Origin of the sequence: Hydrogenophaga intermedia (genome assembly GCF_023715105.1) — a bacterium.
In the GTDB taxonomy this organism is placed as follows: domain Bacteria; phylum Pseudomonadota; class Gammaproteobacteria; order Burkholderiales; family Burkholderiaceae_C; genus Hydrogenophaga; species Hydrogenophaga intermedia_A.
Genome location: NZ_JAMBNO010000003.1, coordinates 114156 through 170213, shown reverse-complemented (window position 1 = coordinate 170213; position 56058 = coordinate 114156). Strand labels below are relative to the sequence as shown.

Here is a 56058-nt window from a genome sequence, read left to right as displayed (position 1 = left end):
AGGCCGGACGAGCTGCTGCGGCACCTGGGCGAAAACCTGGCCCGCGAGATGGACCTGGGCGCGGAGGCGCGCAGCAGCGAGTCGATCGGCGCCTTCCTGGCGACGATCGGGGTCCGCACGGCGGGATTCGAATGGGAGCTGACCGGCCGGCGCGTGAACATCCAGCAGCGGCTGCGTGGCGTGCCGGCGAGCGACCTCGAAGCCGCGCGCAGGGCGGACGTGCCGCTGCCGGCGATGGCGCACAGCTATGCGCAGGCGGTCCTTCGCATGATCGTCATCAACGGCGAGTTCCATGCGGATCCGCACCCAGGCAATGTGTACTTCCTCGAAGAAGGCAGCCTGGCGTTCATCGATTTCGGATCCGTTGGCACCTTGCGGCCCCAGCGCCGGGAGGAACTGGTGCGCCTCGGACTCGCCGTCGCGATCAATGACACGGCCTCGGTGGTCGACGTCCTGATGGCCTGGGCGGGGGATCCCGCAGTCGATCGCCGCGGGCTGGAACATGACATCGTCGAGATCATCGGCCCGCTTCGCGACGTACCCCTCGGGCAAATCGACCTGGTGGAAGTATTCCGGCGCGTGTTCACCCTTTTGCGCCATCATCACCTTGCGCTCCCGCCGGATCTTGCCCTCGTGCTTCGAACCCTCCTGACGGCCGAAAGCTTCGTGCGCCGCATGGACCCGGCGTTCCATATCGCGTCCGAGCTTGGGCCTCTGGCGGCCGAGCTCATGCGCGAGCGCGCGAGCCCGCAGAGGCTGAAAGCAGAGGGCGTCAGGCTGCTCGGCGCGCTCGGACGCGCTGCGCTTTCGACGCCAGGCCTGGTGGGGCAGCTGGAAAGATTCGCGCGGACAGGCACCGTGCCCGTCAGCCTCCCCTCCAATGATCTCGAGCGGCTTCGGTCGGGGCGGCATGGGCGACGCGACGCCGATCCCAACGTGCTGCCAGCGGCCTTGGCCGTCAGTGCCGCCATCCTGTATTCGTCGGAGCCACGCCTTGCCGCTGTCGCGGCTGCTGCGGGCTTCGTGCTCGTGGTGGTGAACTGGCTGCGCCGCCGCTAGGCTGCGCGCCCTCACCCCAGCGCGGCGCCGCTTCGCAGCATCGCGGCCACTTCCTCTCGGCCAAAGCCGCACTCCTGCAGCACGGATACGGTGTGCTCGCCCAAGCGCGGCGCCGGCGCAATGGGACCGGGGCGGTGATCGGCCCAGTCCACGGGAACCCGGGGCAGCTGCAGGGCCCCTTCGGTCGGGTGCTCGACATGCGCCAGCAGCCCGACCGCCCTGATGTGGGGATCGTCAAGCAGCGAATCCACGCTGTTCAGCGGCATGGCGGGCACGTCGATGCGCTCGAACAACGCCAGCCACTCGGCGGTTCCGCGCTGGGACAGGATTTCAGCAAGGCAGCCGTAAACGTGGTCGATGTGACGGGTTCGGCTCGCCAGGCTGGCAAAGCGTTCGTCCGCCAGCAGATCTTCGCGTTCGACGGCCTGGAGAAAGCGGCGCCACTGGCCGTCGTTGTACACCAAGGCGCAGATGTGGCCGTCACGGGTGGCATACGGACGCCGCCCTGGCGACAGCAGGCGCACGTAGCCGCTGGCGCCTTCTGCGGGCTCGAACGTGCGGGCATACAGATGGTCCCCCAGCACCACGCTTGCGAGGGTTTCGAACATCGGCACATCGATGCGGCAGCCGCGCCCGGTCTTCTCCCGCGCGTACAAGGCCATCGAGATGCTGTGCACGGCATGGAGTCCCGCCATGCGGTCAGCGATGACCAGGGGCACGTAGCGCGGAGGCCCTTGCGCGGCTTGCGCCTGCAGCTCGGCGATGCCCACCGCACCCTGGATCAGATCGTCGTACGCAGGCCGGCCGGCGTACGGGCCACTCTCGCCGTAGCCGTACATCCCGCACCAGACGATGCCTGGCCGGATCGCCCTGACCTGTTCGTAGCCCAGGCCGAGCCCATCGATCGATGCCGGCCGCAGGTTGTGCATGAACACGTCCGCCCCGACCAGCAGCCGGTGCATCGCTGCCAGTCCGGCGGGTTGCTTGAGGTCCAGCACGATGCTGCGCTTGCCCCGATTGAGGTTCAGGAACAGCGGCCCCATTCCCGGGTGGTGCGAGGGGCCGATCTGGCGCGTCGAGTCCCCGCCGCCCGGCGACTCGACCTTGATCACGTCGGCCCCGTGGTCCGCCAGAATCTGCGTCGCGTACGGGCCCATCAGCACGGCCGAGAGGTCGATCACACGCACGCCACTCAGCGGCCCGGATCTCGGCTCCCCGGCGTCGGACGGTTGCCGGGTTGCATCGGTCTTGTGCTCGCTCAGGGCAGGCTCCTCACTCGCGCGGCGCCATGCGGCTACAGCTCCGTGCGGCCGGCCAGCAACTGACGGGCGATGGTACGGCGCTGGATCTCGGCTGTCCCGTCCGGGATGCGCATGACACGGGCAAAGCGGTAGCCCTCTTCGATGCGCAGCTCGTTGGTCAGCCCCATAGCGCCGTGCACCTGGATGCTGCGATCCATCACCCGGCCCAGCATCTCGGTGGAGAAGGCCTTGACCATGCTCACCTGTGCCGTCGCCGCCTGACCCTGGTCGACGCGCCAGGCGCAGTTCTGGATCATCGACTTGGCCGCGTAGATGTCCATGGCGGAATCGGCCAGCATGAACTGAACCGCCTGGTGCTCGGCGATCGGCACGCCCGAGGTCTTGCGCACCTTCGCATATTCGACCGCTTGGTCCAGCGCCCACCGCGCAAGGCCCAGGCAGGTGGCGGCCATGCCCATGCGGCCTGCGTTGACGCCGTCCATGGCCACATTCAGGCCGCGGCCCACCGCGCCAAGCCGGTGGTCGTCAGGCACACGCACGCCGTCCAGCACAACCACGCCGGTGTCGCCCCCGAGGTGCCCGACGGTGTTGATCAGGCGCGGCACGCTGAATCCAGCCGAGCGCGTGTCCACGAAGAAGCCCGTCACCCCGCCCTTGTGCTGCGCCGCCGCTTCGGGGTCGGTCAGCGCGAAAACCATGGCGTGGTCCGCATAAGGCGAATTGGTGATCCACTGCTTGGTTCCGCTGAGCACCCAGTGGTCGCCGTCGCGCACCGCACGGGTCTTCATGGCGAACACGTCCGAGCCGGCGTCCGGCTCGCTCAACGCGAAACACAGCGTGCTGGCGCCGCTGGCAATCCCGCCGCGGTAACGCTCGAACACCTCGGGGTCAAGGTGCCGCAGCACCGGCGACAAACCGTTGGTGAAGGGCGAGGGCAGCACCACCGTCTGGATCAGCGGCCGGCCCGGTCCGAAGCGATGGTTGATGGCTTCCTGCACATGGACCATGACCTGAGCACCCTGCCCGCCGCCCCCGAGCTTCTCGTCGCCGAACAGGTTGTAGTAGCCCAGTTCGGCCGAGCGCATGCGCACCTGCTGGCGCAGTGCCAGCGCCTCCGGCACGTAGCGGCCGTCGGCCTGGTACAAGGTGCGTTCGCTGCCCAGCACTGCGCGATGCCTGGCCTCCAGGGGAACCACTTCGCGCTCGATGAAGCGCAGCACCGCCTCGGCGATCGCCGTGGTGTCAGGGTCGATGTCGAAGTTCATGACGGCGTCGCGTCAGGCGGGCCGGAACTTCGGCAGTGTGATCTCGCCCGTGACCGCTTCGAAGTGCACGGCCACCCGCTGGCCGATGCGCACCGACTCGACGTCGTCGGTGACGATGTTGGTCATCATCCGGGCGCCCTCGTCCAGGTCGACCACGGCCACGACGTAGGGCGCGTCCGCCTTGAAGGCCGGACCGGCCGGGCGACGGGCGATCGTGAAGCTGTAGATGCTGCCGGTTCCGCGGGCGTCGCGCCACTCCAGCGCGTCGGAATGGCAATGCGGGCAAAGCGCGCGCGGGTAGAAGTGATGCCGTCCGCAGTCACGGCAGTGCTTCAGGATGAGGCGGTTTTCCTTCAGCGCCATCCAGTAGGGTGCGCTTTCCGGGTCGACGATGGGCAGGGGCTTTTCGTACATGGTGGATGTCGCTGCTCAGCGGGTGGAAAGAATGCAGGTGGCGCCACTCGACAGCGTGCCGCCGGTGCCATGGACGAGGGCAGTGACGGCGTCCTTGACCTGGCGCTCGCCGCATTCACCGCGCAGCTGGCGCACGGCTTCGATCAGCAGGAAGATCCCGTACATGCCGGGATGGGCGTACGACAGCCCGCCGCCGTTGGTGTTGAGCGGGAAAGCGCCGCCCGGCGCAGTTCGCTGGCCGGCGACGAAGGCGCCGCCCTCGCCGCGCCCGCAGAACCCCAGCGCCTCCAGCGTCATCAGCACGGTGATCGTGAAGGAGTCGTACAGTTCGACGACATCGATCGCATCAGGGCCGATGCCCGCCATCGCGAAAGCCTCGCGCCCGGCCACTTCGGCGGCCGTCAGCCGGGCGAGGTCGGGCATCGCTGCAATCGTCCAGTGGGTGTGCGCCTCGCCGAACCCGCGTACGTGCACGGCCTTGCGTCCCAGCGCCTTCGCGTGCGCCGCCGTCGTCATGACGACGGCGCCGCCGCCGTCCGTGACCAGGCATGCGTCGAGCAGGTGCAGTGGATCGGAGATCAGCGGGCTGCCCAGGACGTCCTCGATCGACAGCGGCGCACGCATCGTCGCACCAGGATTCAGCGCCGCCCATTTGCGCGTGGCCACCGCGATCTCGGCCAGGTGTTCGGAAGTAGTGCCGAATTCGTGCATATGGCGCATCGCCGCCATCGCGTAGCCGCCCACCGGCGTGGGCATGCCCCAGGGGGTTTCGTACTGCATCGTCAGCACCGAAGGGCGGCCGGCCAGGTTGCGGCTGGCTTCGCTGCGCTGCAGGCTGCCATAGGTGATGAGCGCCACCTCGCAGCGGCCGGCCTCGATCGCCGTGGCGGCGTGCGCCACGTGCGCCTCGAAGGCCGAGCCGCCGATATTGGTGCCATCCACGAACCGGGGAGTGATGCCGAGGTACTCGGACAGCGTGACCGTGGGGAGCTGCCCAGGGCCGGGCACGCCCCACATGCCGGCCGTCAGGAGGCCGTCGACCGCGCCCATCGGGATACCCGCGTCCGCCAGCGCGTCGCGCGCCGCCAGGGCCTGCATCTGCAGCACCGACATCGGTGTCAGCACCTTGCCATCCTTCAAGGGCACGTCGGCGACCCCGACGATGACCGCTTCGCGCTTGCTCATGGATCGGATCTCCGTGACAATGCCACGAGTCTAACAAGTGTTAGGTTGAAAGGATAGGCCCCGGCCGTGAAAACCCTTCAGGACCAGATCGCGCTCGTCACCGGCGCCACGGCGTACATCGGGCGCGCCGCGGCGAACGAACTGGCCCGCCGCGGAGCCACCGTTGTTGTCAACGGCCGCAGCACCGACAGCGGCGCCGCAGTCGTCGAGGAGATCCAGGCGGCGGGCGGGCGGGCGGAGTTCGAGTGCGCCGACCTGACCGACCGCGCTGCGGTGCAGGCCATGGTTGACCGCATCGTGCAACGCCACGGCCGGCTCGACGTGCTGGTGGCCAGCGGCGCCGGCGCCAGCAGCGACTCGCTCGCGTTCAAGCTGTTCCTGGAGATGGAGGGACCGGACTTCGAGACCTATATCCGCTCTCACTGGCTCACGCGCGCGTACGCGATCCAGGCGGCGGCCCGCGCCATGCGCAGCCGGGGTCGCGGCAAGATCGTGGCCATCGGCACCGACGCCGGCAGGGTGGCCACCGTGGGCGAGTCGTTCATCGGGGGCGCCACGGGGGGCATGATGCAGATGTGCCGCGTCCTGGCGCGCGAACTCGGGCGCGACGGCATCCGCATCAACGCTGTGGCGATGAGCTACATCTGGGACGCCGAGCCGCGTTGGGGTGGCGGATCGGCTGCGCTCGCCGGCGCGCACGGCCAGGGCATGCTCGACAACCTCCGAAAGCGAATGCTCTTTCCGGTGCATTGCGCCGACATCGCGCAGGCTGCGGCGTTCTTCGCGGGCCCGGAGTCGGATGCCATCACCGGCCAGACCCTGAGCGTCAATGGCGGGCTCAGCACACCCGGTTGACAGCGCGAGCGTCAGGCCAGCGCGTGCTGGGCCTTCGCTGCGGCCCGGTCGATGCCGCCGGAAGCGGTTCTTGGCAGTTCGGCGGTGAACACCACGTGCTTTGGCTTCTTGTAGCGCGCGATGCGCCCGCCGACGAAGTCAATCAGTTCCTCGGCAGCCAGCGTTTGGCCGGGCTTGAGCACGCACACTGCCTGCACGGCCTCGCCCCACTGCGCATCGGGCACGCCGAACACCACGGCCTGGTCCACCGCCGGATGCTCGAGCAGCGCCCGCTCGACTTCGGCTGGGTAGACATTCTCGCCGCCGGGTTTGATCAATTCCTTGGCCGGCGAACGGCCCATGTACCAGAGGTAGCCCTCCGCGTCGAAACGCCCCAGGTCTCCGGTGTGATGCCAGCCGCCGCGGAACGTCAAGGCGTTGTCGGCCTCGCAATTCCAGTAGCCTTTGAAGACCATCGGCCCCCGCACCACGATCTCCCCCGTGGTGTCATGCGGAACGGGGCAGTCTTCATCGTCGACAATGGCCACGGTGTGCTGCTCCACCGGCAGGCCTGCACTGCCGGGCCGGTCGGCGTAGCGCGAAGTGGAGACCGAGCCCGAGGTCTCGGTCTGCCCGTAGCCCACCCAGAACTCGGCGTGCGGGCAGGCGACGGCGAAGCGCGCCAGCGTGTCGGGCGCCTCGATGCCAAACACGATGCGCAGCGCTCCGAGGCTGGAACCCGCCCCGGCAGCGGCATCGAGCACCGCGCCCAGCATGGGTGGAAACGAGCCCATCACGGTGCCACCGAGTTCGTCGACCAGTTGCACCACGGTCTTCGGGTCGAAGCGCGGCACCGTGATCGTGCTCCCCCCCGCGGCCATCAGCGTCAGCGTCAACCCGATGCCGGCCACGTGGAACAGCGGCAGCACGCCCACTTGCGCGTCGAGCGGGCTGAGCTTCCAGGCGTGGGCGGACTGGGCTGCGGCCGTCAGCAGGCCGCGGTGCGACAGCAGCGCGCCGCGCGGCCGCCCGCCCACGGCAGCAGTGTGCACGATGAACAAGGCCGCATCGTCCTCGATCTGCGCCGGCACGGGGGCGACGGTGTCCAGATACAGGCTTCCCAGCGGCATCCAGCCCGTCCCGGCGTCGAAGTCGCCCGCCATCACGTACCTCCGCATGCCTTCGAGATCCGCCTGCCCCAGCAGCGGCAGCAGGTCCGGCGCGGCCACCAGCGCCCGGGGGCGGGTATCCGCCAGCACGTAGGCCACCTCTTCGGCCGACAGGCGCCAGTTGATCGGCACGACGATGGCGCCGAGGCGTGCCGCCGCTCCGACCAGGTCGACATAGGCTTGGCAGTTGTGCGCCAGCACGGCAACACGCTCACCCGCCACCAGGCCTGCACCGGCCAGGCCGGCGGCCAGGCGCGCCGTCCGCTGAGCGTACTGCGCGTGCGTGACCGCTTGCCCCTCGCCGGTGAAGGCCATGCGGCGGCCGTGCAGCCAGGCATTGCGTTCGATCAGGTCATGCAGGGTAAAGGATCTGAGGCTCACGTAGACGTTCTCCTTGGTCTGGGGAGGAGCCGGCTCGATGCATGCGCCGGAATGGCCTTCAGTCCGCGCGCCGTGGCCTGACTTCGCCCTCGAAGTCGGCTGTGCCGGTGTTCTGCATCCAGTCCCGGTAGTTGGGGTACAGGTGCTCGAAGGCCTGCAGCATCTCCTCGCGCGGCACGTCGGCATAGGTGCCGCGGTCCCGGATGTACTCCATGTGGCGCCGGCCCTGCCGGTCGAACTCATGGAAAATGGAATCGGAGCTGCCGTCAAATTCCAGCGGCTTCACGCCAGCCTTCTCGCACAGGCTCAGGTTGAACGCGGGCGTCGCCTTGACCCACCGGCCGTCAATCATCAGTTCGGCATAGCCATGAAAGGCGAACACGTCGGTGTTCATCATCTCGCGCAGCCGCGGGCTTGTGAGATGGTTGCGGACGTCGGCAAAGCCCAGGCGTGCGGGCACGCCGAACACGCGTGCCGCAGCGGCCAGTAAAGTCGCCTTGGGCACGCAGAAGCCGCGCCCTTGCTCCACCACCTGGCTCGCCTTGAGCCCCGCCTGGGACATGTCGAAGTGATAGGGGTCGTAGCGGAAGCCATCGCGCACCGCGTAGTACAACTTCACGGCGATGTCGCGCGGCTTCATCGAGGCGTCAGCATGGGCGCGGGCGAAGGCCTGCACCGCCGGATGGTTGCTGTCGACGAAGCGGCCGGGTTGAAGATAGAGCTCGGCCGGGTGGCCATTTGGCGGTACGACTTGGGGCATGGGCGATTTTGCGATTCGGAGGGGCGGAATCGCGCGAGAGGGGAAACCCTCGCGCAGAGAAATTTCACAAAAGCCGGGATCGACTATATCATCGAACATACGTTAGTTAGACTTGACCTCCATGAATGCGCCCCCTGCTTTCCCCACCTTGCTGTCGCCGATCGCGCTCGGTGCTCACACCCTGCGCAACCGCACGCTGATGGGATCAATGCACACGGGGCTGGACAACCTCGACCGCGGTGTCGAACGGCTGGCCGCGTTCTACGCCGAACGCGCGCGCGGCGGCGCGGGACTGATCGTCACCGGCGGGTTCGCGATGAACCTTGAAGCCCTGCTGGACGACCATGGGCCGCAGCTCATCACGCCCGAACAAGCCGACGCGCTGCGTCCGATACCGCAGGCGGTGCATGCCGAAGGGGGCAAGATCCTGCTGCAGGTGCTGCACACCGGACGCTATGGCAAGACCGCGCAACTCGTGGGCGCCTCCAGCATTCCGTCGCCGATCAACCGTCGCGTGCCGCGCACCCTCGGGACCGCGGAAGTCTGGCGGACCATCGAGGACTTCGTGAATTGCGCCGAGCTGGCAATGCGCGCCGGCTTCGACGGCGTGGAGGTGATGGGCTCGGAAGGGTATTTCATCAACCAGTTCACGACCACCCGCTGCAACGACCGCACCGACGAGTTCGGCGGCAGCATGGCCAACCGGCACCGCCTGCCGGTGGAGATCGTGCGCCGCACGCGGGAACGCCTGGGTGCCCGCGCCCTGATCATGTACCGGCTGTCGGCACTGGACCTGGTCGAAGGCGGTGCCCCGGCCCATGAGGTCATCGCACTGGCGCAGGCCATCGAGGCTGCGGGAGCCGACGTCATCAACACGGGCTTCGGCTGGCACGAGGCGAAGGTTCCCACCATCGCCTATCTGGTACCGCGCGCGGCCTTCCGCTTTGCCGCAGCGCGCATCAAACGCGCCATCGGCATTCCCCTGGTCATCTCCAACCGCATCAACGTGCCCGAGGTGGCCGAAGACATCCTGGCTGCGGGAGACGCCGACATGGTGTCCATGGCCCGGCCTTTCCTTGCCGACCCCGATTTCGTGCGCAAGGCCGCAGCAGGCCGCCCCGACACCATCAACACCTGCATCGCCTGCAACCAGGCCTGCCTGGACTTCATCTTCACCAACCGCCCGGCCTCCTGCCTCGTCAACCCGCGTGCCGGGCGGGAACTGGAGTTCATGCAGATGCCGGCCCCGACGGCGCGACGCCGCATCGCCGTGGTTGGCGGCGGCGCCGCCGGGCTGGCATGCGCGGTGACAGCCGCCGAGCGGGGCCACCAGGTCACTCTGTACGAAGCCGCGCCCCACATCGGCGGCCAGTTGAACCTCGCGCGGGCCGTGCCGGGCAAGGAAGAATTCCACGAGCTGGTGCGCTACTTCGGCACCCGCCTCGATCAGGAAGGCGTGCAAGTGCGCCTGGGGCAGCGGCCGGCTGCAGGCGAGCTGGCCGCGGCGGAGTTCGACCGCATCGTGGTCGCCACCGGGGTGCGGGCGCGCAGGCCCGGGATCCAGGGGCTGGACCACCCGAAGGTGGTCGGCTACGCGGAGCTGCTCTCGGGGCGCAGGCAGGCAGGCCGCCGCGTTGCCGTCATCGGTGCCGGCGGCATCGGCTTCGACGTGGCCGAATACCTGCTGCACGAGGTCGCGGACGGGGGCTCGCCCCCTGCCGCAGAAGATGAAGTCAGCGCCTTCCTGACCGAGTGGGGCGTCACGACGGCGCCCGAGGTGCCCGGCGCCCTGCAGCCGCCGCAGCCGCCAAGGTCCCTGCGCAGCGTTACCCTGCTGCAGCGCCGGCCGGAGAAGCCCGGGCGCACGCTGGGCCTGTCCACCGGCTGGGCCTTGCGGGCCCGGCTCGAGCAGCGGGGACTGCAGACGCTGTCGGGCTGCAGCTACGAGCGAATCGACGATGCCGGGCTGCACCTGCGCGTGAACGGCGAGGCCCGGCTGCTCGAGGTCGACACGGTGGTGATCTGCGCCGGGCAGGAGTCCGAGAACGCACTGGCCGTGGAGCTGCGCGGCGTCGGCATCCAACCCGACGTGATTGGCGGGGCGGAACTGGCGAGTGAGCTGGACGCACTGCGGGCGATCGACCAGGGCACACGCCTGGCCATGGCTCTCTGAGGGACCCGGCCATGGACTTCAGCGAAAACCGCGAACACGAAACCATCCGCGAGGCCATCGGCCGCATCTGCGCGGAGTTCGGTGACGATTACTGGCTGCAGCGAGACCGGGAGGGCGGCTTCCCGCACGAGCTGTACAACGCCCTCGCGGCCGGCGGCTGGCTGGGCATCTGCATGCCGCAGGAATACGGCGGCAGCGGCATGGGCATTACCGAGGCGACGGTGATGATGACGGCGATCGCGCGCTCCGGCGCCGGGCTGTCCGGGGCCTCTTCGGTGCACATGAACATCTTCGGGCTGCAGCCCGTGGTGGTGTTCGGCAGCGACGCGCAGAAGCGCCGCATGCTGCCACCGCTGATCGCCGGCAAGGACAAGGCTTGCTTCGCCGTCACGGAACCCAACACCGGCCTGAACACGACCAGGCTCAAGACGCGCGCCGAGCGCCGGGGCGACCACTACATCCTGACGGGGCAGAAGGTCTGGATCTCGACCGCGCAGGTGGCCACGAAGATGCTGATCCTGGCGCGCACCACGCCGCCCGAGGATTGTCCCAAGCCCACACTGGGCCTGAGCCTGTTCTACACCGACCTGGACCGGCGGTGCGTCGAGGTGCGCGAGATCGAGAAGATGGGGCGCAAGGCGGTCGATTCCAACCAGCTCTTCATCGACGGGCTCCGGGTACCGGTGGAGGACCGCATCGGCGAGGAAGGACGTGGCTTCGAGTACATCCTGCACGGCATGAACCCCGAGCGCATTCTGATTGCCGGGGAGGCGGTGGGTCTCGGGCAGGCAGCGCTGGAGCGGGCCGTGAAGTATGCGAACGAGCGCATCGTCTTCGACCGCCCCATCGGCCAGAACCAGGCCATCCAGCACCCCCTGGCGCAGTCGTGGATGGAGCTCGAGGCGGCCTGGCTGATGGCCATGCGCGGTGCCTGGAAGTACGACCGGAACCTGAACTGCGGCCCCGATGCCAATGCGGCCAAGTACATGGCGGCCGAGGCTGGCTTCAATGCCTGCCAGCGGGCCATGGCCACCCTGGGCGGCTTCGGCTACGCGAAGGAATACCAGGTGGAGCGTTACCTGCGCGAAATGCTGATCCCCCGCGTGGCGCCGATCAGCCCGCAGCTGATCCTGTGCTTCATCGCCGAGAAGGTGCTGGGCCTGCCCAAGTCCTATTGATCCCTTCATCCCGACACTGATTTCCCAACCCATGTCCGCCGCCCTCGCCGATCCAGACCGACTGCAGCAATTGCAGATGCTGCGCTCCAGCGCCCTTGCCTTCAGCGCCAAGGAGTCGCCCCCGGCACGCGCGCGTGCGCTGCGCGCCGAAGCACCGGGTTTCGACATGCAGTTCTGGAACTCGCTGGCGGCGCAGGGCTGGACCGGGCTGCTGGTGCCCGAGTCCGCCGGCGGTTACGCACAAGGCTTCGCCGAGATGGCCGAAGTGGCCGCCGCGCTGGCCGCGCAGGTCGCACCCGAGCCGCTCGTCCCGGTGCTGGTGTTCGCGGGGAGGCTCCTGCAGGGCTGCGGCGGCCATCCGACCGCACGGGCGCTGCTCGCCGACGTCGCCGCCGGCCGTGCGCTGCCCGCTGTCGCCTGGCAGGAGGATGCCACCGGAGCCGTCAGCTTCGACCACCGGGGCTGCCTCGCCGAGCCGGCCGCGATCTGCGCCCGGGAGAGCGACCATCTGGTCCTGCGCGGCGGCAAGCGCCACGTCCGTCCCGGCGCGGCCGCCACCGGCTACATCGTCAGCGCGTCGTCTTCGGAAGGCACGGCGCTGGTGTGGCTGCCTGCAGGGTCCGAGGGCCTCGTGACGAGTGTCCAGCGGCTGGCCGACGGCACGTTCGCGACGCGCCTGCAGTTCCACGAAATCGCCGTCCCCACGGACCACTTGCTGGCCATCGGTCCAGCCGCCGGCGCCGCACTGGCCGCAGCGTACGACGAGGCGCTGGTGCTGGCCGGCGTCGAACTGGCGACCATATGCAGACAGATGGTCGCCACCACGCTGGACTACCTGCGCACGCGCAAGCAGTTCGGCAAGCCGATAGGCAGCTTCCAGGCCCTCCAGCATCGCGCCGTCGACATGCTGATCCAGCAGGAGCTGAGCGGCGCGCTCGTCGGCCACGCCATCGCCGAACTCGACCGCGGGTGCACGGGCATGGAACGCGCCCTGCTGGGCGCACGGGTGAAGGCACGCTGCTCGGAAGCCGCGCTTGTGATCGCACGTGAGTCAGTGCAGATGCACGGTGCCATCGGCTTCACCGACGAGTGCAACCTCGGGCTTTATGTCCAGCGCGCGCTGGTGCTCTCCGCGTGGCTCGGCAACGCAGCGATCCAGCGCAGGCGCTTCGCCCAATTGAGCCGCAACACTGCAGGGCATCGGGAGTCTGCCGCATGAACACCACGGACTGGAACGCGCTCAGTACGGACGATTTTCGCGCCCTGGTGCGCGCCTTCTTCGAGCAGCATTACCCCGAGTCATTGCGCTACCCCAAGCGTCGCCTGCGCTGGGCCGAGATTCGCGACTGGACCCTCCAGCTCTCAGCCAGGGGGTGGCTGGCACCGAGCTGGCCGGTGCGCTACGGCGGCATGGGACTCGCGCCCGAGAAGCTGATCGCCTTCATCGAGGAACAGGAACGGCATGGCGTTGCGAGGGCACCGGACATGGGCGTGACCATGGTCGGTCCGTTGCTCATCCAGCACGGCACGGAAGCGCAGCGTGCCCACTACCTGCCGCGCATCCTCTCGTGCGATGACATCTGGTGCCAGGGCTATTCGGAGCCGGACTCCGGGTCGGACCTGGCCAGCCTGCGAACCGAAGCGGTGGAAGACGGGGACGACTTCATTGTCAACGGGCAGAAAACCTGGACCACGCTGGCGCAGGATGCCACACACATCTTCCTGCTGGTGCGCACCGACAAGGCCGCCAAGAAGCAGGAGGGCATCAGCTTCCTGCTGGCCGACATGCGTACGCCGGGCATCACCGTCCGGCCGATCCGCAACATCGCCGGCAACGAGGACTTCTGTGAAGTCTTCTTCGACAATGTCCGCGTCCCGCGCAACCAGCGCGTGGGCGAGCTGAACAAGGGCTGGACGATCGCCAAGGCGCTGCTCAGCTTCGAGCGCATCTTCCTGGGCAGCCCCAAGCAGAGCCAGTACGCCCTGGCGCGGGTGCGCGAGGCTGCGGATCTGCTGGGCCTCGCCGAGGACCCCGTGTTCACGGACCGCTACACGCAGCTCGCGCTGGACGTGGCGGACCTGGGCACGCTCTACGCGCGATTCGTGGAGCAGGTCAAGCGGGGCGAGACGCTGGGTCCTGACGTATCGATGCTCAAGCTGTTCGCCACCGAAACGTATTCACGCCTGGCCAACCTGCTGGTGGAGATCGCCGGCGCGAGCGGCGGCATGCCGGGCGATATCGACGTGGACGGCAGCTCCATCGACGTGCTGACCACGTTCTACAACGCACGACCGGCCACCATCTACGGCGGCAGCAACGAGATCCAGCGCAACATCCTCGCCGGCGCCGTGCTGCAGCTGCCGTCCTGACGCCGCCATCGCCACATCCACATTTCTTCAAATCGAGGAGTTTCACACCATGCACAAGGGCACGATGCTGGAAGGCAAAGTCGCTGTGATCACGGGTTCGGGCCGCGGCATCGGGCGCGACATCGCACTGCAGATGTCTGCACAGGGCGCCCGGATCGTCGTCAACGACATCGGCGCGTCGGTCAGCGGCGAAGGCAACGACGCGAGCCCTGGTCAGGAGGTGGTGGAAGAGATCAGGACCCGCGGCGGCGAAGCGGTGCTCAGCACCGACAGCGTGTCCGACTGGAAGGCCGCGAACCGGATCATCCAGTGTGCCGCAGACAACTTCGGCCGCATCGACATCGTCGTCAACAACGCCGGCATCCTGCGCGACCGCCTGTTCTTCAACATGTCGGTGGAGGAGTGGCATGCTGTGATCGACGTGCACCTGCACGGCACCTTCTATGTGTCGCGGGCCGCAGCGCCGCATTTCAAGACGCAGCAGTCGGGCGCCTACGTGCACATGACGTCGACTTCGGGCCTGATCGGCAACCTCGGGCAGGCCAACTATGGCGCCGCCAAGCTCGGCATCGTGGCCCTTTCGCGCTCGATCGCCGGCGACATGAAGCGCTACAACGTGCGTTCCAACTGCATCTCGCCCTTCGCCTGGAGCCGCATGATCGGCTCGATCCCCACCGAAACCCCCGAGCAGCAGGCGCGGGTCGCCAAGCTGCAGAAGTTGGATACGGCGCAGATCGCACCCGTGGCCGCGTTCCTGGCGAGCGACGCGGCGGCCGACGTGACCGCGCAGATCTTCGCCGTCCGGGGCAACGAGATCTTCCTGATGAGCCAGCCGCGGCCGGTGCGCGGCATGCACACCGCGGAGGGCTGGACGCCCGAGACGATCGCGGAGCGCGTGCTGCCGGCCATGAAGCCAAGCTTCTTCCCGCTGGAGACCTCGAACATCGTCTTCTCCTGGGACCCGGTCTGAGGGCACACGGTGGCGATCAACTACGACAAGCTGATGGCATGGCCCTTCGAGGACGTGCGCCATCGCTACACCCGGCGCGACACCATGCTCTACGCTCTCGGGCTCGGCCTCGGCGCCGACCCGACCGACGAGGGCGAGCTGCGGCACGTCTACGAGAAGGACCTCGTGGCCCTTGCGACCCTGCCGGTCGTTCTCGGCTACCCGGGCATGTGGCTCAAGGACCCCGCAACAGGCGTCGACGCCGTGCGCCTGGTCCACGGCGAACAGAGCCTGATCATCCACCGGCACCCTGCTCCCGAAGGTGAGGTCGTCGGCCGCACGAGGGTCACCGGCATCGTCGACAAGGGCCGGGGCAAGGGTGCGCTGCTCTACACCGAGCGCACGGTCACCGACGCCGCCAGCGGCGAGTTGCTGGCCACCCTGGGGTCGACCACCTTCTGCCGCGCCGACGGCGGCTTCGGCGGGCCGTCTGGACCGGTCAAACCGGTGCACGAACTGCCCACCCGCACGCCGGATCGCAGTGTCGAACGCAGGACTGCCGCCGGACTGGCGCTGATCTACCGCCTCTCGGGCGATTACAACCCGCTGCATGCCGAACCCGCGATCGCCCGCGCCGCCGGGTTCGAGCGACCCATCCTGCACGGCCTGGCCACCTATGGCATTGCCGGCTGGGCGCTGACGCAGGCGCTGTGCGACGGCGATCCGTCCCGCCTCGCCTCGATCGAAACGCGCTTCTCGTCGCCGGTCTACCCCGGCGAGACGATCCGTACCGAAATCTGGAACGACTGCAGCGCCGCGTTCTTCCGCGCACGCGTCGTCGAACGCGACGTCGTCGTGCTCAACAACGGCCGCGCCACGCTGCGCTGAGCCGCCTCAGTCTTCTCCACTCCATGAAGGACCCGACCATGAACTACACCGACTTCCAGTTCCTCCAGTTCGAGCACAAGCCCAACGGCGTGCTGCTGATCACCATCAACCGCCCGGAGGTGATGAACGCCACCAACGCCCGGCTGCACTGGGAGCTGACCAAGATCTGGGGCGTGGTCAATGACGACCCCAAGACCAAGGTGGCCGTCATCACCGGCGCCGGCGACAAGGCCTTTTCGGCCGGGGGCGACCTGAACTGGATCACCGGCATGGTCGGAAACGCCAAGACCATCAATAACGTGATGACCGAGGCATCGGACATCGTCTACAACGTGATGGCCTGTGAAAAACCGGTGATCTCCGCGATCAACGGCGTGGCCGTCGGCGCCGGCCTGGCCGTGGCCATGATGGCCGACATCAGCATCATGGCCGAAGAAGCCAAGATCACCGACGGCCACGTCAAGCTCGGTGTTGCCGCCGGCGACCACGCAGCAATCCTCTGGCCCTTGCTGTGCGGCATGGCCAAGGCGAAGTACTACCTGATGACGGCCGACTTCGTCTCGGGCAAGGAAGCCGAGCGCATCGGGCTGGTGAGCCTGTGCGTGCCGCGCGCACAGCTGATGGACAAGGCCATGGAGGTGGCGGACAAGCTGGCCGCGGGCAGCCAGCAGGCGATTCGCTTCACCAAGCGTTCGCTCAACGGCTGGATGCACATGGCGCGCCCGACCTTCGAGAGCTCGCTGGCGATGGAGATGCTTTGCTTCCTCGGCGAAGACGCGGCCGAAGGCGTCGCCGCCGTGCGCGAGAAGCGCGCGCCTGTCTTCCCCTCGGCAAAAGTCTGACACCCAGACGCTATCGTCCCGCTTCCGGAGAACAGCATGGATTTCGCGCTCACGCAGGAACAACGGATGGTCTACGAGTACGGCGACCGCGTGTCACAGCGGTTCGACCATAAATACTGGAAGACGTATGCCGACAAGAGCGAGCCGCCGGCGGAGCTGTACCAGCAGATCACCGACGACGGCTTCCTGGGCATCATGGTGCCTGAAGCGTACGGCGGCGCCGGACAGGGCATGACGGAGATGCTGCTGTTCATGGAAGGGCTGGCGAACAACGGCATCCCCCTGCTGAACCTCGTCGTGGGCCCGACCATGACGATGGGGCTGCTGGCCAAGCACGCCAGTGAAGACATGAAGCGCCGGCTGCTGCCTGGCGGCTGCTCGGGCGACATCAAGTTCTGCTTCGCCATCACCGAGCCGAACGCGGGTTCCAATTCGATGGAGATCACCACCCTGGCCAAGCCGGACGGCAAAGGCAGCTTCCGTCTGAGCGGACAGAAGGTGTTCATCACGGATGCCAACCGGGCCGACTACGCCATGGTGGTCACCCGCACCACGCCGCGGGCCGACGTGAAGAAGAAGACCGACGGCTTCACCATCTTCATGGTCGACATGAAGAAGAAGGGCATCAGCATGACGTTGATCCCCGTCGCGTTCCCCGTGCCCGAGACGCAGTGGCAGGTGTTCTTCGACGACGTGGCGCTGACCGAGGACGACGTGCTGGGTGAAGTGGACAAGGGCTTCGGCATCCTGTTCGACACCCTCAACCCGGAGCGCATCATCCTGTCGGGGCTGTGTACCGGCATCGGCCGCTTCGCGCTCAAGAAAGCGGTAGCGTATGCCAACGACCGCAAGCTGTTCAACAAGACGCCCATCGGCGCCTACCAGGGCGTGCAGCATCCGCTGGCAATCGCACGCAGCGAGATCGAGATGGCCTCCCTGATGGCACTGAAGGCGGCGTGGGCCTTCGACCAGGGCCTGCCGGCAGGCGAGTTCGCCAACATCGCCAAGTACGCCGGGGCCGAGGCCGGCATCCACGCCGTCGATGCAGCGATCCAGACACACGGGGGAAATGGCTTCACCAAGGAATATGGGATCTACGACCTGTACGGTCTGGTGCGGCTGTTGCGCACGGCGCCGTTGAACCGCGAAATGGTGCTGAACTACATCGCCGAGCATGTCATGGGGCTGCCGCGGTCGTATTGAACGGAGACCTCAATGAAGACGACGCGCAGGACATTTCTCGCCGTAAGTAGTGCGTTGGCGGCCTCGCTGGGGTCTCCATCCGCGCTTGCTCAGGAGGCCTATCCGGGCAAGCCGGTTCGCTTCGTCGTGCCTTTCGCGCCCGGCGGGCCGGCGGATGCGGTCAGCCGCCTCGTTGCGGGGCGCCTGCAGGAGCAACTCGGCCAGTCCTTCGTGGTCGAGAACATTCCTGGCACCGGCGGTGGCATCGGGGTGGCACGGCTGGCCAAGATGCCTGCGGACGGCTATGCGCTGGGGTTTGCGCACACCGCCACGTTCGGCATGGGCCCGCACCTGTCGAAGAACGTCGGCTATGACCCCGAGCGCGATTTCACGCCCATCGCGCGCTTTGCCGAGTACGTGAACCTGCTGATGGTGCGGGCCGACAGTCCGTACAAGAACCTGGGGGACCTGCTCGCTGCCGCCCGCGCGAAGCCCGGCTCCCTGAACTACGGCTCGGCGGGCAACGGCTCGTCGAACCACCTGGCCGGCGAGCTGCTTGCGATCGATGCGAAGGTCGGTCTGTCACACGTGCCGTACCGCGGCACCGCGCTGGCGCTGACCGACCTCATCGGCGGCAGCCTTCAATTTCTTTTCGATGCGCCGAACACGGCTTTGCCGATGGTCGCCGCCGGCAAGTTGCGCGTCCTCGCGACCACCGGGCGAACCCGGCATCGCCTCTTGCCCGAGGTTCCCACGGTAGCCGAAACCCTGCCCGGCTACGCTTTCGTGGGCTGGATGGGCGTGGTCGCGCCCGCCGGCCTGCCCACGCCGCTCCAGCGACGCCTGGCCGCCGAGATCGAGAAGGCACTCGCCGGCCCCGAGCTCGGCGACAAGTTCACGACGCTCGGGCTCGACGTTCGCTATGGCGGACCCGAGCAGCTGGCCGAGGCAATCCGGCGCGACCTTGCACTCTGGGGCCCGGTGATCAAGGCCGCAGGCCTGCGTGTCGAGTGAATCCCCGCACTGCGGCCGGCCCAGTCGCCCGCGAATCCGGAAGGCCGGACATGCCGAAATCCCCCACACCATCGCCGGGCGGCCGGACCATCGCCGCCACCCTGGCCGCATTCGTCGCCGAACTGCGGCCGCAGCAGGTGCCCGGCACGGTGATGGAACGGGCGCGCCACCTGATCCTCGACGCGGTCGGCATCGCCCATGCGTCCACTCACTACGAATTCGCGTACCGTTCGCTGTCCGCGATGACCGAGCTGTCCGGCGGAGCGGGCGCAACGCCGGTGCTCGCCCTGGCGACGCGCCTCACGCTGCGCGACGCGATGCTGATGAACGGCATCCTGATCCATGGCCTGGATTTCGACGACACCCACGCAGCAGGCGTGATCCACGCCACCGCCAGCACGTTTCCGAGCGCCCTGGCCGGCGCAGCGCTGGCCGATCTGGACGGCGAAGCCCTGCTCACCGCCTACGTCGCCGGCATGGAAGTGGGTGCGCGTCTCGCGTCGGTGGCCAAGGGCGGGTTCCATCAGGTCGGCTTCCACCCCACGGGCCTGATCGGCGCCTTCGCCTGCACGCTGGTCAGCGGCCGCCTGCTCGGGCTGAATGCCGCGCAACTGGCCATGGCCCAAGGTATCGCGCTGTCGGTCGCCTCGGGCAGTCTGGAGTTCCTACAGGACGGTGCCTGGACCAAGCGCATGCACCCGGGCTGGGCCGCGGTGGCGGGCATGACTGCGGCGACGATGGCCAGGCACGGCTTCAAGGGCCCCGACCGTCCCTACGAGGGCCGCTTCGGTGTCTTCAACAGCCACCTCGGTCCGCTGGCACAGGACTGCGATCTGGCTTTGGCTACCAACGGCCTGGGCGAGGCCTGGGAGCTGTCCAGGGTCACCGTCAAACCGCTGCCGGCCTGCCACTTCACGCATGCCTGCGCCGACGCGGCTGCGATCCTGCGCGAGCGCCATGCCCTGCAGCCCGCCGACATCCGCAGCGTGCGTGCGCTGGTGCCCGCCGAGGTGGTCAAAACAGTGTGTGAGCCGGTGGCGACGAAGAAGCGGCCGCAGAACAGCTACGACGCGCAGTTCAGCATTCCCTACGCCGTGGCTACTTCGCTGGCGAAAGGCCGGTTCGGCCTGCCCGAGCTCGAGGACGTTGCGCTGCGCGACGAGCAGGTGCTGGCCTTGGCCGCCAAGGTCGAATACGGAGTGGATCCCGATTCTCCATTCCCCGCCTCCTACTCGGGCGAGGTGGTGGTAACCCTGAACGACGGGCGTGAGCTGCGGCACCGTGAGCACGTCAACCGCGGGGGCGCCGAGCGGCCGATCAGCAACGCCGACGTGGAGAGGAAATTCTTCGAGAACATGCAGCTCGTTGCCTCGCCTGCTCGCGCTGCACACGTGCGCGACCTGGTGCTTTCCATCGGCCGCGACAGTTCGGCGGCAAGACTCCAACTCGGCTTGGCGGCGCGCGGCTGACACGCCTTCCAGCGGGCGAGCACCCTCAATGAACACCGACGCCGAACAGGAATCCTTGATCCTCGCTGCCATCGACCGTTTCCTGCGAACGGAGGTGCGGCCGCACGTCAAGCGCCTGGAGCAGGCAGACGAGTACCCTGCCGGAATCGTCGAGCAGATGAAGTCGATGGGGCTGTTCGGCGCCATCATCCCGGTCGAGTACGGCGGCCTGGGCCTGTCGACCTCCACCTATGCCGCCGTCGTGGCGCGCATCGCGGCGGTCTGGATGTCGCTGTCCGGCATCATCAACTCGCACCTCATCATGGCCTCGGCCGTCATGCGGCACGGCACCGAGGCGCAGAAGCGCGACCTGCTCCCGCGCTTTGCCAGCGGCGCGCTGCGCGGCGGCATCGGCCTGACCGAACCCGATGCCGGCACGGACCTGCAGGCGATCCGCACGCGCGCCGTGCGCGAAGGCGAGCACTACGTGATCAATGGCAGCAAGACCTGGATCACCAACAGCCTGCATGGCGGCTGCCTGGCGCTGCTGGTCAAGACGGATCCGCAGGCCGAACCGCGGCACAAGGGCATGAGCCTGTTCATCGCCGAAAAGGGGCCCGGCTTCATCGTCACGCGCAAGCTGGGAAAGATGGGATATCGCGGCATCGATACCTGCGAGCTGCAGTTCGAGAACTATCGCGTGCATGCCGACCGCCTGGTCGGCGGCGTCGAAGGCCGCGGCCTGCAGCAGGTACTGTCCGGCCTGGAACTCGGGCGCATCAACGTTGCGGCGCGGGGCCTGGGCGTGGCTGGCGCCTCGCTGAACGACGCCGTGGCCTACGCGCAGCAGCGCAGGACCTTCGGCAAGCCGATCAGCGAGCACCAGGCCATTCAGCTCAAGCTGGGTGAAATGGCCACCCGCGTCGAAGCGGCGCGACTGCTGGTGGAGTCGGCGGCGCGCGCGTACGACCGCGGCGAACGCTGCGACATGGAAGCCGGAATGGCGAAATACTTCGCCACCGAGGCGGCGATGGACAACGCGCTGGAGTGCATGCGCATCCATGGCGCCTACGGGTACTCGCCGGAATTCGACGTAGAGCGCTACTATCGGGACGCGCCGCTGTTGCTGATCGGCGAAGGCACCAACGAGATGCAGCGCCTGATCATCGCGCGCCAGCTCATCCACCGCCACCCCGCGTGACCTGGCGGCAATTGCGTTTCGACACGGAGGGCAGCCGGTGAGAGCGTCGCCGGGTGTGGTGATACCGGTGGCCGCGATGCTGGCGGCGCAGGCGTTCCTCTCGATGGCCACGGTCACGCTGCCGATCCTGGCGCCGGCGGTCGCAGCGGAGACAGGGCTGGCGTTCTCGCTCCTGGGACTCTTCGTGGCGTTGATCTATGCCAGCAGCATGGGCTGTGGCCTGGTCAGCGGTGCGCTGGTCCGCCGCTGGGGCGCGCTGCGGCTGAGCCAACTGTGCCTGCTCGCCGCGAGCGCAGGCGTTGGCCTTCTCGCCACGGCGCATGTCGGCGGCGTGGCGGCGGCGGCGGTGCTGATGGGCCTCGGTTATGGCCCCCTGAATCCGGCAAGTTCGCACTTGCTCAACCGCGTGGCACCGCCGCACCGCCGGTCCAGGATCTTTTCGCTCAAACAGACCGGCGTCCCGGTGGGGGCACTGCTGGCAGGGGCCCTGTTGCCGCCCCTGGCGTCGTGGAGCGGATGGCGTTCTGCCGTGTGGGCCGTGTGTGGCGCCTGCGCACTACTGGCGCTGTTGCTGCAGCCCTTGCGCGCCACCCTGGACACTGACCGTGAGCCCCACGCGCGCGTGGGGCTCGACAGCTTGGCGGAGCCGCTTCACGTGGCTCTGGGGGACCGCGCCGGCCGTCCGCTGGCCCTCGCCTCGTTCTCTTATGCCGCGCTGCAACTCTGTCTGGGCACCTACCTGGTGACCTTCCTCACCACGCAGAACGGCTACACCTTGGTGGAGGCTGGTCTGGCGCTGGCCGTGACGCAGGCTGCGGGGATCGCGGGGCGGCTGTTGTCGGGCCATGTCGCCGATCGCAGTGGACACCCGCGCCGCGTGATGGGCGCGATGGGCTGCCTGATGGGCGGGTGCGCGATCGTGAGCGCGTTCGCAAGCGCATGGCCGGCACCGATGCTCCTGCTTCTGTACGGCGTGTTCGGCGCCAGCGCCATTGGCTGGAACGGCGTGTACCTGGCCGAGGTGGCGCGGCGCGCACCCGCCGGCGCCGTGAGCGCGGCGACCGCAGCGGCGCTGTTCGTCACCTTCGCCGGCGTGCTGGCGGGCCCGCCGGTGTTTGCGCTGATGATCGAAGCGGGAATGGGGTATGACACGGCGTTCGCGGCGGTGGCGTTGCCGGCGCTGCTATGCGGACTGACGTTGCTGCACGGGGCAAGACCCCAGAGTCGCTGATTTGCCCGCCTTACGCCCGCGCGGGGGCGGCAAGGCCTCCCTCGAAGGCCCCCATCACGTCGTGGCCCTGAAGGCCCTGCACGGCTACATGGGAGGTATGGCCCTGTTCTGCCGCCGAGCCCCGCCGTGGCCTCCGCCGACCGGCGCGGCCTGATGCAGTCGGCACTGCGGAACATCTCGTCTTGTCTCCTTGCTCAGGTTACGGCGGGTCCGGGGACGAACACACGTCGCTGAAGAAGTGATTCCCGTCCAGCCGGCGTTCGTCGATGCAGGCCTTGCGCACTGCGGCCACCATCACCGGCCAGCCGCAGCAATAGACCTCCCAGCCCGCTAGTGACGCCGGCCCGCGGGCGCGAAACGCCGATCACGTGCGCGTAGGCGGCGTTGAAGGCGCAGAGCGCCAGGATGTCGATCATGCTCAGGCCCCCCTGTGCGTGCGGTAGGCCTTCCAGAAGCCGCGCACGGAGGTTTCCGTGGCGCGGCCTTCGCTGGAGCCCGTCTCGTGGCCGCCCATCTCGACGACGGCTTCCAGATCCTGCGCACCTGACGTTCTCGACATACAGCTTCCAGTTTTTCGGCAGCGCTTGGACAGCCTCTCCAGCGCTCTCGGCGTAGACGCGCGCCTGCCGGCTTATTGCGGCGCCACAGGCCGCGTATTGCTCGCGGAGCGGCCGAAGGACGAAGTCAGGTTCCTGCTGAACCGCATCATGCGCCCCGCGCTCACTCCGCGCACCCTCACCGCCCTGCGCGACATCGTGCAGGAGATCGACCGCGCGCGGCAGCAGGGCTACGCGATCTGCGACGAGGAACTGGAGATCGGCCTGCGCTCTGTCGCCGTGCCGATCCGCACCGGGCGCGGCGAACTGATCGCCGCGCTGAGCCTGTCGGTGTCCACCAGCCGCATGAGCCGCGACGATGTCGTGGACAAGCTGCCGCCGGAACTGGAAACGGCTCGGCGCGCGTTCGCGGCGCTGCTGTAGCCATGGGCCACCGACCCGAGGAATAAACTCGGGTGACGTAATGTGGTCATGGAAGGGACCGAGGAATCTCGCCGAGGCTCAGCCGGGAGCATCGACGCTCTATAAGTCCGGCCGGGCGTCCGGTTGGTCCTATCATTGCACCATTCACATCGAGCTTCCAGCAACTTGGCGGACCATCAACTTCCCCGACACCCTTCCAACGCGACCGCGCCAGTCTTCCAACCCATCCGGTCCCGGCGTGCATTCGACGAAATCGCCTCCCAGATCCGTTCCCAGCTGGCCGAAGGAAAGCTGCGCGTCGGCAACCGCCTGCCGTCGGAACGGGCTCTGGCCGAGCAGTTCGGGGTCTCTCGCAATACCCTAAGGGAGGCTCTGCGCTCCCTGGAGCATGCCGGCCTGTTGCGCCTGCGAAAGGGCGCGACCGGCGGCGCGTTCATTACCGAGGCCAGCGGCGACACGATCGCAACAGGGCTGCTGGACATGTACCACAGCGGTACGATTTCTCCCGAGCAGTTGACGGAGGCACGCATCTGGCTCGAATCCGTGGTCGTGCGCGAAGCATGCCAGCGCGCCACACCGGAAGACCTGGAGAACCTGCGAGAGAACGTGCGCCAGGCGGAGCAGGCGAACACGCAAGGCGATCTCGCCCGACGCGCCGAGACCAATCTTGAGTTCCACCGAATTGTCGCGCGGATGACGGGCAACCCCGTGGTGGTGATCGTGATGGACAGCATGCTCGCCGTGCTCCGGCACTTCGTGCACACGATCGGCCCCTACGAGAACTCCTTCGTGCCGCCGTCACGCAAGCGCTTCATCAAGCTGATGGAAGCGCGCGACGTCTCCGGTGCAATCGCCGAGATGGAGTCCAGCCTGAAGCGTCTGCAACGCAGCTATTTGTCGCTGGCCAAGGAAGCTGCGCCGGTGGCTGCGGCCACGCCGCTGCGTGTCCCGGCCGTTGCCGCGACAGCGGCCCCGGCCGGCAGTGCCAAGCCGCGCAAGCAGGCAGAACCGCGAAGTCACGGCCGATCTGCCCCCACCCCGCGCCGCCGATAGGGCAGGCAACCTCCCGCCCTTGCGTCGCGCGGCCGCCGTGAGGCGGGAGGCTGAACGCCTCCGCTTGCCCAGCCCCCTGCGGGACTCCCGCGGAGAGCGGCGGCTGTTGTTTCCCGCGCTTGCAACCGTATAATGGTTGAACCATTGATGGAAATATCCGTGTTTGACCAGCAACGCATTAACGCCCTGCCCGTCCACCAGAGCGCGCCTGGCCTGGGGGCACCCGCCCTCGGCGGGCTTCGGGTGATCGACTTCACCCATTTCATCGCCGGCCCGCTGGCGACGCAGACCCTGGCCGACTTCGGAGCGGAGGTCATCAAGATCGAGGCGCCCGAACGGGGTGACGACTTCCGCCACTATCCGACGGTAGATCCAGCAATACCGGCCCAAGGGGGGCCCTTCCTCTGGTCCAACCGCAACAAGAAGAGTCTCGCGCTTGATTTGAAGAACGAATCAGGCCTGAGGGTGGCCAAGGAACTCATCGCCCAAGCCGATGTGCTGGTGGAGAACTTCTCCAGCGGCGTGATGGATCGCTTCGGGCTCGACTACGCCACTTGCGCCAGTCTCAATCCGCGTCTCGTGTACTGTTCGATCTCGGCCTACGGCCGCGAAGGGCCTTACGCGGAGCGGCTGGGCTTTGATCCCATCGCGCAGGCGGAAAGCGGCTTCATTTCCATGAACGGGTACGCCGATCGGCAAGGCGTGCGTACGGGTGCCGCGGTGATGGACGTCGCGACCGCGATGTCTGCCGCCAATGCCATCCTGCTGGCCCTGATGGCCCGCGCCCGTGACGGCACGGGGCAGAAGGTGGAGGTGGCGCTGTTCGACACCGCCATCGTGATGACCGGCTTCGGCGCAATGCAGCATCTGACCACGGGCTACGAGCCCACTCGCAACGGCAACGTCAGCCCGGACACCTGCCCGTCCGGCGTGTTCCTGTCGCAGGACAGGCCGTTCTACATCAATTGCGGTAACGACAAGATCTTCCAGCGCCTGTTCGATCAGGTGCTAGAGCGTCCAGACCTTGCCTACGACCCGGTACTCTCGCAGCGCGTCAAGCGACTCGAGCAGCGCGAGCGGATCTTCCAGGTCATGGACGAGGCCTTCGCGAAGCAACCCTGGAGCTACTGGGCTGCGCGGCTGCGCGCCGCCAACGTGCCGCACGGGCAGGTTCGCACCCTCGGCGAGGCGCTCGCCTCGGACGAAGCGCGGTCGCGCGGATTGGTGACGCGTATCCCGCACCCGGTAATGGGCTGGATTCCCAACATCGCCAGCCCGCTGCGCCTGGAGCGGACACCCGCTGTGCCGCCCACGGCGGCACCGAGCGTCGGCCAGCACACCGAGACCGTGCTCCGTGAAACGCTCGGCTACGATGACGAGCGGATCGCCCAGCTGCAGGCCGACGGCGTGTTCGGCGCTGCCGCGGCCGGTGCGGCGAAGGTGGCAGCGTGACGCGCCGCGTCGCGCTGATCGGCACCAGCGCCATCCCCAACGGTCGCTACCAGAGCGCGGACGACGAGGCGCTGCAGGTTCTCGAGAACGAGATCATGACGCGGCTGGTCACGGAGGCGGTCCGCGATGCGGGCATCGCCAAGGAGGACATCCAGAGCCTGGTGTTCACCCTCCCCCGTCCGTACACGCGCCAGAAGTACTTTCACACCTTCCTGGTGGGTCAACTGCGGCTGGCCTGCCGCGGTAGCGTGCTGGAGGTGATGGGCAACGGCATGACGGCTGCCCTCGCATTCGACAAGGCCTGCGACGAGATCCTGCTGGGACGCTCGGACGTGGCCCTGGCGCTGGGCATCAACATGGAGAGCGCAGTCCCCGCAGCCGAGCACATGATGAGCAGCATGCGCACGACGGGCGACGTCGACTTCCACACGTCCGCCGGCTTCACGCCCATCGCGTGGTACGCGATGGACGCCATGCGCTACATGCACGAAACGGGCGCCACCCGCGAGCAGCTCGCCTCGGTGGCCGTGAAGAACCGCTACCACGCCTCGCTCAACCCGCTCGCCCAATACCGCAAGCCGATCACGCTGGAGGAGGTGCTCGCGCAGCGTCCCATCGTCGAACCGCTGGGCCTGTACGACGTGCCCCCTCGCGGCGACGGCGCGGCTTGCCTGGTGCTGGCGAGCGAAGATGTCGCGAAGTCGCTGGGCCGGCCCTACGTGCTGGTTCGGGGACGCGGCTTCTACCACGACGGCTCGCACCAGATCAATGACGTTCCCAACGACATGATCGGCTTCGAAGCCGCAGCGCGGGCCTCGCGCGACGCCTACGGTCAGGCCGGCATCACCGCCGCCGACCTCGACGTGGTGGAGCTCTACGCACCGTGCACGATCGTGGAAGTCCTGGTGACCGAGGCGATCGGACTGGTTCCGCGCGGCCACGGAGCCCGCGCCGCTGCCGCAGGCGAGACGCGCCTCGGCGGGCGGATCCCGGTGTCCACCTCGGGCGGACTGACTTCGCGCGGGCATCCGGCCTACGTGACTTCTCTCTACAACTACGTCGAGCTGGCCGAACAGCTGCGAGGTCGCGCCGGTGAGCGCCAGGTCGATGGCGCCAGACTGGGGATGTCTACCGGCGAATTGGGCAACTACAACGCTGCCCTCGTGCACGTGCTGGAGGCCGTGGCATGACGCAACTCTTTTCCGTGCCGGCCACGGGCCGGCGGGCGTACCCGCCGCGGGTATCGGCTTTCACACAGCCGTTCTGGGAAGGCCTCGCGCGCGGTCGCTGGGAGACCACCTGCTGCGAGGCCTGCGGCCGGCAGACCTTTCCCCCGCGGCCGGTCTGCCCGCATTGCTGGTCTGACCAGGTCCGCTGGAGCCCGCTTTCCCCGCGCGGAACGCTCTATTCCTGGACCCGCGTCCATGCGGCGCCGGCGGTCTTCGCACCGGAGGCGCCCTATGGCCTCGGCATCGTGGACCTGGACAGCGGCATCCGTCTCGCCTGCCGGTTGCTCGATGCGCCCGGCGTCAGGTGGAGACCCGGGATGGCCGTCGAAATGGCCGTGCTGCAATACGAGGACGGCCCACTCTTCGCCGCGCGCGCCGTCGCGTCCTGAACCCGCAACGAGGATCCCAGATGCGAGGCAAATGCATTGAAGAGTTTGAGGTTGGCCAGGTCGACGAAAGCCGGGCTCGAACCATCACGGAAACCGACGTCGTCCAGTTCTCCTGGATTTCGGGCGACGTGAATCCCATGCACACGGATGCAGTCCATAGCGCCAGGTCGCCGATCGGGCAGCGGATTGCCCATGGCGCGCTGGGCTTGTCGGTCGCGACTGGACTGAGCGCCAGCATAGGCTACCTCGACGGCACCGCCGTTGCAGCGCTCGGGATCGACGAATGGAAGTTTCTCAAGCCGATCCTGTTCGGCGACACCGTCCGTCTGCGAGCGACGATCGTTTCGGCGCGCCCGACTTCGAAGCCCGATCGCGGCGTGCTGGTGCGCCGCATGGATCTGCTGAACCAGCGCGACGAGGTCGTGCAGACGGGCCTGATGACAACCATGGTCCTGACCCGCGCCGGCCTCGAGGCCGTTGCGACGAAATCCTGACCAGCCTACCCGGAATAGCCATGCCCCAGTCCCTGATCAACACCGCAGGCCTGAATGAACACCAGCGCATGATGCGCGATGGCGTGCTGGACCTGCTGTCGCGCCATCTGCCCTGGGCACAGGTGCGCCAGATGGACGAGTCGCGCGCCTTCCCGCACGAGGCCTACAATGCGCTCGCGGATGCCGGCTACCTGGGCCTGTTCTATCCCGACGAGCTCGGCGGCATGGGCGGCTCCTACAAGGACATCGCGGTCTTCCTCGAAACGCTGGGCTATTACTACACCGGCATCGCACAGGCCGTGACAACCACGACGATCTACGCCGGCATGCATGTTGCCAAGTTCGGCTCGCCCGAACTGAAGCAGGAGATCATTCCCAAGATCATCAGCGGCCGCGCCAAGCTGGCGCTGGGCATGTCCGAGCCCGGCACCGGTTCGGACGTCGCCGGCATCAAGACCTCCGCGGTACGGGAAGGCGATGAGTATGTGATCAACGGCAGCAAGGTGTGGATTACCTGCGCCCACGTGGCGGACTACCTCGTGGCGATCGTCAAGACGGATACCCAGGCCCGCCACAGCGGCATCAGCACGATCTTGGTGCCGACCAGTGCGCCGGGTGTAACTATCCGGCCGCTGTCGATGCTCGGTCGCCGTACTACGCACGCCAACGAGGTGTTCTTCGACAATGTCCGCGTGCCAGTCAGCAATCTGTTCGGCGGCGAGGGCGAAGCCTGGAAGAACATCATGGCCGCACTGGGCCTGGAGCGCCTGGGCCTGGCAGCGATCTCATCCGGCCACTGCTTCAAGATCACCGAGTACGCGCGCGACTATGCACGCGAGCGTATCCAGTTCGGCAAGCCGATCTCGCAGTTCCAGGTGATCCAGCACAAGCTGGCCGACATGCTGATCATGTCGGAGACTGCTCGGCAGATGACCTACCGTGTAGCGGACCTCCTGGACGGCGGCTTTCAGGTGGTGCAGGAAGCGTCAATGGCCAAGATCGTCGCCACCGAGAACAACTTCAAGTGCGCCGACATCGGCATGCAGATCATGGGCGGCGCCGGCTACTCCAACGAGTACGACATGCAGATGTTCTTCCGCGATTCCCGCGTCGGCCCTATCGGCGGCGGCACGAGCGAGATTCAGCGCAACATCCTCGCCAAGCAGATGGACCTGTGACAGGCGTTGGGAGGCGAAACTCCCGGCACGTCGGTTCCCCCGTCGGGGTCAGGCCCGGGGAACCGCAGTGAGGGAGACCGCGCGAATGAGCCGGGTTTCCTGTGCCGTGATCAGGTGAGCGGAGGCGGCCAGGTAGGCGGGGAAGGCTGGGTGGCCATCCCGGGCACGGCAGCGCCGCTCGTAGTCGGTCAGGTCGTCGTAGCCCCACAGATGGATGAACTGGTTCTGCGGCCCCACGAAGCTCGTGTAGAAGCCCAGCGGATGACCCAGCGTCTCCAGCAGCACCGGCATGGCCAGGCGCCCGAAGACATCGAGGAATTCCGGCATCTTGCGCAGCGCGATCGTGTAGACGCGGTGATCCACCAGCGGCGGTGCGAGCGCGTTCGAAGGCGGGTTCATGCGGCGAGCCGCTCCTGCGCCCCCCGCCGCCCAGCCGTACTGCCGGCGGCGAGGTCGGCGATGTGGTTCGCCGTAACGTAGCCGAAGGTCATGTTGGGCCCGTGGGTAATGCCCGCGCCTGGATAATTCCCACCCATGATGCTGGCGCGGTCGTTGCCGACCGCGTAGAGACCGGAAATGGGTCTGCCGTCGCGCCGCAGGACCTCCCCCACCACGCTGGTGGTGATGCCATCAAAAGTGCCGAGGTCGCCCATCACCAGCTTGACGGCGTAGAAGGGCCCCCGCTCGATGGGCGCAACGCAAGGGTTCGGCTGGTGCTCGGGATCCGCCAGGTAGCGGTTGAAACTGGTGCTGCCGCGGCCGAAGGCCGGATCTTCGCCACGGACGGCGTCGCGGTTGTACTCCCGCACAGTCTGCTCCAGCCCGGTGACATCGATGCCTGCACGCGCGGCCAGTTCGGCCAGCGTGCGCCCTTCGATCAGGTAGCCGTTGCGCACGAAGCCTCTGATGGGCATGGGTGCCGGCTTGACATAGCCCAGCCCGTATTTCGACAACGCCCCCTTGTCACAAACCAGCCACATGGCCGTCTCGCTCATGCCTTCACAGGCCTTCACCATGGCGGCGCCCACATCGTGGTATGAGTTGGATTCATTCGTGAAGCGGCGGCCGTTCGCGAGGACGCCGATCACGCCTGGCTTGTAGCGATCCAGGAGGTGCGGGAACACGCCGACCTCGCCCTTGCCGAAGTCGACGCGCGTCACAGGCATCCAGGCCGCCGGCTCCTGGAAGCGGATGTCCACCACGCCCCCTACGGCCTCGGCCATGTTGGCGCCATCACCGGTGTTGCCCTCGGCCGTGGGCGAAAGATGCTGGTGGCCGCGCTGTACGTGGGGATACGCCCTGGCAATCCGCCGAAGATCATGGGGAAAGCCACCGGTTGCGAGCACCACGCCGTGCCGCGCGGCGATGCGCCGATCGCCGCCGGGGCCCGCGGCCAGCACACCGATTGCGCGTTCGCCCTCCATGACGATGCGCTTCACCGGCGTGTCCGTCAGGATGGGAATGCCCAGGTCGAGTGCCGTCTTGGCGAGCCGGGCCGCCAATGCATTTCCGCTGGTGACCTGCACCGCACGGCCGTACAGTGCCAGCTCCTTCACGTGGCTCGCGAGCCGTCTGGCCACGTAGAAGAAGGAGGACAGCGACCTGGTCGCACGGAAGAAGTGCTTCAGGTCGGCGTTGGACGAATTGAACATCATGCCGATGAAGGTGATGGTCTTCAGCGGCGGCCTCAGCCTCGCCATGTCCTTGCCCAGGCCGCGGATGTCGTAGGGTGCCGCAAGGATGGAGCGCCCGATGTTCACGCCGCCGGGCGCCGAGGGATGGTAGTCCGGGTACAGCGTGGAGATGAATTTCATCTCCGTGTCGCGTTCGAAGAAGTCCACCATGCGCGGACCGTTGTCGAGGAAGCACTGCACGGCCTCATCGTCGTAGAAGCGGCCGGTCTCCGCTTGCATGTATCTGCGCACGGCCTCCACGGAGTCGGCGGGGTTCTGCTGGCGTCCGTGGCGGCTCAGGGGGATCCACAGCACGCCGCCGGACAACGCAGTGGTTCCGCCGAACACGGGCTCCTTCTCCAGAACCACCACGTCGAGGCCGCGCTTCCTGGCCGTGATCGCGCAGGCCAAGCCGGCGGCGCCGGAACCGACGACGACGAGATCGCACTCAGATTTCATCAGCGCGCCATCATTCGGCCTTGATGCCGTACTTGGAGATGACGTCGCGCAATTGAGCTGATTCTTCCTTCATCAGCGTGGCGAACTCGGCCGGCGTGGTTGTACGCGGCAATGCACCGGTCGGTTGGAGCTTGTCACGGATGGCCTGGTCAGCCATGACGGTCCTGACGGCGGCGTTGATTTTTTCCACGACCGCATCGGGCGTTCCTGCCGGCGCAAGCAGGCCGAACCAGATCTCGGAAGTGAAGCCGGGCACCGCCTGCTCGATGGTCGGAGTGCCGGGAAGCAAGGGAGAGGGCCTGGGGGAGCCGACGCCCAGCAGCTTGATATTGCCTTGCTGCACCTGGCCGAGCATCGCTGACGACGGCGTGGTCAACAGCATCTGCACCTCGCCCGAGCGCACAGCCATCGTCGTATTGGCTTCACCCTTGTATGGCACGTGCTCCACCTTGATACCCGCCATCTGGGCAAAGCGGGCGGAAGCAATATGGCCAAAGGAAGCGGTTCCGGCCGACGCGTACAGGATGCCGTTGGGCTGCTTTCGCGCGTACTGGAGGAACTCGGCAAGGCTGTTGCCTGGAACGGACTTTGCGGTGACAAGCACCATGGGCACGGACGTCACCACGGTGATCGGCTTGAAGTCCTTCAGCGCATCGTAGCCCGCCTTGTCGCTCAGGAGCGGGGAGATCAACACGCCGCCGTTTGGATACAGCAGCGTGTAGCCATCCGGCTTGGAGCGCGCGACATGCTGAGCCGCAATGGCCCCGGATGCCCCCGGCTTGCTTTCCACCACCACCGGCTGGCCCAGAAGCTTCCCCAACATGTCCTGGAACATGCGAACCTGGCCGTCGCTCGTCCCGCCGGCCGGATAGGGTACGACGATGGTGATGGGGCGGCTGGGGAAACTGTCGGCCTGTCCGAAAACGGTTCCTGCGGCGAGGAAAGTCAGCGCCAAGATCAGCGCCCTCTTGCTTGCTTTCATGTCTGGTGTCCTTGTGCTCGTGCAGTTACTTGCCGCCGCCTGCGGCAAACGTTCAATGGTTGATCCAATGATTGTATGATTTCGCCGCTCCGGCTCCAACCGCATGAAAACCCCTAGCAAGGGTGGCTCTGACCATCGCCGGTTCGGAACGGCCGAGCGGACTCCTAACCCCGATTCGCGCCAGTGTCATCTGCTTCATCGACCGCCTCCGGTGCTGAGGCAGTTCCGCCGACCACGGCAGGCGCCGGTGGGACCAGGAACCTGCCTTTGAGGTCGCCGTTCAAACGCTCGACTTTTCCCTCGGGCTTTGCCCGATATGGCCGGCAAAGCCGAGGCTTGAAGCCGCATTCCTCGGCCAGCTGCCGCAGGCCCTCGTTCCAGCTGTGCAGGCCTCTCCGTAGGCGTCGCGGGCAGTTACCACTGTCTTGGGGTTGTCGGGCACTGCATGCTCCTGGGTCAACATCGACGGCCAAAAAGCCGCCATCGTCGCCCAAGTAGGTCACTTTTACCCCGGCGCAGTGGGTCAGTTTTACATCGGCGCTAACAGTTGGTCGAGTAGATCTGCGGCCAGTGCGCTCGCGGGAACGTCATGAACGCCAGCACGTCGTTCTCCGCGTCGTCCATCAGCGCGCCGAGCTTGGGGAACTTGCCGCTCAATTGATCGGCGACCGATCGCCACTGCGCCTTGGCCGCATCCGCAGTCTCCTGCACGACCACCGTTCAGATGGCCGCAGACACACGCGGCGCTGGGTCTTGCCCGCGTGCGCCAGTGCATTGGGCATGATGTGCACTCGGCAACGCTGCCAGGTGGCCTTCAGCCTTCGATGCGGCCGCCTTGATGCCCTCGTGGTGTCGCTGATCACCAGCTTGACCCCACGCAGCCCGCGCCGGTTCAGGCTGCGCAGGAACTCGGTCCAGAACGGCTCGGCCTCGCGGGCGCCCACCTACACGCCCAGCACCTCGCGTTGGCCCTCGGTGTTGACCCCCACAGCCACTATCACGGCCACGCATCTCGATGCGCCCGGCCTCCCGCGTCTTCACGTACGTGGCGCCGATCCACAGGTAGGGCCAGTCGCCTTCGATCTGGCGGTTCAGGAATGCTCCAGCTTGGGAATTTTCAGACCGACCATGCCGGCCCGAGGTGTACCAGGCACGATCGCGGTAGCCGTTTCGGCTGTTCACTAGTTCGGTAGCCTTTTCGTCGTAGCCGGCGCCGGAGCGCCCGTCCACATCGAGCTCCATCAGCCTCTGGGCCATGAATTGCACCATCTGGAGCAGCGCGTCGATTTCGGCTCCATTCTCGGCAAGCTCGGTCAGTGCGACAGTTGCGGTGGTCGCCCATTCCTTCAAGCTTTTCGGTTGCTTGGATCGCACCTCAACCCTATCCTGAACCATGATGGCCACCCCGTTTCAGGGACGACCTCTCTGCCCTCCAGGCGCTTCGGGCTTCGCCTTCCGCGCCTTGAAACATTAAAAACTTACACCACTCCCGGGGACATCAACCGCCTATGTCGCCGTTGACCAGTCCATCCGGCATGCATCCTCCCAGCCACGCAGCTCGCGCGTCGCAGATCGCTGCCCCACACGGATGCACCGAGCCCATACGGGCCGGCATTTGCGCGCGCGACGGCGTCGGTAATCTCGGGGCGGCGGATCACGGGAAACGGCGGCCCGAACGGCTCTTCGTCGGAGGCAGCGCTTGAGGGCCGCCAACACGTCGTTCGCAGTGCGGAACATAACGTCTTCCTCGGTCAGGGGGGCGGGTCCGGGCACGAACATGTCGCTGAAGAGGCCGGTCGCGATTGCGGCCGGTCCACATGAAGGTGACGGGCCGCCGGATGCGCTTCTTGACCACGTCGTCCAGCAGGGACTCCACGTGCGCGAACCCGGTGCCGCCAACCACCCACAGCATCTGAGCGGTGGACTCCTCGCTCAGCTCGAAATTGCTGACGAGCAGGTCCACCTGCAGCGTGTCACCGAGTTTTAGGCCCGGGGCACGAGCGGCATGACCCCCGGCGTTCAATTCGTCACGAAGGCCAAAGATGAGCCGGTGCACATACTTGAATCGATCCTGGAAGCCCGCGGATGCCTCACCCAGTTGGGGCTTTGAGGAGACCAGCCAGCAGCCGACCAGTCGCGGGCTCCTTAGCAGCAGGCCCTCTTTGCTGCCCGCGCGCTCGGTGAATGGCTGTTGGTGGCCGCTGCATAGGTGCCGGCAAACGCCCGGGACCGTCCGGTCCCGCGGCGCTTCTTTACATCTTGCAGAGCGGTGAAGCCGGCGGCGTCAGCGACGGGGGAAAGACCTGCTCCACCGCCGGGCGCAACTGGCCGTCGACCACCTTGACGCGGCCAACGTAGTTGGCAAGCACGAGCTGGTGATCGGCGGCGCGCATCTGGGCCGAGCCAAAGATGGTGTCCAGCGTCGCACCCTTCAGGGCCTTCGCCACATCCGCGGGCTTGACGCTGTTCGCCCTGCGCACGCCTTCGAAGATCACCTGCGCGCCGTTATAGGCCAAGCCTTCGTTGTCGGTGGGCACCCGCTTGTACTTGGCCTTGAAGGCGGTCACGAAAGCCTGGTTGCGCGGGTTCTGGATGTCCGCTGAATAGGCCACATTCCCGGGCATGTTCTCGAGCGCCTTGCCGGTGGCGTCCACCATGAAGTTTTGCAGCAGCGCATGGCCGATGATCTTGGTGTCGGGAATCAGGCCGAACTCCTGGGCCTGCTTAACGAACGCGATCGCGTCGCGGCCCACTTCGGCCACCCAAACCGCCTCGACCTTCGCCGCCTTCAACTGTGCAATGTAAGGCGAGAAGTCCTTTGTGCCCAGCGGCGCGTACAGCTGGATCTTGACATCCTTGCCCTGCGCCTTGACGGCCTTGGCGAACGATTCGGCGGAGTCGCGGCCCCACACATAGTCGGCCGCCAGCGTGGCGAAGCTCTTTTCATTGAAGGTCTTGGCCCACTCCCCGATCATCGCGATGTCCATCGCGTCGGAGTGGTTCGTGCGGAACACGCGCGGCTTGCAGCTGTCGCCGGTAATTTTATCGCTCTTGCTGGCGACGACGAAGTACGCCGCGTCCCAGCGCTCCAGATTGGGGGCGAGCGCCAGTGAGATCGAGGACGGGATCGGCCCGATCAGCAGGTTATAGCCGTCTCGCGCCATCTTCTCGGCCACGCGGCGACCGGCGTCCGGGGTGCTTTCGTCGTCACCGATCTGCACCTCGACCTTGCGGCCGTCGATGCCGCCCTTGGCATTCGCCTCTTCGACGGCGAATTGCACGCCGCGCAGCACTTCCTCGCCTTGCTGGGCGAACACGCCGGATTTGCTGCTCACGAGGCCAATGCGCACGGGGTCCTTGGGTTGCGCAAGGGCGAGGGCCGGCGCGGCGGCCAGGAGCGCGATCAGCGCGATGGCGCGGCGCGAGAGTTTCGGGATCTGCATGGGAATGTCTCCTCTTTGGGGTTGGGAAACCCGGCCAGGCCGGGCAGTTGCGATACGACGGTTCAGACCATCACGTGGCGGTGCAATGCGTCGAGACCTTCTTCATGCACGCGGCCTTCGGCCACTACGCTGCCCTTGGCCATGGCGCAGTAGCGGTGCGCCACGCGGGCGACCAGGGTCATGTTCTGTTCGATCAGCAGCAGCGCCGTGCCGCGGTCGGCCACGCTGTTGAATATCTCGGCGAGCTGGTCGACGACGACGGGGGCCAGGCCTTCAGTCGGTTCGTCCAGCAGGATCAGCGACGGGTTGGCCATCAGGGCCCGGCCGACCGCCAGCATCTGTTGCTGGCCGCCCGAAAGGGCGGTGCCGGGCGTGTGGGCCCGCTCCTGCAGGATCGGGAACAGCTGGTAGATGGCCGGGATGTTCCAGGGACCCTTGCGGCCGTTGGCGGCGCCAAGCTGCAAGTTTTCTTCCACGGTCAGGTTGGCGACGATGCGCCGTCCCTGGGGCACGACCGCGACACCCTCCTGCGCTGCCATGTAGGTGCGCGGCCGCGGCAGCGGTTTGCCCGCGATCCGCACCGAGCCGCCGCGCATGCTGGCCAGCCCCAGCACGGTGTTCACTACCGTGGTCTTACCCACGCCATTGCGTCCGATCAGCGCGACGCGCTCGCCCTCGCCTACCCGCAGGTCCAGCTTGTGCAGGATGTGCGCCGCGCCGTAGAACGCGTCGACCTGTTCCAGTTCCAGCAAAGACTTCATGCGGCACTCCCAAGGTAGGCTTCACGCACACGGGGGTCTGCGCGAACTTCGGCCGGCCTGCCGGCGGCGATGACGCGCCCGAGTTCGAACACGGTGATCTCGTCCGAGATGCCGAACACCACGTCCATGTCGTGTTCCACCAGCAGCACCGACACGTTGCGGCGGTTGGTCAGCGCCTGCAAGTGCTTGGCCAGGTCGTGGGACTCCTGCACGGACAGCCCCGCCATCGGTTCGTCCAGCAACAGCACCGTGGGGCGGCCGACCAGGGCCAGTGCCAAGTCGAGGCGGCGCTGCTCGCCGTAGCCCAGGTCGCTCGCGATCACGTCGCCGAGGCGGTCCAGTGCCAGCTCGCGCAGCACCTCGTCGGCATCCGCTTCCGAGTCGGTCGTGCCCATCTTGTGCGACGCCAGCTCCACCTGCTTGCGCACCGGCATCCGGCCAAACACGCTGGTGCGCTGGAACGAGCGCGACAGGCCGCGGCGGCGGCGTTCCACGACACCCAGGGCGCTCACGTCCTCGCCGGCGAGCTCCACGCGGCCGCGCGTGAGGCGGCGGCGCCCGGTGATCGCATCGATGACGGTGGACTTGCCGGCCCCGTTGGGGCCGATCAGGCCGCGGATCTGGCCGCGCTCGAGGGTCAGGGCGACCCCGTCGACGGCTTTCACGCCGCCGTAGTGGATCGCAACGTCTTGAGTCTTCAGAACGTAGTCAGACATGGGATGCCTTTCAACGAGTCGCCGGCTCGGGTTCGGCGTCGGCCCGTGCGGGTGCGGGACGGCGGCGGCCCGCCAGTTGCTGAAGCAGCCCGGACAGGCCCTGCGGCGCGAAGACGGTGACCACGATCAGCGCCACCCCGAAGATCGCCATCCAGTGCTGCGCGTGGTCGCCCAGCAGGTCCTTCGCGAGGAAGTAGACGGCCGCGCCCAGCGCCGGGCCCCAGAGGGCGCCGGTGCCGCCGACCACCACCATCATCAGGGCCACGCCCGACAGGCTCCAGTGCAGGCTCTCCGGCGACACGAACCCGGTGTTGAGCGCCGACAGCACGCCCGCGGTGGAGGTGACCGCGGCCGACAGCGCGTAGACGCCCGTGCGCGGCAGCAGCGTGCGGATGCCGATGAAGCGCGCCCGCTCCTCGTTGTCGCGCACGGCCTCCGTGATGCTGCCGAAGCGTCCTCGCAGCAGCAGGGCCAGGGCGAAGAGCACCAGGACCAGGGTGGACCAGCACACGAGAAGCATCACGGAAGGCCGCGTCAACACGGAGATGGACACTCCGAACAGCGTGGAGGGCCACTCCACGTTCATGCCGTCAGCCCCGCCGGTCAGGCCGCGGACGCGCGAGGCGGTGAGGAAGGCCATCTGGCCGACGGCCAAGGTCAGCATGCCGAAGGCGATGCCCGGCACGCGCACGATCAGCAGGCCGAGCACGAAGGCGACCAGCGTCAGACCGCCGACGGTGAGCACCAGCGCCGCCTCGGCCGGGACTGCGCGCGTCTGCATCAGGATCGCCACCATGTAGCCGGCCGAGCCGAAGTACAGCGCATGACCGAAGCTGACCATGCCGTTCTGGCGCAGCAGCAGGCCGACGCCCAGAGCAAAAAGCGCATAGATGGTGGCCTGGGTGAGCAAGGACAGGACAGTGCCGGAGCCGATGGCGAACGCGGCTACGGCGCCCACGGCCAAGGCGACCAGGGTCCAGGTGGACAGTGTGCGGGAAGTCATCGCGGGCCCGGGCATCAGGTGCGGCTGCCGGCCAGTCCGGCGGGTTTCCACAGGAGCACACCGGCCATCAGCAGGAAGGGCAGCAGCATGGAAGTTTCGGGCAGCCAGACGGCCCCCAGGGACTGAATCAGCCCGAGCAACATTGCGGCGATAAACGCCCCCGCCAGGCTGCCCAAGCCGCCAATGACGACCACCACGAAGGAGTCGATCAGCACGTCGCTGCTCATGGAAGGCGACAGCGCCAGGAACGGCGCCGCCACCACGCCTGCCAGCCCCGCCAGCGCGGTGCCCAGGCCGACGACGCTCGCACTCAGCGCGTCCGTGTTCACCCCCTGCATTGCGGTCGTGGTCGGATCGGTGCTGGCCGCTCGCACGAACAGGCCGGCGCGCGAGTACCGCAGCCACAGGGTGAGTCCGAGGGACACGACGGCGCCGACGACCACCACGCCCACGCGGTAGGCCGGCACGGACGTGCCGAACAGGTCGATCGAGGCAGCCAGCAGGTCAGGGGCGGGCACCGCCAGGTTCGCCTTACCCCAGAAGCTCTGCACGCCGTCCTCCACGATCAGCAGCAGGCCGAAGGTGACCAGCACCACGGTGAGCGGATCGCGGTCCTGCAGCAGTCGGAAACCCCAGCGGTCGAGGGCGACGCCCAGCACCGCCAGCACCGCCGGCGCCACCAGCAGAGCGAGCCAGAAGTTGCTGCGCATCGCCACGGAGTAGCCGATGTAGGCACCCAGCATGTACAGCGCGCCGTGGGCGAAATTGACGACCCGGCGCAGCCCGTAGATCAGGGCCAGGCCGGAGCACATTACGATCAGCAGCGCCCCGTAGACGATGCCGTTGAAGATGTGGATGAACATGTGTCTCCTCCGTGGTGTTCAGGACAGCGCCCGTTCGGGCGCGCCCAACGCCAGCCAGCCGCCGTCGGCATGGATGGTGGTGCCCGTGATGAAACTCGCGCGGGGCGACGCCAGAAAGGCGATGACCTCGGCGATCTCGGCCGGTGCGGCCATGCGGCCCAGCGGGGTTCGCGCCTCGATGCCCGCGGCGTCGAGCGCCCCTGCGGCCACCAGCTGGTCGACCAACGCGGTGCGCACGTAGCCCGGTGCGACGGCGTTCACGCGTACGCCCTTGCGGGCCCACTCGCACGCCATCGAGCGCGTCATCGCGCCGATCCCGGCCTTCGCCGCGCCATAGGCATTGCGCCCAGGGATCCCGGCCTCGCCCGCGATCGATGCCACGTTGACGATCGCTCCGCTGCCGCGGGCGACCATCGAACGGGCGGCTTCGCGGCTGACGAGGAAGGTGCCCCGCACGTGCACGGCCAGCACCTTATCGAAGGCGGCGGCGTCCTGCTCCAGCGTAGGCGCCGCCTGGTCGCCGATGCCGGCGTTATTCACCAGCACGTCAATGCGGCCGTATGCCTCCAGAACCCGTGCGATGGCCTGCGCCACGCTGCCTTCGTCGCTCACATCGCAGGCGAGCCCGCGATGGCCCGCACCGAGCTGCGCGGCACGCCGGCGCGCGGCCTCGTCGGCGCGGTCCAGGATCACGACATGGGCGTGCTCCCGCGCCAGCCGCTCGGCCGTGGCCCAGCCGATCCCGTCGGCCCCGCCGGTGACAAGGGCCACGGTCATTGGGGCGCCTCCAGGCTGGCGAGGGTCGCGCGTCGAATCAAGCGCGTTTCCTGTGCCACGATCAGGTGTTCGGAGGCCGCGAGGTATGCGGAGAAGCCCGGATGCTGGTCGCGCGCCAGCGCGCGTTGCTCGTAGTCGGCCAGGCTGTCGTAGCCCCACAGGTGAACGAACTGGTTGAGCTGGCCCACCTGGCTGGTCCAGAAGCCCAGCGGGGCGCCCAGCGTGCGCAGCAGGATCGGCATGGCGAGTCGATCGAACACCTCGATGAACTCGCCCATCTTGCGCAGGCGGATGGTGTAGATGCGGTGGTCGACCAGCGGTTTGCCGGCAGCCAGGGCGAGGAGCTCAGTCTGCACGGCGCTGCTCCTGCCCGCGTGCCAACGCCGCGAGATGGCGGCCGGTGATCCAGCCGAAGGTCATGTTCGGCCCCAGCGTGATGCCCGCGCCGGGATAGTTGCCGCCCATTACGCTGGCGCGGTCGTTGCCAACCGCGTACAGGCCTTCGATGACAGCGCCGCCGGCGGACAGCACCTGACCCACCGGTGTGGTGCGCAGGCCGTCGAAGGTGCCGAGGTCCCCCACGAGCAGCTTCACGGCATAGAACGGACCCTTCTCGAGCGGCGCCACGCACGGGTTCGGCTTCTGGTCCGGGTCCGCCAGGTAGCGGTTGAAGGAGGTGCTGCCGCGGCCGAACTGGCGGTCTTCGCCGTGCACCGCGCCCTGGTTGTATTCGCGCACGGTCTGCTCCAGGCCGCCCGGGTCGATGCCCGCCTGTCGCGCCAGTTCGGCCAGCGTGCGGCCGCGCAGCAGGTACCCGTTGCGCAGGTACGCGCCGATGGGCATGGGAGCGGGCTTCACGAAACCCAGGCCGTACTTGGACAACGTGCGCTGGTCGCACACCAGCCACATGGCCGTCTCGCGCTCGCCGGTGCACGCCCGGATCATGGCGGCGCCCACGTCGTGGTAGGACTCGGACTCGTTGCAGAAGCGCCGGCCGTTGCGCGTGACGCCGATTACGCCGGGCTTGTAGCGGTCGAGCAGGTGCGGGAATACGCCGGAGCTGCCGTTGCTGTACGGCACGCGCGATACCGGCATCCAGGCGGAGGCTGAAGGGAAGCGGATGTCGAACTGGCCGCCCACCGCTTCGGCGATGCGGATGCCATCGCCGGTGTTGCCGGCCGGCGTGGGCGAGACGTGCTCGCCGCCGCTGCGCAGGTGGGGGTAGGCCTGTCGGATGCGCTCGGCGTCGTGGGGGAAGCCGCCGCAGGCGAGCACGACCCCGTGCCGCGCGTGCACCTGCACCTGCTCGCCCTCGTGCTGCACCACGGCGCCGCGCACCGCGCCCTGCTCCACGATCAACCGCTGCACGGGCGAAGACGTCCAGATCGGCACGCCCAGGTCCAGCGCGGACTTGGCCAGCCGGGCGGCCAGCGCATTGCCGCTGGTCACCTGCACGGCGCGGCGGTACAGCAGCAGGTCCTTCAGGTGCGCCGCCAGGCGCCGGGCGACGTAGACGAAAGAGGTCAGCGAACGCGTCGCGCGGAAGAAGTGCTTCAGGTCCGCGTTCGACGAATTGAACATCATGCCCATGAAGGTGATGGTCTTCAGCGGCGGGCGCAACCGCGCCATGTCGGCGCCGAGCGCGCGGATGTCGTAGGGCTTCGCGAGGATGGAGCGGCCGATGTCCACACCGCCCTTCACCGTTGGGTGATAGTCCGGGTACAGGGTAGGCACGAACTGGACGTCGGTCTCGCGCTCGAACCACTCCACCATGCGCGGGCCGTTGTCGAGGAACGCCTCCGCGGCCGCCGGGTCAAAGAAGACGCCGGCTTCGTTCTTCAGGTACTCTAGGGCAGCGGCGCGGCTGTCCCGCCGCGCGGCTTCGCAGTGCGGGTTGCCCGGTATCCACAGCACGCCGCCGCTGAATGCCGTCGTGCCACCGAACACGGGCTCTTTCTCGACGCAGAGCACGTCCATTCCTGCCTTGCGGGCGGTGATGGCCGTGGACAGGCCGCCGGCGCCGGAACCGGCCACCAGCACATCGCATTCGACACGTTTCATTGGTTCTTCTCCCGAGCCGCCGGCGCCGTGGTGTTGAAGCCGGGCCGCGGCACCATGTCCATCAACATGCAGTCGAGGCCACCGTCCACAACCAGTTCGGTGCCGTTGACATAGGCGGAGCGATCGCTCAGCAAAAACAGGGCGGGCTGGGCGATGTCCAGTGGCTCGCCGATGCGCCGGCTGGCTGTCACGGCTGCACGCGCCTGCTCGAACCCGGCTTGCTCGTAGAACTTCGCCGAGAGACTGGTGCGGATCATTCCCGGGCAGAGGGCGTTGCTGCGCACCCCGCTCGGGCCCCACTCGGCGGCCAGTTGCTTGCTCATGAGCAGCACACCGGCCTTGCTCGCACTGTAGGCACCGCTGCGGGTCTGCGGATGCAGCGCCGAAATCGAGGCGATGTGCACGATGCTGCCGTGGCCCTGCTCCAGCATGTCCTTCGCGAATTCACGCGAGCACAGCAGGTAGCCTGTGAGGTTGACCGCCAAGACCGCATTCCAGTCGGCTACTGCCACGTCCGCCAGACTGCCGGCACGCAGCAGCCCCGCGTTGTTGACCAAGCCGCTGACCCGGCCGAGATCGCGGCGCACACGCTCGCCCGCCGCGATCACGGCGGATTCGGAAGCGATGTCGCATTCGATGGCGATCACCCGTGCGCCTTGCGCCGTTAGCTGCTCCGCGGCCACCTGCGCGGCCTGCCCGTCGCGGTCCACGAGCGCGACATGCGCGCCGACACGCACGAGCGACTCGGCGACGGCGCGGCCGATGCCGCTGGCGGCGCCGGTCACCACGTAATTGCGGGCGGTGAGGTCCAACCAGTGGAAACCGCCGCTCATAAAGCGGCTCCCGCCAACGGAGTGGCACCTGCACAACAGGATTTTTCGAGTTTGGTCTCCGGGGCGCGGCCAATGACCGGCAGCCGCATTGGAGCCCAAATGCGTCGATGCATGGCAATCGTCTCCTTTGTCGTGGGGCTGGATGGTCGTTGCCATGCGGGCAGCGCACAATCGACAAAGGCGGCGAATAACCGGACAATTCGTGCATGTCAATGGTCCCCCGCTTTGCCCTGTACGGCACAGATTCCGCGCCGGCGTGGCTCGACTTCGTCCACATCGAACACATCCCCGAGCGCTCCAGTCTCTACGACTTCGAGATCGAACCGCACGTGCACGACGGGCTGCTGCAGTTGCTGTACGTCGTGGCAGGCAGCGCCACCGGCGAGGTCCTGATGGACCACCGGCGCTGGCGGCTATCGCCTCCCTGCGTCGTGATCGTCCCGGCGGGGGTGGTGCACGGCTTCCGATTCCCGAGCGATGTCGACGGCCCCGTGATCACCGCGCCACAGCGGTCGCTGGAATCTCTGGTGGCAGCCCTTTCGCCGGCGTTGCTGGCCCACATCCGGACACCCAGGGTCATGCCCGTCGACGCCAGGAGCCCCTACGCGGACGACCTAATGCCGCTGTTCGAGGCCATCGAACGCGAGTCGCGCCATGGCACGGCTGGCCACGTGGCCAGCGGCATGGCCTTGCTGGCAGCGCTGCTCGTGCAGATTTCGCGCATCAGTCAGGGCGCGGCGGTGCCCAGCGAACAGCGCTCGCGCAAGGCCCTCCAGATCGAACACTTCCGCCGGCTTGTCGACGAGCGCTTCCGCACGCGACGCAGCGTGGCCCACTACGCGGAGGCGCTTGGTGTTTCCGTCGGCCACCTCGGCCGCCTGTGCCGGGACGTGCTCGGGATATCTCCGCTGGATGCCATCAACGAACGGCTGCTGCACGAAGCGCAGCGGGAGCTCGTGTATTCCTCCGTCAGCATCAAGCAGCTTGCGTGGGAACTGGGCTTCGAGGACGAGGCCTACTTCGGCCGGTTCTTCAAGAAACACACGAAGCAACGGCCGACGGAGTTCCGGACAATGGCACGGCGGCACCTCGCGATGGCTTAGTTAGCGGCGGCAGGCCGTCCGGCAACTGCAGGCATCACCACTAGGTCACGCCTGACGGCGAATGTGGGTCGTGGTTTGGTGCGCCGGCCCGGCGGCGGAAGTTGATGCACAGAGCCGGTAGGCCCTGCCAGATGCCGATCACTTCCTGGCTGCGTTGCGCTCCGCGAGAACCTTGCGGAAGTCAGGCTTGCGCTTCTCGAGAAACGCGCGCACGCCCTCCTTCGACTCGTCGGTGTCGTAGTAGAGGCTCAGGGCCTGCATGCCGAGGCTGCCGATGCCGCGGATGTGTTCGGTAGACGCATTGAATGACCGCTTGGCAATTGCCAGCGCGGTGGGACTCTTCTCGACGATCTCACGGCCCCACTTCGCCACCTCGGCGTCGAGCTGGTCGTGCGGCACCACCACATTGCACAGCCCCATCGCGAGCGCCTCCTGCGCGCTGTAGCGGCGGCACATGTACCAGATCTCGCGCGCCTTCTTCTCGCCCACCACCGCGGCAAGGTAGGCGGTGCCCCAGCCGGGATCGACGGAGCCCACCTTCGGCCCGACCTGCCCGAAGACCGCCTTCTCGGAGGCAATGGTCATGTCGCACAGGGTGGCCAGCACGTTGCCGCCGCCGATCGCGTAGCCCTGGACGCGCGCGATCACCGGCTTGGGTACGTCGCGGATCACGCTGTGGAGTTCCTCGATCGGCAGACCGGCCGTGCCGCGGCCGTCGTACTGCCCGGCATGGGCCGACTGGTCGCCACCGGTGCAGAACGCCCGGTCGCCGGTGCCGGTGAGAACGATGGCGGCGATGTTCCGGTCCCATCCCGCCTTCAGCATGGCTGCCAGCAGTTCCTCGACAGTCTGGCCGCGAAAGGCGTTCATCACGTCCGGCCGGTTGATGGCAATGGTGGCAATCTGTTCGCGCTCTTCGTAGATGATGTCGGTATAGCTCATCGCAGGCTCCTCAACCAATCATGCTGTAGCCGCCGGAGACGGAAAGGACCTGGCCAGTCACATGGCCCGCCTTGCCCGACGCGAGGAAAGCCACCGCGTTCGCGATGTCCTGCGGCCGCCCCACCTTGCGCAGCGGAAGGGCCTTGGTCACCTTCTCGAGCTGTTCGGGGGTGAACATGCTGTCCGCGTTCGTCCACATGCTGTTGCCGCCCACCTCGTCCGCGTTCTCGGGAATGGTCACCCCAGGGCAGACGACGTTGCAGCGGATCCCATAGCGGCCGTTCTCCTTGGCGATCGTCTTCATGAAGCTGTTGATCGCGGCTTTCACGCCCCCGTAGACCGCTTCCCGGGGTTCGCCCTGGCGGCTGGCATCCGAGCTGATAGAGACGATCGCTCCGCCAATCTGCTTGATCATGATGTCCAGCGCGGCCTTCGTGCAGTTCAACACGCCGACATAGTTGATGTCGATCACCTTGCGCCAGAACTCCGGTGTCGTCTGGGTGAAGAACATCAGATTGTCCCATCCCACGTTGTTGACCAACACATCCACGCGGCCGTGCTTGTCCATGGCTGCCTGGAACATGGCCTGGACTTGCTGCAGGTTCGTGACATCGGTCTTGACCACCTGCACGGACGCAGCGCCCAGCTTCGTGGCGAATCCGGCGGTCTTCTCCGCCTGCGCCGTATCGATGTCACCGATGGTGATGTGCGCGCCTTCGGCGGCGAATGCGAGGACGATGGCACGACCTATGTTCGAGCCGCCGCCGGTCACGATGACCGACTTGCCTTTCAGTTCGAGATCCATGAGCACCTTTCGTGAGCAAGAAGCGAGTCCCGCGCATCTGCACCGGGGAAGCCATCAGTCTAACACTAGTTAGGCAGTCGATCACTACCCCATGGCTCGGGGCCACGTTTCAGTAGATGCCGAAGGACAGCCCCGTTGCGATAGCGGCGCCCAGGTTCTCGCACCGCTCGAGTTCGCCCGGTTCGATGCGCTTCTGGCGCAGGATCTCCTGGGGAGTTTGGGCGTGCGTGCAAACGATCAGGGCATCGGCGACCCGCCGCAGCCGCCAACCGGCGGCGATGCGCTCGATCTGGCGCACCGCGTTGCTGCCATCGCTGCCGGCGCAGACCATGCACGCGTATGGCCGGCCATTGATCCGCTCCAGGGCGGCGTAATAACTGCGGTCGAAGAAGTCCTTCATCAGCCCGGACATTGCGCCCAGGTTCTCGGGCGTGGCGAAGACCAGGCCATCGGCGTCGAGCACATCGTCCGACCCGGCGCGCGCGGCCTGGAGCAGCCGCACTTCGACGGACTGCTCCTGGCCGGCACCGTGGGCCGCGGCCCGCGCCATTTGCAAGGTGCCCCCCGTCATCGTGTGGTACACGATGAGCAGCGTCTTGCGCGGCGTTGTCACGCCGCCCGAGGGCATGGCCGCCGACACCTGGCTCTCAGCGAGGTGCCCCGAAACCATGGAAGCTGACGAACTCGTCGAGCGGCACGCGCTCCGTGATGAAGGCATTCTCCGGCGCCTGCGGATCCTCATGCCCGAGCGCGATGCCGCACAGCAGCATCTCGTTGTCGCTCATGGGCAGGTGCTGTCGTGCGATTCCGTGAAACCAGGCAAAAGCGGCCTGTGCGCATGTGTGCAGCCCCTCGGCGCGGGCGGCCACCATCACGCTCTGGATGAACATGCCGACGTCCATGAAGCTGCCCGTGTTCAGGCGCCGGTCCAGCGTGACGAGCATCCCCACGGGCGCGTCGAAGAAGGTGTAGTTGCGCAGCATCTGCTCCTCGCGGGCGAGTTTGTCGTCGCGCGCAATGCCCAGCGTGGCGTAGAGGCCCAGGCCACAACGGCGGCGGCGATCGACGTAGGGCTCGAACCAGCTTGTCGGGTAGTAGGCGTATTCGGGCTGGTGGCGATCGGCATCCGCCCGCGCGGCTTTCAAGATGTCTTGGCACAGGCGGTCGCGCGCCTCGCCCGCCAGCACGTACACCTGCCAGGGCTGGACGTTGTTCCCGCTCGGGGCCCGCCCCGCCACCTCCAGGATATGGCTGATCACGGCGGCCGGCACCGGCGTGGGGAGGAAACGGCGGACCGACTTGCGGCTGCGGATGGCTTCGTCGACGTGCATGGCGGACTCTCCGTTCTTGCGCGCGGACGTCGGATCATCCGCTTGCCGTTCGACACGGACACTGGACTGCGCGCGGGGCTTGAGCTAATCTCGAAGGAATGAATTCTACCAAACGACCGTTCGACTGGGTTCCGGCGCCCGAAACGGTGGCGCAATCCAATCTCAGCGCATTCATCCGCTACACGGGTCAAGCCGATTTGAGCGGACTGTGCAGGCGGGCCGACGCGGATCCGGCCTGGCTGATGCAGCAGGTGCTCCGTTTTTGCGACTTCCGCTTCTACAAGCGGCCGCAGAGCATTCTGGATACCTCACGGGGCATCGAATGGGCGCGATGGTGTGTCGGTGCCACCACCAACATCGTGCTCAACTGCATCGACAGGCATCGCGGAACGCCCGCGTGGGAGCGGCCGTTCCTCGTCTGGGAGGGCGAGGACCGGCTTGCACAGCGCAGCCTGACATACCGCGCATTCGACGCCGAAGTCTGCCGCCTGGCAGGCGCCCTGCGTTCCCTCGGCGTGCAGCGCGGCGACCGGGTGGCGTTGTACATGCCCAACCTGCCCGAAACCTTCATTGCCTTCTTCGCTGTGATGAAGATCGGCGCCGTGGTCATGCCCCTGTTTTCCGGCTTCGGACCGCAGCCCATCGTCGCCCGGTTGAACGACGGCGAGGCCAAGGTGGTCCTGACCGTCGACGGTACGTGGCGGCGCGGGACGCCGGGCGGGATGAAGTCCGTGCTGGACGTGGCGCTGGCCTCGGTGCCCAGCGTGCAGCATGTACTGGTACTGCGCCACCTGGGCGGTGCGCTGCCCGACTGCCCCATGACCGCCGGGCGTGACCACGACTGGGCCGCGGCGGTCGCGAGCCAGCCGGCGGAACTGGAAACCACCGAGATGGCCGCCGACGATGCCGCCGTGCTGCTCTACACCTCGGGTACCACCGGCAAACCCAAGGGATGCGTATGGACGCATGTGAGCTTCCTGGGTTCGATGGTCACCCGGGACATGCACATCTGCGCCGATTTCAGGGCTACCGACCGCTTCTTCTTCATGAGCGACATGGGCTGGATGGTCGGGGCGATGTGCGCCTGCATCCCCAGCTACTTCGGCGCCAGCCTGCTCGTGGCCGAGGGCACGCCCGATTTCCCGGACACCGGCCGCTTCTGGCGCCTGCTGCAGGACCACAAGGTCACCTACCTGGGGGTGGCGCCGACGCTCATTCGCGGCCTCATGCGCTACGGCAGCGCGGAGGTGGAGAGGTTCGACCTCTCTGCCCTGCGCATCACCGTCTCTGGCGGTGAAGCCTGGACCGAAGCACCCTGGCGCTGGTTCTTCGATAATGTGTGCAAGAAGAAGCTGCCATTCCTGAACATCGTCGGCGGCACCGAGGTCGGCGGATGCAATTTCACGGGCACCTTGCATCATCCGCTGCGGCCGGGCTCCTTCGGCATGGGGGGGCTCGGCGTCGGCGCGGACATCGTCGACGAGGCGGGGAAGACCGTCGCCGCCGGCCAGGTGGGCGAGCTGGTGCTTCGCAACCCCAACATCGGCTTCACCAAAAGCCTGTGGCGCGACGACCAACGCTACCTCGACAGCTACTGGCGCACCCTGCCCGGCCTTTGGGTGCACGGCGACTTCGCCATGCGTGACGAGGATGGCCTTTATTACATCCTCGGCCGCAGCGACGACACGATCAAGGTATCGGGCAAGCGCACCGGACCGTCGGAAATCGAAACCTTGCTGACGGGCACCGGCAAGGTGTCCGAAGCGGCGGTGGTCGGCGTCCCGGACGAAGTGAAGGGCTCGGCAATCGTGTGCGTGTGCGTGCCCATGCCCGGCGTGCCGGCAGACCCTGTGCTGCAGCAGGATTTGTCCGCCGCGGTCGTCCGCGGCATGGGCGCCTCGTACCGTCCCCGCCAGGTGCTGCTGGTCAGCGACCTGCCCAAGACGCGCAACATGAAGGTCATGCGCCGCGTGGTGCGGGCTGTGTACACCGGCCAGAGCCCGGGCGACCTGTCGTCGCTGGTCAACCCGGAGACGGTGGCCGAGTTGCAGGCGAAGCTCGGGGTCGAGGGGATCGGCACCGGTCAGGGCACGCCCAACGCGGACAGTGCCTCGACGTAGCCGGCGTCCCGCGCGTCGATGCCGCCCACGCTTGCGCCGACCCGTCGGAGCAGCCCGTCGCCGAGCCCATAGACCAGCCCATGCACTTCCAGGTGCTGCCCTCGCTCCCACGCCCGGCGTACAGTGGTCGTCCGACACACGTTGCTGACCTGCTCGATCACGTTCAGCTCGCACAGGAGAGACGCGCGCGCCTCCGTCGCCGCCTTGTGGCCCAGCCGATCAGCATGCTTTCGGCTGACGTCTTCCAGGTGCCGCAGCCAGTTCTCCGCCAGCCCGGTACGCCGCTGCTCCACCACCGCCTGCACCGCGCCACACCCATAGTGCCCCACCACGAGGACGTGTTCCACCTTCAGGACCTCCACGGCGTATTGCAGCACGGTCAGGCAGTTCAGGTCGGAGTGCACCACGAGGTTGCCCACGTTCCGGTGGACGAACACCTCTCCCGGACGAAGCCCCAGAATCTCGTTGGCCGGAACACGGCTGTCCGAACAGCCGATCCACAAGTACCGCGGCGACTGCTGCCGTGCCAGCCTTTGGAAGAACTGCGGGTCCTGGGCCACGCACCGAGCCGACCAGGCCCTGTTGTTCGCGAACAAGGATTCGATGCTGCACATGCCTGAAAGCCTCCGATCGACGGATTTGGAACAATGCCTACAACGGACAAAGACCACCTGGCCGGCGTCGGCCCCGCCTGCGCGAGATCTGGCGCGGGTGGCCGCTCACCTGCCTCGAATTGCAGACCCCTCGATTTGCCCTTTGAAGCAGCATCGACATCACTCCTGCTTCAGCCCGGCCGCCTTCACCACCTTGCCCCATTTGCTGTGGTCATTCCGGATGAACGCCCGGAACTCCTGGGGCGACATGACCCACGGTTCGTAGCCCATGGTCTTGATGGATTCCAGCATCTCGGGCCTGCGCAGCACCGCGGCAGTCTCGGCGTGCATGCGCTCCAGTAGGGCTTGCGGCAACCCGGCCGGACCGACGAGGCCGAACCACAGGTCGCTGCCGGCCTCCTCGAAGCCCGGATAGCCGGCCTCCCGCAGCGTGGGCACGTCCGGCAGCACACTGCTGCGCCGCGGGCTCAGGATCGCCAGGGGGCGGATACGTCCGGAGCGCACGTGGGGCAGCAAGGTCACCGGGATGTCAAACATTGCGGGGACGGTTCCGCCGACCACGTCGGTCATCGCGGGCCCGCTTCCCTTGTACGGGATGTGGGTGAGCGGCGCACCGGTGAGAACCTTCAGCAGCTCGCCGGCCAAGTGGTTGCTGGCTCCGGTGCCGCCGGACGCGAAGCTGGCCTGCCGCGGGTTTGCCTTGGCCCAGGCCACGAAGTCCGCCACCGTACGGACCGGTATGTCCGCATTCACGACAAGCACGTTGGCGTAAGAGACGATCGGAGTAATGGGCGTGAGATCCGCCAGCGGGTCGTAGGGATGCTTCGCCATCACGTGCGGATTGATGGCCGTCGTGCCCGTGTGCGCGAAGCCGAGGGTATAGCCATCGGGCGCCGCCTTGGCGGCGGCGTCGATGCCGATCGCGCCTCCTGCACCTGCGCGGTTCTCGACCACCACCGGCTGACCGATCGCGTCGGAGAAGTTCCGGGCGAATGCGCGCGCCAATACGTCGCTGGGTCCGCCGGCCGAAAACGGCACGATCAGCCGCACGGGCTTCTGCGGCCAGCCCTGCTGGGCGGCCGCCAATCCGGGCAGGAAAAGGGCCGCGCCACCCAGGGCGAAGCTACGCCGGTTGATGTTCATGTCGTCTCCTTGGTCTCGGTCGGAGCAAGCGCGCCCAGCACGCCCCGATCCCGCATGGCCGCGATGTCCCCGTCGGCATAACCGAATTCGAGGAGGACTTCGCGGGTGTGTTCGCCCAGCGCGGGCGCAGGGCGCCGGTTCTCGGGCATGGACTCCGACCACTCGGTGGGAATCGCGGTGATCCGGATTTCGCCTTCGGTCGGATGCCGCACCGTCTTTACGAAGCCGGTCGCCTGCACGTGCTCATCGGCGACGATGTCGTCGATGCTGTACAACCGCGCAGCGGGGATGTCGGCCTGCTCGAACACGCGCAGCCATTCGTCCGTGGTACGCGTCGCCAGGACTTCGCTGAGGTAGCCGTAGACGTGGTCGATGTGCCTCAGGCGCTCGTTCTGGCTGGCGAAGCGCGCGTCGAGGTCGAACATTTGCGACTGCCCGATCGCCGCAAAGAAGCTGCGCCAGTGCTTGTCGTTGTACACCAGCACGCAAATGTAGCCATCCCGGGTCCGGTAAGGCCGCCGGTCGCGGGCGAGGCTGCGCTGGTAACCGCTGGGCCCTGCTGCGGGCACGAATTGTTCTCCGGCCAGATGCTCGCCGAGAATGACCGACAGCATGCCCTCGAACATGGGGACGTCCACGCGCTGGCCGCGGCCTGTGCGCTCGCGATACACCAGCGCGGAGGTGATGGCGGTGCACAGCTGCAAGCCAGCCATCCGGTCCACGAGCACCATGGGCGCGTAGCGCGGCTTGTCGGCGCCGGCCTGCTGCGCGAGCCAGGGAATGCCGCACATGCCCTGGATCAGGTCGTCATATGCCGGTCTGCGGGCATAGGGACCCTTCTGGCTGAACCCATAAGCCCCGGCGTAGACCAGCCGCGGATTGAGGGCCTGCAGGGTCTCGTAGCCGAGGCCCAGCCGGGCCATGGCTTGCGGCCGGATGTTGTAGACCAGCACGTCGGCATGGCGCGCCAGCCGCAGCAGGACCTCCCGCCCCTGGTCCTGCTTCAGGTCGAGCACCACCGAACGCTTGTTGCGCCCGAGTGAGAGATAGAAGTGACCCATGTCGACATTGCGCATCGGCCCGGACTTGCGCATCACGTCGCCCGCAGGCGGTTCGACCTTGATCACGTCTGCGCCATAGTCCGCCAGCACGGAGCTGGCATAGGGGCCCATCACCACGCTGGTGAGGTCGATCACGCGGATGCCGTCGAGGGGGCCGCTCATGGCTCAGGCTACCTCGCGCAGCATTTCCCGTGCGGTGACCAGTTGCAGGATCTGGCTGGTACCCTCGTAGATGCGCAGCAGGCGGACGTCGCGATAGAGCCGCTCGATGGCGTACTCCTTGATGTAGCCGTTGCCGCCATGGATCTGCAGCATGCGGTCCGCGATGCGCCCGGCCGCCTCGGTGGCAAAGTATTTGCAGCAAGCCGCTTCCTTGGTGATCGACTTGCCGGCATCCTTGTCGCGCGCGGCGCGTTCCACCATCGCCCGTGCGGCATAGGCATCGGCCTGGCTGTCGGCCAGCAGTGCCTGGATCAACTGGAACTTCGCGATGGCCTGGCCGAACTGCTTGCGCTCGGTGGCGTAGCGCAGGCCCTCGTCGAGCAGTCGCTGGCACAATCCCGTGGCCACGGCAGCCATGTGCAGGCGGGCGTGGTCCAGGGACTTCATGGCGTTCTTGAAGCCGGTGCCTTCCGGCCCAAGCATGGCGCTGGCCGGCACCCGGACGTCCTCGAAGATCACATCCGATTCATGCGAGCCGGCAAAGCCCATCTTGCGGTACGGCTTGGCCACGGTGAGCCCCTGTGTCCCGCGCTCCACCAGGAAGGCGGAGATCCCGTTCGCACCCGCGTCCCTGGGAGCGGTGCGCGCGAAAACGGTGAACACGCCGGCATGGATCGCGTTCGTGATGAACCGCTTGGTCCCATTGATCACGAAACCGTCGCCCTCGCGCGTGGCTCTGGTGCTGAGCGAGGCGGCGTCGGAGCCCGCGTCCGGCTCGGTCAGCGCGAACGACGCCATCATTTCGCCGGAGGCAAGCTGCGGCAGGTACTTGCCCTTCTGTTCCTCGCTGCCATAGTTGATGATCCCGAGCGTGCCCACGCCGTTGGTGGTGCCGAAATAGGAACGGAATGCCGGCTGTGCGTAACAGATCTCCATCACCACACGCGCCTCCTCGTACATGCTCAGGCCCAGACCGCCGTACTTCTCCGGGATCGTCATGCCGAAAAGCCCGAGGTCCCGCATGCCACGGACCACGTGCGCCGGAATTTCGTTGGTTTCCTCGACGATCTCCTCGGCCGGCAGCAGCACCTCACGCGCGAAGCGGCGGGCGGCATCCACCAACAGCTCGAGCGTCTCTTCGCGTTCGGATGGCAGGTTCATGGGTTCAGACGCTTCGACATGCGCCGCACTATAAGCAGCCGCTCCATACCCGTCCAATACCAGATAGGGCTGCAACTGATATCCTCCTGTGATGAACTGGCGGCAAGCCCAGCACATGGTGTTGCTGGCGGAAACCCTCAACTTCCGCAAGGCGGCAGAGCGCCTGCACATGGCGCAGCCGCCTCTATCCATGTCGATCAAGCGACTGGAAGATGAACTCGGGACACCCTTGTTCATCCGCGGCGGCCGCGGCCTGCGCCTGACGGTCGTCGGCGAGGCGATCCTTCCGCATGCACGGCAGATCGTCCACCACGTGATGCAGCTCAAGGCCACCGCAGCGAGCGCTGCAGGTGGTCTTGCGGGGCAGTTGCGCATTGGCTTCGTGGGCTCGGCCACTTATCGGGTTTTCCCGCGGGCGCTGCCGCACTTTCGCAGCCTCTATCCTCAGGTTCAGCTCGACCTGCGCGAGGGAACCACGACCGGGATTCTCCTGCAGGTCGAGCGCGGCGAGCTCGACCTGGGCCTCGTACGCTACCCAGTGGTGGCGTCCACCGCGGCGCGGCTGGTCCCGGTGGAATTCGACCAGCTCGTCGCGGCCGTCCCGGAGGGCAGCGCCCTGGCGCGGGCCGACCAGGTCCAGCTGCCGGACCTGCGGGACGAAGGGTTTGTCTTGTACGCCGCCGGGGCGGCGGCAAACCTGTGCGCGCAGGTGGTCTCGGCCTGCCAGGCGGCCGGCTTCACGCCGCGCACCGTGCAGGAGGCAGTGCAGGTCCAGACCTTGCTGAGCCTCGTGGCGAGCGGGATGGGCGTCGCGCTCGTGCCATCCGCGAGCCAGGCGCATCGCATGCAAGGGGTGTCGTTCCGCACCCTTTCGCAAGCGGGCGACCGTCTCGACGTGGCGATTGCCGCGGCCACCCACCCTCAGACGGAGCCAGCCGCGGCGGCCCGGTTCCGCGAACTGCTGTGCGCGCTCCAGGACCGGGGGACTCCGGGCAAGCCGTTGATCCTGCCCTCGGCCGTCGCCGGCCCGCCGACGGAGGCCTGATCCGCCCGGCGTCTCGCCGAGCCTCAAGCGTCGTGGAGGGTATCGCCGACGCGGCGCAGAACCTGCGCCCGCACCAGTTCCTGCGTGAGCAGCTCGATCCAGGCGGGCATGGCGGTGTCCGCGGCCAGGCGCTGGCGGAGGCTGCCGAAGCGCGGCGTGGCGGCGGCCCAGGACACCAGTTCGTCCAAGCTCACCTGCCGCGTCTCCAGCAGCCTGAACTTCAGCAGAGCCTTGGCCGCATGGTGCGCATGGCGGGACGGGTTGCGCATGAAGGCCTGCAGGCGATCGCGCGCGCGGCCCAGCACCGCGAGTTCGAAGCGAAACACCCGGCCGTGGCCGGGGATCACCCAACTCGGCGCAAGTTGCTCGATCAGGTCGAAGGTGCTGCTCACCTGATCGAAGCCGCTGGCACCCTCCAGTTCGGGAAACACGATGCCGAAGCCGTTCTCCCAGAGCGCATCGGCCGAGATCAGGGTTCCGGAGCGCGGCTCGAATAGGATCACCGAATCGGGGTCGTGCCCCGGCGCCGCATGCACCTGCCAGGAGCGGTCCCCCAGTTCGATCTCGGTGCCTGGCCGCACGAGCGCGTCGTGGCGGAAGCGCGGGCAGACCTGGCCTTCGGGCTGGTAGCCCAGCGCCACGGTGTCCCAGGCAGCCACTGCCGCGGCCAGGCCAGGGGGAATCCAGGTGCGCACGGCGGGCCAGCGGGCCTGCAGCGCAGCGTTGCCTCCGCAGTGGTCGCTGTGCAGATGGGTGTTGACCAGGCGGTCCAGCCTGCGTCCCTGCAGGACCCGCTCGACCAGCGCGACGGTCTGCTGCGCATCGGTGCAATAGCCGCTGTCGACGAGCGCGGTCGAGCCGGCGCCGATGAAGAGCACCCCGTTGCTAGAGAGCCAGCTCCTCTCGAGCACGTGCAGACCCGGCGGGAGACCCGACTCGCCCGTGGACCACGGCTGTTGCATGGTCTGCGCCTCAGCGCCCTTTCCACACGGGTTTGCGCTTTTCCGCGAAGGCGCGCGGCCCTTCCTGCGCGTCCTCGCTGGCATAAGCCGCACGGTAGATGTTGTTCGCCAGCGCCATGCCGGCCTCGCAGCCCGCGCTCATCGCCGTCAGGATCGACTCCTTGCCGGCCATGACGGACAAGGGTGCATTGTCCCGGATGCGCTCTGCCAGCGACTGCGCGCGCGCCCGGACGGCGTCGGGCGTCTCCTCGAGGTAATTGATGAAGCCCAGCTCATGGAAGGTGCTGATCGGGTAGAGCTCGCCGGTCAGCACCATCTCCATCAGCAAGGGCTGCGGCAGCATCCACAGCAGCGGGATCGCCCAAGGGCTGCCCCGGCCGGCGATGCGCGTCTCGGTGATGCCCACCTGCGTGCCCTTGAGGCCCACGCGCAGGTCGGAGTTCAGGCTGAGCATCATG

At 67.3% G+C, this 56058-nt stretch carries 55 protein-coding genes and 3 pseudogenes (2 of these 58 running past the window's edge); 24 read left to right on the top strand and 34 right to left on the bottom strand.

The features are described 5' to 3' along the window. Window positions 1-1059 carry the 3' portion of an ABC1 kinase family protein gene (locus M3149_RS04125; protein WP_251708068.1) on the top strand. It extends 519 nt beyond the left edge of the window, so 1059 of the gene's 1578 nt are visible here — the last part of the coding sequence; the start codon falls outside the window, past its left edge; it ends in the stop codon at window positions 1057-1059. Window positions 1060-1070: 11 nt separating this feature from the next. Here M3149_RS04125 and M3149_RS04120 read toward each other — a convergent pair whose 3' ends face one another. The 4 genes from M3149_RS04120 to M3149_RS04105 form a co-directional block, all read right to left on the bottom strand. After that, the gene (locus M3149_RS04120) at window positions 1071-2255 is read right to left on the bottom strand and encodes a CoA transferase (RefSeq protein ID WP_285886486.1); all 1185 of its coding nucleotides are present in this window, start codon (window positions 2253-2255) and stop codon (window positions 1071-1073) included. 98 nt (window positions 2256-2353) lie between these two features. Next, entirely contained in the window at window positions 2354-3586 is a 1233-nt protein-coding gene (locus tag M3149_RS04115) for an acyl-CoA dehydrogenase family protein (protein WP_251708067.1), read from the bottom strand. Window positions 3587-3598: 12 nt separating this feature from the next. Continuing rightward, entirely contained in the window at window positions 3599-4000 is a 402-nt protein-coding gene (locus tag M3149_RS04110; protein WP_251708066.1) for a Zn-ribbon domain-containing OB-fold protein, read from the bottom strand. A 15-nt stretch (window positions 4001-4015) separates the two neighbouring features. Next, window positions 4016-5185, bottom strand: a complete 1170-nt coding sequence (locus tag M3149_RS04105) for an acetyl-CoA acetyltransferase (RefSeq protein ID WP_251708065.1) — start codon at window positions 5183-5185, stop codon at window positions 4016-4018. Between the two features lie 66 nt (window positions 5186-5251). Between M3149_RS04105 and M3149_RS04100 the strand changes: the two genes are divergently transcribed. Beyond that, window positions 5252-6040 (top strand): SDR family NAD(P)-dependent oxidoreductase, encoded by a 789-nt coding sequence (locus tag M3149_RS04100; RefSeq protein ID WP_251708064.1) that lies wholly within the window; start codon window positions 5252-5254, stop codon window positions 6038-6040. Window positions 6041-6051: 11 nt separating this feature from the next. Here the strand turns inward: M3149_RS04100 and M3149_RS04095 are convergent, their stop codons facing one another. Beyond that, window positions 6052-7569 (bottom strand): AMP-binding protein, encoded by a 1518-nt coding sequence (locus M3149_RS04095; RefSeq protein ID WP_251708063.1) that lies wholly within the window; start codon window positions 7567-7569, stop codon window positions 6052-6054. A 58-nt stretch (window positions 7570-7627) separates the two neighbouring features. After that, window positions 7628-8329 carry a transglutaminase-like domain-containing protein gene (locus tag M3149_RS04090; RefSeq protein ID WP_251708062.1) on the bottom strand — a complete coding sequence of 234 codons (702 nt, stop codon included), beginning with the start codon at window positions 8327-8329 and terminating at the stop codon, window positions 7628-7630. Between the two features lie 121 nt (window positions 8330-8450). Here M3149_RS04090 and M3149_RS04085 point away from each other — a divergent pair, with 121 nt between their 5' ends. From M3149_RS04085 to M3149_RS04030, 12 genes are all read left to right on the top strand, one after another. Further along, window positions 8451-10502: an FAD-dependent oxidoreductase gene (locus M3149_RS04085; RefSeq protein ID WP_251708061.1), complete on the top strand. Its 2052-nt coding sequence runs from the start codon at window positions 8451-8453 to the stop codon at window positions 10500-10502. Window positions 10503-10513: 11 nt separating this feature from the next. Beyond that, window positions 10514-11680: an acyl-CoA dehydrogenase family protein gene (locus M3149_RS04080; RefSeq protein ID WP_251708060.1), complete on the top strand. Its 1167-nt coding sequence runs from the start codon at window positions 10514-10516 to the stop codon at window positions 11678-11680. Window positions 11681-11711: 31 nt separating this feature from the next. Then, window positions 11712-12899 (top strand): acyl-CoA dehydrogenase family protein, encoded by a 1188-nt coding sequence (locus M3149_RS04075; RefSeq protein ID WP_251708059.1) that lies wholly within the window; start codon window positions 11712-11714, stop codon window positions 12897-12899. Next, window positions 12896-14050: an acyl-CoA dehydrogenase family protein gene (locus M3149_RS04070; RefSeq protein WP_251708058.1), complete on the top strand. Its 1155-nt coding sequence runs from the start codon at window positions 12896-12898 to the stop codon at window positions 14048-14050. Before M3149_RS04075 ends, M3149_RS04070 begins: the two co-directional genes overlap by 4 nt. A gap of 49 nt (window positions 14051-14099) precedes the next feature. Next, window positions 14100-15020, top strand: a complete 921-nt coding sequence (locus tag M3149_RS04065; RefSeq protein ID WP_251708057.1) for an SDR family oxidoreductase — start codon at window positions 14100-14102, stop codon at window positions 15018-15020. Window positions 15021-15029: 9 nt separating this feature from the next. Further along, the gene (locus M3149_RS04060; protein WP_251708056.1) at window positions 15030-15887 is read left to right on the top strand and encodes a MaoC/PaaZ C-terminal domain-containing protein; all 858 of its coding nucleotides are present in this window, start codon (window positions 15030-15032) and stop codon (window positions 15885-15887) included. 38 nt (window positions 15888-15925) lie between these two features. After that, window positions 15926-16729: an enoyl-CoA hydratase/isomerase family protein gene (locus tag M3149_RS04055; RefSeq protein WP_251708055.1), complete on the top strand. Its 804-nt coding sequence runs from the start codon at window positions 15926-15928 to the stop codon at window positions 16727-16729. A gap of 36 nt (window positions 16730-16765) precedes the next feature. Then, complete coding sequence (locus M3149_RS04050; protein WP_251708054.1) at window positions 16766-17932, top strand: acyl-CoA dehydrogenase family protein; 1167 nt, start codon at window positions 16766-16768, stop codon at window positions 17930-17932. Between the two features lie 12 nt (window positions 17933-17944). Further along, window positions 17945-18925 (top strand): Bug family tripartite tricarboxylate transporter substrate binding protein, encoded by a 981-nt coding sequence (locus M3149_RS04045; protein WP_251708053.1) that lies wholly within the window; start codon window positions 17945-17947, stop codon window positions 18923-18925. 50 nt (window positions 18926-18975) lie between these two features. Beyond that, the gene (locus tag M3149_RS04040) at window positions 18976-20394 is read left to right on the top strand and encodes an MmgE/PrpD family protein (protein ID WP_251708052.1); all 1419 of its coding nucleotides are present in this window, start codon (window positions 18976-18978) and stop codon (window positions 20392-20394) included. A gap of 28 nt (window positions 20395-20422) precedes the next feature. Next, window positions 20423-21574, top strand: a complete 1152-nt coding sequence (locus tag M3149_RS04035; protein ID WP_251708051.1) for an acyl-CoA dehydrogenase family protein — start codon at window positions 20423-20425, stop codon at window positions 21572-21574. 76 nt (window positions 21575-21650) lie between these two features. Then, a complete protein-coding gene (locus M3149_RS04030; protein WP_251708175.1) occupies window positions 21651-22805 on the top strand; it encodes an MFS transporter in 1155 nt (384 codons plus the stop codon). Between the two features lie 194 nt (window positions 22806-22999). Here the strand turns inward: M3149_RS04030 and M3149_RS04025 are convergent, their stop codons facing one another. Both M3149_RS04025 and M3149_RS04020 read right to left on the bottom strand, forming a co-directional pair. Beyond that, window positions 23000-23221: a hypothetical protein gene (locus tag M3149_RS04025; protein WP_251708050.1), complete on the bottom strand. Its 222-nt coding sequence runs from the start codon at window positions 23219-23221 to the stop codon at window positions 23000-23002. 2 nt (window positions 23222-23223) lie between these two features. Continuing rightward, window positions 23224-23352 (bottom strand): annotated as a pseudogene (locus M3149_RS04020) (Rieske (2Fe-2S) protein); the annotation flags it as partial. Between the two features lie 37 nt (window positions 23353-23389). Here M3149_RS04020 and M3149_RS04015 point away from each other — a divergent pair. The 7 genes from M3149_RS04015 (at window position 23390) to M3149_RS03985 (ending at window position 29580) form a co-directional block, all read left to right on the top strand. After that, complete coding sequence (locus M3149_RS04015; protein ID WP_251708049.1) at window positions 23390-23785, top strand: IclR family transcriptional regulator domain-containing protein; 396 nt, start codon at window positions 23390-23392, stop codon at window positions 23783-23785. Window positions 23786-23950: 165 nt separating this feature from the next. Next, window positions 23951-24838, top strand: a complete 888-nt coding sequence (locus tag M3149_RS04010) for a FadR/GntR family transcriptional regulator (RefSeq protein WP_251708048.1) — start codon at window positions 23951-23953, stop codon at window positions 24836-24838. Between the two features lie 159 nt (window positions 24839-24997). Continuing rightward, window positions 24998-26290: a CaiB/BaiF CoA transferase family protein gene (locus M3149_RS04005; RefSeq protein WP_251708047.1), complete on the top strand. Its 1293-nt coding sequence runs from the start codon at window positions 24998-25000 to the stop codon at window positions 26288-26290. Then, a complete protein-coding gene (locus M3149_RS04000) occupies window positions 26287-27480 on the top strand; it encodes a thiolase family protein (protein WP_251708046.1) in 1194 nt (397 codons plus the stop codon). Before M3149_RS04005 ends, M3149_RS04000 begins: the two co-directional genes overlap by 4 nt. Beyond that, window positions 27477-27908: a Zn-ribbon domain-containing OB-fold protein gene (locus tag M3149_RS03995; protein WP_251708045.1), complete on the top strand. Its 432-nt coding sequence runs from the start codon at window positions 27477-27479 to the stop codon at window positions 27906-27908. The genes M3149_RS04000 and M3149_RS03995 overlap by 4 nt, the downstream gene beginning before the upstream one ends. Window positions 27909-27928: 20 nt before the next feature. Then, on the top strand, window positions 27929-28402 hold the full coding sequence (locus M3149_RS03990) for a MaoC/PaaZ C-terminal domain-containing protein (RefSeq protein ID WP_251708044.1): 474 nt from the start codon (window positions 27929-27931) through the stop codon (window positions 28400-28402). A gap of 20 nt (window positions 28403-28422) precedes the next feature. Beyond that, entirely contained in the window at window positions 28423-29580 is a 1158-nt protein-coding gene (locus M3149_RS03985) for an acyl-CoA dehydrogenase family protein (RefSeq protein ID WP_251708043.1), read from the top strand. Between the two features lie 48 nt (window positions 29581-29628). Here M3149_RS03985 and M3149_RS03980 read toward each other — a convergent pair whose 3' ends face one another. The 16 genes and pseudogenes from M3149_RS03980 to M3149_RS03910 form a co-directional block, all read right to left on the bottom strand. Beyond that, the gene (locus M3149_RS03980; RefSeq protein WP_251708042.1) at window positions 29629-29979 is read right to left on the bottom strand and encodes an NIPSNAP family protein; all 351 of its coding nucleotides are present in this window, start codon (window positions 29977-29979) and stop codon (window positions 29629-29631) included. Continuing rightward, window positions 29976-31712, bottom strand: coding sequence for an FAD-dependent oxidoreductase (locus M3149_RS03975; RefSeq protein ID WP_251708041.1), 1737 nt, complete (start codon window positions 31710-31712; stop codon window positions 29976-29978). Before M3149_RS03975 ends, M3149_RS03980 begins: the two co-directional genes overlap by 4 nt. A gap of 10 nt (window positions 31713-31722) precedes the next feature. Beyond that, window positions 31723-32694 carry a Bug family tripartite tricarboxylate transporter substrate binding protein gene (locus M3149_RS03970; RefSeq protein ID WP_251708040.1) on the bottom strand — a complete coding sequence of 324 codons (972 nt, stop codon included), beginning with the start codon at window positions 32692-32694 and terminating at the stop codon, window positions 31723-31725. A gap of 242 nt (window positions 32695-32936) precedes the next feature. Next, a pseudogene (locus M3149_RS03965) lies at window positions 32937-33145 on the bottom strand (IS21 family transposase); the annotation flags it as partial. 95 nt (window positions 33146-33240) lie between these two features. After that, window positions 33241-33698, bottom strand: a pseudogene (locus tag M3149_RS23290) (transposase); the annotation flags it as partial. A gap of 474 nt (window positions 33699-34172) precedes the next feature. Further along, a complete protein-coding gene (locus M3149_RS23145) occupies window positions 34173-34352 on the bottom strand; it encodes an aldehyde dehydrogenase family protein (protein WP_353056796.1) in 180 nt (59 codons plus the stop codon). Next, entirely contained in the window at window positions 34349-34657 is a 309-nt protein-coding gene (locus tag M3149_RS03955; RefSeq protein WP_251708039.1) for a hypothetical protein, read from the bottom strand. The genes M3149_RS23145 and M3149_RS03955 overlap by 4 nt, the downstream gene beginning before the upstream one ends. A 289-nt stretch (window positions 34658-34946) precedes the next feature. Next, entirely contained in the window at window positions 34947-36137 is a 1191-nt protein-coding gene (locus M3149_RS03950; protein WP_251708038.1) for an ABC transporter substrate-binding protein, read from the bottom strand. Window positions 36138-36199: 62 nt separating this feature from the next. Continuing rightward, window positions 36200-36898 carry an ABC transporter ATP-binding protein gene (locus M3149_RS03945; protein WP_251708037.1) on the bottom strand — a complete coding sequence of 233 codons (699 nt, stop codon included), beginning with the start codon at window positions 36896-36898 and terminating at the stop codon, window positions 36200-36202. After that, window positions 36895-37614 (bottom strand): ABC transporter ATP-binding protein, encoded by a 720-nt coding sequence (locus tag M3149_RS03940; RefSeq protein WP_251708036.1) that lies wholly within the window; start codon window positions 37612-37614, stop codon window positions 36895-36897. The genes M3149_RS03945 and M3149_RS03940 overlap by 4 nt, the downstream gene beginning before the upstream one ends. Window positions 37615-37624: 10 nt before the next feature. Then, window positions 37625-38617, bottom strand: a complete 993-nt coding sequence (locus M3149_RS03935; RefSeq protein ID WP_251708035.1) for a branched-chain amino acid ABC transporter permease — start codon at window positions 38615-38617, stop codon at window positions 37625-37627. A 14-nt stretch (window positions 38618-38631) separates the two neighbouring features. Further along, entirely contained in the window at window positions 38632-39480 is an 849-nt protein-coding gene (locus M3149_RS03930; protein ID WP_251708034.1) for a branched-chain amino acid ABC transporter permease, read from the bottom strand. An 18-nt stretch (window positions 39481-39498) separates the two neighbouring features. Then, window positions 39499-40257 (bottom strand): SDR family NAD(P)-dependent oxidoreductase, encoded by a 759-nt coding sequence (locus M3149_RS03925; protein ID WP_251708033.1) that lies wholly within the window; start codon window positions 40255-40257, stop codon window positions 39499-39501. Next, the gene (locus tag M3149_RS03920; protein ID WP_353056795.1) at window positions 40254-40613 is read right to left on the bottom strand and encodes an NIPSNAP family protein; all 360 of its coding nucleotides are present in this window, start codon (window positions 40611-40613) and stop codon (window positions 40254-40256) included. The genes M3149_RS03925 and M3149_RS03920 overlap by 4 nt, the downstream gene beginning before the upstream one ends. Further along, window positions 40603-42318, bottom strand: coding sequence for an FAD-dependent oxidoreductase (locus tag M3149_RS03915; RefSeq protein WP_251708032.1), 1716 nt, complete (start codon window positions 42316-42318; stop codon window positions 40603-40605). Before M3149_RS03915 ends, M3149_RS03920 begins: the two co-directional genes overlap by 11 nt. Further along, a complete protein-coding gene (locus M3149_RS03910; RefSeq protein WP_251708173.1) occupies window positions 42315-43151 on the bottom strand; it encodes an SDR family NAD(P)-dependent oxidoreductase in 837 nt (278 codons plus the stop codon). The genes M3149_RS03915 and M3149_RS03910 overlap by 4 nt, the downstream gene beginning before the upstream one ends. 206 nt (window positions 43152-43357) lie before the next feature. Between M3149_RS03910 and M3149_RS03905 the strand changes: the two genes are divergently transcribed. Beyond that, window positions 43358-44254 carry a helix-turn-helix domain-containing protein gene (locus M3149_RS03905; RefSeq protein ID WP_251708031.1) on the top strand — a complete coding sequence of 299 codons (897 nt, stop codon included), beginning with the start codon at window positions 43358-43360 and terminating at the stop codon, window positions 44252-44254. Between the two features lie 138 nt (window positions 44255-44392). On the opposite strand, the gene badI is transcribed toward M3149_RS03905, so the two are convergent. The 4 genes from badI to M3149_RS03885 form a co-directional block, all read right to left on the bottom strand. Further along, window positions 44393-45196, bottom strand: a complete 804-nt coding sequence (gene badI, locus M3149_RS03900) for a 2-ketocyclohexanecarboxyl-CoA hydrolase (protein WP_251708030.1) — start codon at window positions 45194-45196, stop codon at window positions 44393-44395. Window positions 45197-45206: 10 nt separating this feature from the next. After that, window positions 45207-46001 (bottom strand): SDR family NAD(P)-dependent oxidoreductase, encoded by a 795-nt coding sequence (locus tag M3149_RS03895; protein WP_251708029.1) that lies wholly within the window; start codon window positions 45999-46001, stop codon window positions 45207-45209. Between the two features lie 109 nt (window positions 46002-46110). Further along, complete coding sequence (locus M3149_RS03890) at window positions 46111-46629, bottom strand: flavodoxin family protein (protein ID WP_251708172.1); 519 nt, start codon at window positions 46627-46629, stop codon at window positions 46111-46113. A 19-nt stretch (window positions 46630-46648) separates the two neighbouring features. Then, window positions 46649-47332 carry a nitroreductase gene (locus tag M3149_RS03885; protein WP_251708028.1) on the bottom strand — a complete coding sequence of 228 codons (684 nt, stop codon included), beginning with the start codon at window positions 47330-47332 and terminating at the stop codon, window positions 46649-46651. A 98-nt stretch (window positions 47333-47430) separates the two neighbouring features. Here M3149_RS03885 and M3149_RS03880 point away from each other — a divergent pair, with 98 nt between their 5' ends. Beyond that, window positions 47431-49452, top strand: coding sequence for an AMP-binding protein (locus tag M3149_RS03880; RefSeq protein ID WP_251708027.1), 2022 nt, complete (start codon window positions 47431-47433; stop codon window positions 49450-49452). Here M3149_RS03880 and can read toward each other — a convergent pair. From can to M3149_RS03860, 4 genes are all read right to left on the bottom strand, one after another. Then, on the bottom strand, window positions 49416-50066 hold the full coding sequence (can, locus tag M3149_RS03875; protein WP_251708026.1) for a carbonate dehydratase: 651 nt from the start codon (window positions 50064-50066) through the stop codon (window positions 49416-49418). The genes M3149_RS03880 and can overlap by 37 nt on opposite strands. A 159-nt stretch (window positions 50067-50225) precedes the next feature. Then, a complete protein-coding gene (locus M3149_RS03870; protein WP_251708025.1) occupies window positions 50226-51209 on the bottom strand; it encodes a Bug family tripartite tricarboxylate transporter substrate binding protein in 984 nt (327 codons plus the stop codon). Then, a complete protein-coding gene (locus M3149_RS03865) occupies window positions 51206-52432 on the bottom strand; it encodes a CaiB/BaiF CoA transferase family protein (protein WP_251708024.1) in 1227 nt (408 codons plus the stop codon). Before M3149_RS03865 ends, M3149_RS03870 begins: the two co-directional genes overlap by 4 nt. 3 nt (window positions 52433-52435) lie before the next feature. After that, a complete protein-coding gene (locus tag M3149_RS03860; protein ID WP_251708171.1) occupies window positions 52436-53593 on the bottom strand; it encodes an acyl-CoA dehydrogenase family protein in 1158 nt (385 codons plus the stop codon). Window positions 53594-53684: 91 nt separating this feature from the next. Between M3149_RS03860 and M3149_RS03855 the strand changes: the two genes are divergently transcribed. Next, window positions 53685-54638 (top strand): LysR family transcriptional regulator, encoded by a 954-nt coding sequence (locus tag M3149_RS03855; protein WP_251708023.1) that lies wholly within the window; start codon window positions 53685-53687, stop codon window positions 54636-54638. 23 nt (window positions 54639-54661) lie between these two features. Here M3149_RS03855 and M3149_RS03850 read toward each other — a convergent pair whose 3' ends face one another. Both M3149_RS03850 and M3149_RS03845 read right to left on the bottom strand, forming a co-directional pair. Beyond that, on the bottom strand, window positions 54662-55600 hold the full coding sequence (locus M3149_RS03850) for an MBL fold metallo-hydrolase (protein WP_251708022.1): 939 nt from the start codon (window positions 55598-55600) through the stop codon (window positions 54662-54664). A gap of 10 nt (window positions 55601-55610) precedes the next feature. Continuing rightward, on the bottom strand, window positions 55611-56058 hold the 3' portion of the coding sequence (locus M3149_RS03845) for an enoyl-CoA hydratase/isomerase family protein (RefSeq protein WP_251708021.1). Its footprint extends 341 nt past the window's final position; the window shows 448 of its 789 coding nt (coding positions 342-789); the start codon falls outside the window, past its right edge — the gene reads right to left on this strand; its stop codon occupies window positions 55611-55613.

Excerpts from the sequence above, each read along its gene's own strand:
- M3149_RS04115 (WP_251708067.1), bottom strand. The coding sequence starts at position 3,586 with ATGAACTTCGACATCGACCCTGACACCACGGCGATCGCCGAGGCGGTG.
- M3149_RS04110 (WP_251708066.1), bottom strand. The coding sequence starts at position 4,000 with ATGTACGAAAAGCCCCTGCCCATCGTCGACCCGGAAAGCGCACCCTAC.
- M3149_RS04105 (WP_251708065.1), bottom strand. The coding sequence starts at position 5,185 with ATGAGCAAGCGCGAAGCGGTCATCGTCGGGGTCGCCGACGTGCCCTTG.
- M3149_RS04090 (WP_251708062.1), bottom strand. The coding sequence starts at position 8,329 with ATGCCCCAAGTCGTACCGCCAAATGGCCACCCGGCCGAGCTCTATCTT.
- M3149_RS04085 (WP_251708061.1), top strand. The coding sequence starts at position 8,451 with ATGAATGCGCCCCCTGCTTTCCCCACCTTGCTGTCGCCGATCGCGCTC.
- M3149_RS04080 (WP_251708060.1), top strand. The coding sequence starts at position 10,514 with ATGGACTTCAGCGAAAACCGCGAACACGAAACCATCCGCGAGGCCATC.
- M3149_RS04075 (WP_251708059.1), top strand. The coding sequence starts at position 11,712 with ATGTCCGCCGCCCTCGCCGATCCAGACCGACTGCAGCAATTGCAGATG.
- M3149_RS04070 (WP_251708058.1), top strand. The coding sequence starts at position 12,896 with ATGAACACCACGGACTGGAACGCGCTCAGTACGGACGATTTTCGCGCC.
- M3149_RS04065 (WP_251708057.1), top strand. The coding sequence starts at position 14,100 with ATGCACAAGGGCACGATGCTGGAAGGCAAAGTCGCTGTGATCACGGGT.
- M3149_RS04055 (WP_251708055.1), top strand. The coding sequence starts at position 15,926 with ATGAACTACACCGACTTCCAGTTCCTCCAGTTCGAGCACAAGCCCAAC.
- M3149_RS04050 (WP_251708054.1), top strand. The coding sequence starts at position 16,766 with ATGGATTTCGCGCTCACGCAGGAACAACGGATGGTCTACGAGTACGGC.
- M3149_RS04045 (WP_251708053.1), top strand. The coding sequence starts at position 17,945 with ATGAAGACGACGCGCAGGACATTTCTCGCCGTAAGTAGTGCGTTGGCG.
- M3149_RS04040 (WP_251708052.1), top strand. The coding sequence starts at position 18,976 with ATGCCGAAATCCCCCACACCATCGCCGGGCGGCCGGACCATCGCCGCC.
- M3149_RS04035 (WP_251708051.1), top strand. The coding sequence starts at position 20,423 with ATGAACACCGACGCCGAACAGGAATCCTTGATCCTCGCTGCCATCGAC.
- M3149_RS04030 (WP_251708175.1), top strand. The coding sequence starts at position 21,651 with ATGCTGGCGGCGCAGGCGTTCCTCTCGATGGCCACGGTCACGCTGCCG.
- M3149_RS04025 (WP_251708050.1), bottom strand. The coding sequence starts at position 23,221 with ATGATCGACATCCTGGCGCTCTGCGCCTTCAACGCCGCCTACGCGCAC.
- M3149_RS03995 (WP_251708045.1), top strand. The coding sequence starts at position 27,477 with ATGACGCAACTCTTTTCCGTGCCGGCCACGGGCCGGCGGGCGTACCCG.
- M3149_RS03990 (WP_251708044.1), top strand. The coding sequence starts at position 27,929 with ATGCGAGGCAAATGCATTGAAGAGTTTGAGGTTGGCCAGGTCGACGAA.
- M3149_RS03985 (WP_251708043.1), top strand. The coding sequence starts at position 28,423 with ATGCCCCAGTCCCTGATCAACACCGCAGGCCTGAATGAACACCAGCGC.
- M3149_RS03980 (WP_251708042.1), bottom strand. The coding sequence starts at position 29,979 with ATGAACCCGCCTTCGAACGCGCTCGCACCGCCGCTGGTGGATCACCGC.
- M3149_RS03975 (WP_251708041.1), bottom strand. The coding sequence starts at position 31,712 with ATGAAATCTGAGTGCGATCTCGTCGTCGTCGGTTCCGGCGCCGCCGGC.
- M3149_RS03970 (WP_251708040.1), bottom strand. The coding sequence starts at position 32,694 with ATGAAAGCAAGCAAGAGGGCGCTGATCTTGGCGCTGACTTTCCTCGCC.
- M3149_RS03950 (WP_251708038.1), bottom strand. The coding sequence starts at position 36,137 with ATGCAGATCCCGAAACTCTCGCGCCGCGCCATCGCGCTGATCGCGCTC.
- M3149_RS03945 (WP_251708037.1), bottom strand. The coding sequence starts at position 36,898 with ATGAAGTCTTTGCTGGAACTGGAACAGGTCGACGCGTTCTACGGCGCG.
- M3149_RS03940 (WP_251708036.1), bottom strand. The coding sequence starts at position 37,614 with ATGTCTGACTACGTTCTGAAGACTCAAGACGTTGCGATCCACTACGGC.
- M3149_RS03935 (WP_251708035.1), bottom strand. The coding sequence starts at position 38,617 with ATGACTTCCCGCACACTGTCCACCTGGACCCTGGTCGCCTTGGCCGTG.
- M3149_RS03930 (WP_251708034.1), bottom strand. The coding sequence starts at position 39,480 with ATGTTCATCCACATCTTCAACGGCATCGTCTACGGGGCGCTGCTGATC.
- M3149_RS03925 (WP_251708033.1), bottom strand. The coding sequence starts at position 40,257 with ATGACCGTGGCCCTTGTCACCGGCGGGGCCGACGGGATCGGCTGGGCC.
- M3149_RS03915 (WP_251708032.1), bottom strand. The coding sequence starts at position 42,318 with ATGAAACGTGTCGAATGCGATGTGCTGGTGGCCGGTTCCGGCGCCGGC.
- M3149_RS03910 (WP_251708173.1), bottom strand. The coding sequence starts at position 43,151 with ATGAGCGGCGGTTTCCACTGGTTGGACCTCACCGCCCGCAATTACGTG.
- M3149_RS03905 (WP_251708031.1), top strand. The coding sequence starts at position 43,358 with ATGTCAATGGTCCCCCGCTTTGCCCTGTACGGCACAGATTCCGCGCCG.
- badI (WP_251708030.1), bottom strand. The coding sequence starts at position 45,196 with ATGAGCTATACCGACATCATCTACGAAGAGCGCGAACAGATTGCCACC.
- M3149_RS03895 (WP_251708029.1), bottom strand. The coding sequence starts at position 46,001 with ATGGATCTCGAACTGAAAGGCAAGTCGGTCATCGTGACCGGCGGCGGC.
- M3149_RS03890 (WP_251708172.1), bottom strand. The coding sequence starts at position 46,629 with ATGCCCTCGGGCGGCGTGACAACGCCGCGCAAGACGCTGCTCATCGTG.
- M3149_RS03885 (WP_251708028.1), bottom strand. The coding sequence starts at position 47,332 with ATGCACGTCGACGAAGCCATCCGCAGCCGCAAGTCGGTCCGCCGTTTC.
- M3149_RS03880 (WP_251708027.1), top strand. The coding sequence starts at position 47,431 with ATGAATTCTACCAAACGACCGTTCGACTGGGTTCCGGCGCCCGAAACG.
- can (WP_251708026.1), bottom strand. The coding sequence starts at position 50,066 with ATGTGCAGCATCGAATCCTTGTTCGCGAACAACAGGGCCTGGTCGGCT.
- M3149_RS03870 (WP_251708025.1), bottom strand. The coding sequence starts at position 51,209 with ATGAACATCAACCGGCGTAGCTTCGCCCTGGGTGGCGCGGCCCTTTTC.
- M3149_RS03865 (WP_251708024.1), bottom strand. The coding sequence starts at position 52,432 with ATGAGCGGCCCCCTCGACGGCATCCGCGTGATCGACCTCACCAGCGTG.
- M3149_RS03860 (WP_251708171.1), bottom strand. The coding sequence starts at position 53,593 with ATGAACCTGCCATCCGAACGCGAAGAGACGCTCGAGCTGTTGGTGGAT.
- M3149_RS03855 (WP_251708023.1), top strand. The coding sequence starts at position 53,685 with ATGAACTGGCGGCAAGCCCAGCACATGGTGTTGCTGGCGGAAACCCTC.
- M3149_RS03850 (WP_251708022.1), bottom strand. The coding sequence starts at position 55,600 with ATGCAACAGCCGTGGTCCACGGGCGAGTCGGGTCTCCCGCCGGGTCTG.